The following is a 56,959-nucleotide window of genomic DNA, read 5'->3' on the forward strand; positions in this document are numbered from 1 at the left end:
GCCACCACTGGGCTGGAACCCCACAGCCACACCCGGCATCCCTGGGTCTCCCGATCCTACGAGTGACCGGAAACAACCCACCAACAACGTAAGGAACCCCAGCAGGTGCAGTAGCTGCGGAGCCGACGCAGCAAGGGGACAGGGCAGCCGGCCGAGGCACGGCGGGCCCTGCCCCCGCCCCGCGCGCGGGGAGTGGTCGACCCCTGCTGACATCTCCCAGGTGTGAACGGAGTATGACCCCGGGTACGCACGCCGCACCCGGGACAACCTGCCCGAGAAACGACAGCCGGGACCACTCGAGTGAGAGTGGTCCCAGCTGTCCCATCTCGAGGCGTTCTTCGGCTGCATGTACTTCGCGGCCATGCGGCCGGCCGAGGTGATCCACCTCCGTCTCGAGCAGTGCCACCTGCCCGAAACGGGCTGGGGCATGCTCAATCTGACGGGCGGCGTCGTCACCGCGGGCAAGGACTGGACGGACGACGGTGAGGTCTACGAAGTCCACTCGCTCAAGCGCCGAGCCGCGACGGCTACCCGACCTGTGCCCATTCCTCCGCAGTTCGTCCGCGTCCTACGGGTCCACGTGGAGCGATTCGGTGTCGCCCCGGACGGGCGGCTGTTCCAGAACCAGGCAGGCAACTACGTGGAGGCGGCGGCGTACGGGATCACCCGGTCGAGGGCGCGGGAGTATGTCCTGACCCGCACGGAACTCGCGGCCGGTCTGGCGAAGCGGCCCTACGACCTCCGGCATGCCGGGATCTCGTTCTGGCTCCATTCGGGTGTCGACCCTGCCGAGTGCGCTCGGCGGGCCGGTCACAGCATCCACGTCCTGTTCAAGTACTACGCCAAGTTCCTCGATGGCGTTCAGGAGCAGGCCAACCGCCTCATCGAACAGTCGATGGAGGAGTGGGGTCGCGTCAGCAATGGCGTGCCACCCACCCCGTGAGCTCGGTTTGGTCCGTGACTGGTCCGGAACAGCCGGTCTGGAGTGGGAGAGACGCGGGAGGAACTGGGAGGAACAGGAAAACCCGATGTCCGCCACGAGCGGGCCGAGCCAACGGCGCCTGACGGGCAAAAGCCCAGGTCAGGCGCCGTTTGTCGTGCCGCTAGAAGAAGCCGAGCTTCTTCGGCGAGTACGAGACGAGGAGATTCTTCGTCTGCTGGTAGTGGTCCAGCATCATCTTGTGGGTCTCGCGGCCGATCCCGGACTGCTTGTAGCCGCCGAACGCCGCATGCGCCGGATACGCGTGGTAGCAGTTCGTCCACACACGGCCCGCCTGGATGGCGCGGCCCGCGCGGTACGCCTGGTTGACGTCCCGGGTCCACACCCCGGCCCCCAGCCCGTACAGCGTGTCATTGGCCGTACGGATCGCGTCGTCGAAGTCCGTGAACGACGTCACCGCGACGACCGGGCCGAAGATCTCCTCCTGGAAGATCCGCATCCGGTTGTCGCCCTCGAAGACCGTCGGCTGGACGTAGTAGCCGCCGGCCAGCTCGCCGTCGTACTCGATCCGCTGACCGCCGGTCAGGATCTTCGCGCCCTCCTGCTGCCCGATGTCCAGGTACGAAAGGATCTTCTGCAGCTGGTCGTTGGACGCCTGCGCGCCGATCATCGTGTCCGTGTCCAGGGGGTGACCGGGCACGATCGCCTCGGTCCTGGCGATTCCGGCGTCCAGGAACTCGCTGTAGTGGCCGCGCTGGATCAGGGCCCGTGAGGGACAGGTGCACACCTCGCCCTGGTTGAGGGCGAACATCGTGAAGCCTTCGAGCGCCTTGTCGCGGAGCTGGTCGTCCGCGGCCCAGATGTCGTCGAAGAAGATGTTCGGCGACTTGCCGCCCAGTTCCAGCGTCACCGGCTTGATGTTCTCCGAGGCGTACTGCATGATCAGCCGCCCCGTCGTGGTCTCCCCGGTGAACGCGATCTTCGCGACGCGCGGGCTCGACGCGAGCGGCTTGCCCGCCTCCACACCGAAGCCGTTGACGATGTTCACGACGCCCGGCGGCAGCAGATCCGCGACCAGGCTCATCCAGACGTGCACCGAAGCCGGCGTCTGCTCGGCGGGCTTGAGGACGACCGCGTTGCCCGCCGCCAGCGCCGGTGCGAGCTTCCACACCGCCATCAGGATCGGGAAGTTCCACGGGATGATCTGCGCCACGACACCGAGCGGTTCGTGGAAGTGGTACGCGACGGTGTCGTCGTCGAGCTCGCTGAGCGAACCCTCCTGGGCGCGCAGCGCCCCCGCGAAGTAGCGGAAGTGGTCGATCGCGAGCGGGATGTCGGCGGCGAGCGTCTCGCGGACCGGCTTGCCGTTCTCCCAGCTCTCCGCGACCGCCAGTTCCTCCAGATGTGTCTCCATCCGGTCCGCGATCCTCAGCAGGATGTTCGCCCGTGCGTCCGGCGACGTACGCCCCCACGCGGGCGCCGCCGCGTGTGCCGCGTCCAGCGCCTTCTCCACGTCCTCGGCGGTGCCGCGGGCGATCTCGGTGAACGGCTTGCCGTTGACGGGGCTCGGGTTCTCGAAGTACTGCCCACGGGCCGGCGCGACGTACTCCCCGCCGATCCAGTGGTCGTAGCGGGACGCGTACGTGACGATGGCGCCGTCCGTGCCGGGCGCTGCGTAACGGGTCATCTCGGAGGCCTCCCGGGGTCGTCGCCGCCCGCCGTCGGACGGCGTTCGACGCCGAACCTAGGGAGCCGCACGTTGCAACCACGTTGCGGTGGGGCGGGCCGGTGTCCGCCCCGGTCCGGGGACACCGGCGCCGCCGGGCCAGGCCGGCCGGCTGGTCCCGGGCGGTCCTCGCCGCCCCTTGCGGCGATGTGTCGGGACCGGTGCGGCCCGGGGTGGCCGCTCCGGGACCGGCCCCACCGGCCGCCCCTACAAAGCCCCGAGCCCGCCCCGCGGTCCCGCCCCGTACTCGCGGTCCAGGTCCCGTACCCGCGCCCGCGCCGCCGCCCCCCGCCCCTTCGGCAGCACGGAGGCCAGCGCCGCCCACACCGGCAGGTCGTCCTCGCCCCACGGGCTGTACGCCCACTCCGACAGCAGCCCGGGGTCGGCCCGGGCGATCAGCGCGGCCCGCAGCTGGTCCTCCAGGCGGCGGCGCAGCCGTACGACACCCGGCGCGGGCGAACCCGGCAGCAGCGGGCCCCCGTACGCGCTGAGCGCCGCCGCGACCGCTCCCGAGCCGAGGCGGCGGGCCACCGTGTCGAAGTCCGCGTCGACCGGGGCCGCGAGCCGGTACGGCCGCGACAACAGCAGCTGCGGGCCCAGCAGGCCGCGCAGCCGGGACAGTTCGGCCCGCAGCGTGACCGGGGTGACCTGCTCGTCCTCGTACAGCTCCAGCAGCAGCTCGTCGCCGCCGATCCCCTCCGGGCGCCGGGCCAGCAGCACCAGGAGCTCGCTGTGCCGACGGCTCAGGCGCACCTTCCTGCCGTCCACGACCAGCAGCGCCTCACCCCGGCCCAGCGCCGTCAGCTGCAGACCGCCGCCCGTCGGAGGTGGCGCCAGCAGCGCCAGCTGCGATTCGGCAGCCCGCGCCACCGCCCCCACGAACGCCAGGCTGTGCGGATGGGCCAGCCCGTCCCCGCCGGTGATGTCCACCGCGCCCAGCAGCCGCCCGCTGCGCGGATCGTGGACGGGCGCGGCCGCGCAGGTCCACTCCTGCACCGGCCGCCGGAAGTGCTCGGCAGCGAACACCTGCACCGGACGGCCGACCGCGATCGCCGTCCCCGGCGCGTTCGTACCAGCCACCGACTCGGCCCAGCGGGCGCCTTCGACGAAGTTCATCCCCCCGGCCCGGCGCAGCGCCCGCGGATGCCCCTCCACCCACAGCAGCCGCCCGTGCGCGTCGCACACCGCGATGAGGTGTTCGCCGTCCACGGCGTAGCCACCCATGAGTTCCCGGATCACCGGCATCACCCGCGACAGCGGATGCTCCTCCCGGTACGCCCCGAGCTCCTCCTCGCAGAGCTCCACGCACGCCGCGCCGTCCGGGGCGACCCGCGCCTTCGCGCACCGCCGCCAGGAGTCGGCCACGACGGGCCGGACCGTCCCCCGCACCCGGCCCGCCGTCGCGAACTCCTCGTACGCCCCGCGCAGCACCGCGCCGCGCTCCACCGGATCGCTCCCGGCCTCCAGCGCCACCCACGCGTCCGTCAACTCGGCCTCCCGTTGCTGACTGCGTCCGGCGCCCATCGTCGTGCCGCCCGGCATCCCCCACAAGGGTCACGGACCGGCCACGGTGCGTCACATGCCGGCCGTCGCACAGGAGAAGGGGTCGTCCAGCACCGCACGCACCACCGAATGCGCCGCACCCAGCAGCGGCCCCTGTGAACCCAGCCGCGACACGGTCAGCGCCGGGCGCGCCGGATCGGCCGTACGGCGTGTCAACTCCCGTTCCAGGCTGGGCAGCAGCCAGGGCGAGAGCCTGGACAGCGCGCCGCCGAGCACCACCGTGTGCGGGTCGAGGAGGTTCACCGCACCGGCGAGCGCGATCCCGAGCGCGGCGCCCGCCCCGCGCAGCGCCCGGCGCACCTCACGGTCCCCGGCGGCGGCCCGTTCGGCCAGCAGCTCGATGGGCCGGTCCGTCGTGGCGAGCCCCGCCGCGCGCAGCACCGCCTCCTCGCCCGCGTACTGCTCCAGACATCCCCGCCCGCCGCACGGGCACCGGGGGCCTTCGGGCCGCACCGGGACGTGACCCAGCTCGCCCGCGTACCCGTGCGTGCCCCGCAACAGCCTGCCGTCCACGACCACGGCCGCGCCGATGCCTATCTCGGCCGAGACATGGATGAAGTCGCGCGGTGCCGGATCGCCGCCGATCCACAGCTCGGCCAGCGCACCCAGGTTGGCCTCGTTGTCGACGGTCAGCCGCGGCCCGTACGGCAGGAAGGCGCCCAGATCGACGTCCCACCAGTCCAGGTTGGGCGCCCGGACGACGGTGTGGGTGTCACGGGCCACGAGACCGGGTACGGCCACCGCGACTCCCGCCGGGCGCAGTCCCTCGCCGCGTACGGCGTCGGCGACCTGGCGTACGAGCGCGGCCAGTTCCTCGAGGACCGGCTCGGGAGGCCGGCCCCGGTTGTCGGCGACCGACGTCGCCCGCGCCCGTACCTTCCCGCGCAGATCCACCGCGGCGACCGCGAGATGGTCGACGCCCACCTCGGCGCCGATACCGACCGGGCCGCGGTCGCTGAGGGTCAGCGCGCTTCCGGGACGGCCGACGGCGCCGGACTGTTCGCGGCCCAGCTCCACCAGCAGTCCGCCCCGGGCGAGTTCGTCCACGAGCGAGGAGATCGCCGCCCTGGTCAGGCCGATCCGGCCGGCGACGGCCGCGCGGGAGAGCGGACCCTCGGCGGCGACGGCGTGCAGGACGAGGGAGAGATTGCGGCGGCGGATGCCCTGCTGGGTGTGGGGGAGTCCGGTGAAGCGCGCGGTCATGGGCGCTGCTCCTGCCCCTGCGTCGTCGGTAGGTCTCGCTGCCTCAGCAGTACGTCGCCATCGGCGAGGACGGCGCCGATACGGTCCAGCGCGGCCCCGTCCACCGGGATCGGATCGTACGCCGGGCCGTCGGCCGTGCCCCAGCGCCGGGCGACTTCGGCCGGATCCTCGCCGGTGAGCACCCCGGCGGCCTGCGCGGCCGCACCGAGCGCGACGAGCTCGCGGGCGGCCGGCACCTGGACCGCCCGGCCGGAGAGCCTGCGGACGGTCTCGCGCCACGCGGCGCCGCGCGCGCCGCCGCCGATGAGCAGCAGGGGAGCGTCCCGGCCGGTGCGGTCGCCCCCGGGCGGCACCGTTGGCGGCACGGCCGGCAGAACCGGTGGCAGCACCTTGCCGAGCGCCGAGAGCAGCGCGTACACGGCGCCGTCGTACGCCGCCTGCAGCAGCCGTCCGGGAGTCGAGTCGTGCCGCAGTCCGTACAACAGGCCCGAGGCGTACGGCAGATGCGGCGTGCGCTCACCGTCCAGGAACGGCAGCAGCACCTCCCGGCCACCCGGCTCGACCGCCTCCCGGTCGAGCCCGAGCAGGGCGGCGACCCGGTCGACGGCCTGCGTGCAGTTCAGGGTGCAGGCGAGCGGCAGCCATGCGCCGCGCGCATCGGCGAAACCGGACACGATGCCGGTGGGGTCGGCCGACGGATGCGGCGACGTCGTGTACACCGTGCCCGAGGTCCCGAGGCTCAGCACCGGCTGACCGGCGGTGAGCCCCAGCCCGAGCGCCGCGGCCGCGTTGTCCCCGGTCCCCGGGGCCACCAGCGCGCCCGAAGGCAGCGGGAGACCGGGCAGGTCACGGACCGTACCGGCCGCCTCGAAGGGGTCGACGACCTCGGGCAGCAGCGCGGGGGAGAGGCCGGCGAGCGCGAGGATCTCCACGTCGTACGCGCCGGTCGCGGGCGTCCACCAGCCCGTGCCCGACACATCGCCGCGGTCCGTGACGGCGCGGCCGGTGAGCCGCTCGGTCAGGAAGTCGTGGGGGAGTCGCACCGCGCGGGCGGCCGCGGCCGCCTCCGGTTCGTGCTCGCGCAGCCACGCCCACTTGGTGACGGTGAACGCGGGGCCGGGGAGGCTTCCGGTGCGCTCGGCCCACACCTTCGGCCCGCCGAGGCGTTCGATCAGCCGCTCGCCCTGGGGCGCCGACCGTACGTCGTTCCACAGCATCGCCGCACGCACCGGGCGGCCCCGCGCGTCCAGCGCGACCAGTCCGTGCTGCTGGCCCGCGACGGCGATCGCGGCGGCGCGGCGGGCCGACGTGCCGCACTGGCCGAGGGCGTCCACCAGCGCCCGCCACCACTCCTCCGGGTCGCTCTCCCGGGCACCGTCCTCGCCCGTGACGGTGTGCGGGGCCCGGCCGTTCGCCACGACCTCGCCCGTGGTGACATCGACGACCAGCACCTTCGTCGACTGCGTGGAACTGTCCACGCCGACGACGAGCGGGCCTTCGGGTGCAGCAGTCACCGGCATTCTCCGTTCCCGTGCCTTCGCGAGGACTTCCGTGCCTTCCCCCCTCGGACTCCCATGCCTTCCCGCAGACGTCCCCGGATACTAATTTGTTAACGCCGATGACGAAATGGCCGAGGCGAAGGCGGACACGGGCGAAGGCGGACACGTTCATGAGCTACCGGCCCACCCCCGACGACAGGTTCAGCTTCGGTCTGTGGACCGTGGGCTGGCAGGGCAGGGACCCGTTCGGAGAGGCGACCAGGCCCGCGCTGGACCCGGTCGAGTCCGTGCGGAGACTGGCCGGCCTCGGTGCGTACGGCGTGACGTTCCACGACGACGACCTGATCCCCTTCGGCGCGAGCGAGGCGGAACGAGAGGCGCGCGTGAAGCGCTTCCGGCAGGCGCTGGACGAGACCGGGCTGGTCGTGCCCATGGCCACGACCAACCTCTTCACCCACCCCGTCTTCAAGGACGGCGCCTTCACCGCGAACGACCGCGACGTGCGGCGGTACGCGCTCCGCAAGACGGTGCGCAACATCGACCTGGCCGCGGAGCTCGGCGCCCGGGTGTACGTGGCCTGGGGAGGGCGGGAGGGCGCGGAATCGGGCGCGGCGAAGGACATCCGCAGCGCGCTGGACCGTATGAAGGAAGCCTTCGATCTGCTGGGGGAGTACGTCGTGGCGCAGGGCCACGACCTGTGCTTCGCGATCGAGCCCAAGCCGAACGAGCCGCGCGGCGACATCCTGCTGCCGACCGTCGGGCACGCCCTCGCCTTCATCGAACGGCTGGAGCGGCCCGAGCTGTACGGCGTCAACCCCGAGGTCGGCCACGAGCAGATGGCCGGGCTGAACTTCCCGCACTCCATCGCCCAGGCGCTGTGGGCGGGCAAGCTCTTCCACATCGACCTCAACGGGCAGAACGGCATCAAGTACGACCAGGACCTGCGCTTCGGCGCGGGCGATCTGCGCGCCGCGTTCTGGCTCGTCGACCTGCTGGAGACCGCGGGCTACGAAGGCCCGCGGCACTTCGACTTCAAGCCGCCGAGGACGGAGGACTTCGACGGCGTGTGGGCGTCGGCGGCGGGCTGCATGCGCAACTACCTGATCCTCAAGGAGCGGGCGGCGGCCTTCAGAGCGGACCCGGCGGTGGCGGAGGCCCTCCGGGACTCCCGCCTCGACCAACTCGCCCGCCCCACGGCCGAGGACGGCCTGTCCGCCCTCCTCGCCGACCGCGCCGCGTACGAGGACTTCGACGTGGACGCCGCCGCGCGGCGCGGCATGGCCTTCGAACGGCTCGACCAACTGGCGATGGACCACTTGCTGTCGGCGCGGTAGCCCTCAGGGCGGGGGCCTGGCCTACCCCCGCCCTGTGGAGGTGTGACCGCTACGACTCCGCCGACAGGCCCGCCGGTGCCGGTGCCGGTGCCGGTGCCGTTGCCGTTGCTTGTGCTTGTGCCGGATCCGCGGCGCCCGAACCCGCAAGCAGGCCCGCCAGTGCCGATGCCGGATCCGCCGCCCCCGACCCCGCCGGTACCCATCGGCCGCGCTCCTTCAGGTACGGCCACCACCGGCCGTCCCGCCCCACCCGCAGCTGCGCGTCCGCGCCCACGACCGTCCACCGCGCCACACCGTTCGCCCGCAGCCGTGGCCGTTCGCCCTCGTCCCAGTCCTCGGCCAGCTGCGCCCGGGCCCGGGCGAGAACGTCGTCGTCCGGCGTCACGTCGTCGTCCTCCAGGACCGCGAGCGCCGCCGCCCCGCCGTACTGCCACGCCCGCATCGCGAGGTCCATGTCCGCGCGCCCCCGCCCGGAACCGGCCGCGAGTCGCGCCACGACGGACGTGACGGACGAGGAGGCGGTGGTCGACGTGGTGGTCGTGGCTGTTGCCGCAGGGGACACCGCCGAGGCCAGCCGTACCGCGTCCTGTCGTACAGCCAGGTCCTGTTCGACGGGCTGCCGCTCATGCCCGGCGGCCAGCGCCTCCGCCAGCATCCGTCGCGCCCGCCGGGCCGCGTCCGCCGCGAGGAGTTCCAGCGCGTCGGTGTCGACGCCCGGAGCCGGTTCGCTCCCGGTGTCCAGCGACGGCGGAACCCGCGGCTCCGCCGGCAGCGGCGGCGCCTGCGGAAGCGGAGGAAGGATGTCCGCCGCGGCGAACGCCTCGTCCGCGCGTACCCCCTCCAGCGCCCGCGGAGCCCGCGCCGCGCTCCTCTCCTGCAGTTCGTCGAGCAGCTCCCGCTCCCCGCGCCCCCGCATGAGCAGCAGCACGAACGGGTCCTGGTCCAGCAGCCGCGCCACCTGGTAACAGAGCGCTGCCGTATGCGGGCACAGGTCCCAGGCCTCGCAGGTGCACTCGGGATCCAGGTCCCCGATGCCCGGCAGCAGTTCGACCCCGGCGTCCGCCGCGTCCTCCACCAGGTGCGGCGGCATCTCCCGGTCCAGCAGCGCCGCGATGTGCCCCGCCCGGTCGACCGCCATGTCCAGGAACCGGTCCCACTCCTCCGCGGTCAGCTCCTGCAGCAGCACATCGCCGCGGTACGCCGTACCGTCCCGGTCGTGTACGACCGCGGTGATACGCCCCGGCCGTACCGAAACCGCCCCGACCGCGCCCTCCCACGCGTGCTTACGGCCCTTCTTCAGCTGTTGGGAATCCAGCGCCGTGTCCTCCAGCGCCTTCAGCCATGCCCGCCCCCACCAGGTCTGCGCGAACCCGCGGCCCCGGGTGGGCGGCAGTGCGGCGAACGTCCGCTCGTCCTCGTACGCACCGTTCTGGCCGTACGCGCCGTTCTCGCCGTGTTCGTCGTGCCCGTCCGGACCCGTCATCGTGCGCCCCCTCGCAGTTCCACCAGCTCCGCCAGTTCGGCGTCGCCCAGTTCGGTCAGTGCGGCCTCGCCCGCTTCGCCCAGCACCGCGTCCGCCAGCTCGCGCTTGCGCGCCAGCATGCCGGCGATACGGTCCTCGATCGTGCCCTCCGCGATCAGCCGGTGGACCTGGACGGGCTGGGTCTGGCCGATCCGGTACGCCCGGTCGGTGGCCTGGGCCTCGACGGCGGGGTTCCACCAGCGGTCGTAGTGCACGACGTGCCCCGCCCTGGTCAGATTCAGCCCGGTGCCCGCCGCCTTCAACGACAGCAGGAACACCGGAACCTCACCGTCCTGGAAGCGCCCGACCATCGCCTCCCGCTCGGCGACAGGCGTGCCGCCGTGCAGGAACTGCGTGCGCACCCCACGCGCCGCCAGATGCCGCTCCAGCAGCCGTGCCATCTGCACGTACTGCGTGAAGACGAGGACGCTCGCGTCCTCCGCGAGGATCGTGTCGAGGAGCTCGTCCAGCAGCTCCAGCTTCCCCGAACGGTCCGCGATCCGTGGCTGCTCCTCCTTCAGGTACTGCGCCGGGTGGTTGCAGATCTGCTTCAGCGCGGTCAGCAGCTTCACGACCAGGCCGCGCCGCTCCATCCCGTCGGCCTCGGAGATCGCCGCGAGCGTCTCGCGTACGACCGCCTCGTACAGCCCCGCCTGTTCCACGGTGAGGGAGACCGCACGGTCGGTCTCGGTCTTCGGCGGCAGTTCGGGCGCGATGCCCGGGTCCGACTTGCGGCGGCGCAGCAGGAACGGCCGTACGAGCGCGGCCAGTCGCGCGGCCGCCGCCGGATCGCCGCCCTCCACCGCCTGCGCATAGCGCGTGCGGAACGTACCGAGCCGGCCGAGCAGCCCCGGTGTCGTCCAGTCCAGGACCGCCCACAGCTCGGACAGGTTGTTCTCGACCGGCGTGCCGGTGAGGGCGACCCGCGCCTTCGCGCCGATCGTGCGCAGCTGCTTCGCGGTCGCCGAGTACGGGTTCTTCACGTGCTGCGCCTCGTCGGCGACGACCATGCCCCAGCCCGCCGTTGCCAGGGTGGCGGCATCGAGGCGCATGGTGCCGTACGTGGTCAGCACGAACTCGCCGTCCGCCAGCGACTCCAGGCTGCGGTTCGCTCCGTGGAAGCGGCGTACCGGCGTGCCCGGCGCGAACTTCTCGATCTCGCGCTGCCAGTTGCCCATCAGGGAGGTCGGGCAGACGACGAGGGTGGGGCCCGCGGCCGACTCGTCGGTCTGACGGTGCAGATGCAGGGCGATGAGGGTGATCGTCTTGCCGAGGCCCATGTCGTCGGCGAGACAGCCGCCGAGACCGAGCGAGGTCATCCGGTGCAGCCAGTTCAGTCCGCGCAGCTGGTAGTCGCGCAGCGTCGCGGCGAGCGTGGCGGGCTGCGCGGTCTCCTGACGGCCGCCCTCCGGGTCGGCGAGCCGTTCGCGCAGCTGCTCCAGCCACCCCGACGCCCGGATCTCGACGCGGCGCCCGTCGATCTCGGTGGATCCGCTCAGTACCGCGCCGAGCGCGTCGATGGGAGCGAGCTCGCCGTCCTTGCTCTCTCGGGCGCGGCGGACCTCCTCGGGGTCGATGAGCACCCACTGGTCGCGCAGCCGCACCACGGGCCGGCTGGCCTCGGCGAGCCGGTCGAGTTCGGCACGGGTGAGCGGGTGGTCGCCCAGCGCGAACGACCAGTTGAAGGAGAGCAGGGCGTCCGCCGACAGGAAGGAGGGCAGGCCGCCGCCTGAGCCGGCCTCCGGTGTCGTCGTCCTGGATGCGCCGTCAGCGTCGCTGTGGGTGCCGTGGGTGCCGTGGGTGCCGTGGGTGCCGTGGGTACCGTCCGCGTCTTTGGCGTCTTTGGCGTCTTTGACGTCGGCAGTGGCGCCGGGCGGGCCGACCACGGCGCTGGCCGTGAGCGTTCGGGCCAGCTCCTTGGGCCAGTGGACCTGGACCCCGGTCGCCGCGAGTGCCCGCCCCGCCGCGCCCGCCAGCTCGATGACCTCGTCGTCGCCGAGGTCGATCGCGTCCGGTACGGCCGCGGACAGCAGCGGGGTCAGAGGCGCCCAGGCGCGTGCGGCACGGCGCAGGGCCAGCAGCGCGTCCATCCGGGCGCGCGGCCCGAAGGCGGTGTCCTGCGCCCCCGCCCACACATCCGCCGCGTCGGCCACGAGCGCAGGATCGCTGACGCTGTGCATCTGCGGCACGGCGCGGAACCCGGACACCTCGGTGCAGTCGTCGCCCGCTCCCACCATTTCGACGCGCAACGACAGCCGTACGCCCGCGTCATGACCTGCTGCCACGTCCTGTGCCCAGGCGCGCGCCTGGGGCAGTTGCCGGGGTTCGTCGGCCGTGAACGCGGCATGTCCGGCGGCGAGCGCGGCGGCCGGCGTGCGGGGCAGTACGTCCGCGACCGCGTCCAGGAATGCCCGGAGCAGCCGCTCTGGTTCGGGCAGCATCAGGGGCTGTGCGGCGGCGTCGAGCGGGACGGCGTGCGCGGTCGGCGGCATCGAGGCCGCGAGCGTACGGACCCGGTCCATGTCCTCCGCGCTCAGTGGCCCGACGCGCCAGGCGTCGTGATCGGACGCGGTGAGGCCGGGCAGCAGCAGCCCGCGCGAGACGAGCTGGAGTGCCAGTACGGCGGCGGTGCCCCAGAACGCCGCGGCGGGGGAGGCGTCGGGGGTCACGCGCGCCCGGGTGAGGACCGTCAGTGCCTCGCGCAGGGGCAGCAGGCGGGCCCGTACGCCGGAGGCACCGACACCGTCGGGGTCCAGGGCGGCCACCGCCAGGTCCGCGACCATGTCGCCGGGGCCGGCGGGCGGCTCGCCGCCGTCGGCGTGCCAGAACGCGATGCGGCCCGCTCGGGGCGGATCAGCGGGCAGGAAGACCACGGAGCAGTGGGTGAGTTGCAGAGCGATGATGTATTCCTCAAATTTGACTACTGCTGACGGAATCGCCGAGGGTACCTCACGCGGCACCCGTCATGGGGGCGTTGTCCAGGTGATCTGCATCACGGACTGGGGTGTCCCAGGCGGGGTGCTGTGTGGGGTTGCCGTGGGGCGGGTGTGTGGGCGGCTGCCGTGGGCGGGCGTGTGGGCTGCCGTGGGGGTGTCGCCAGCACCACCCTGGCCTATGGGTAACCCCCCGGTCCATTCCGGGGGGTGGCGTCATGGTGCCGAGGGGGCACTGATCCGTACGTTTCTTGAGGTCAGAGCATTTTCAGGAGTCGAGCGCGCCGGCCGGCGCGACGGCCGAGAGACCGGAGTACCTCATGGCCCAGGCCACCGCCATCGCCACCGCGCTCGTCGCCGAGCCCGCCCCGCCACCGGGCGCGAGCTCCGGCCGGTCCGGCGGCAGCGACTTCGCGCCTCTCCTGCGGTCCGCCAAGGAGCGGGGTCTCCTCGAACGGCGCTTCGGCTGGTACGCACGCGTCATCACTCTCAACCTGCTCGGGCTGGTGGCCGTGCTCACCGGCCTCGTGCTCAGCGGTCCGTCCTGGTGGGCGGTCCTGTTCGCCGTGCCGCTCGCGCTGCTGTCCGCACGCACCGCCTTCATCGCCCACGACGCGGGGCACGCGCAGATCACCTCGGACCGGCGCGTCAGCCGGGTGCTCCAGCTCTTCCACGCCAACCTGCTGCTCGGCATGAGCCAGGACTGGTGGAACGACAAGCACAACCGTCACCACGCCAATCCCAACCACGTGGACAAGGACCCCGATGTCGCCCCGGACGTCCTGGTCTTCAGCAAGGAGCACGCCGAGGGCCGCACCGGTCTGCGCAGCTGGCTCACCCGTCACCAGGCCTGGCTGTTCTTCCCGTTGACGACACTCGAAGGCATAGCGCTCAAGGTGTACGGCTTCCAGCACGTCTTCCCGCGATCGGGCTCGGGGGCGAGGGCGCGAGCTGGGTCGGGGCCGCGATCGGGCTCGGGCTCGGCCTTGGGCCCGGCCTCGGCCTCAGGGTCGGGGGAGCGTCGGCGAGCCGAGGGACGCGCGGTCGAGGGCGGGCTGCTCATCGCCCACGTCCTCGGTTACGTGACCCTGCTGCTGACCCTCCTCACGCCGCTCCAGGCCCTCGCCTTCGCCCTGCTCCACCAGATGCTGCTGGGTCTCCACCTCGGGATGGCCTTCGCGCCGAACCACAAGGGCATGGAGATGCCCGACCCGAACGGCGGCGAGCGCTGGGGCCATCTCCAGCGACAGGTCCTGACCTCCCGCAATATCCGTGGCGGACCGCTCACGGACTGGTTCCTCGGCGGCCTCAACTACCAGATAGAGCACCATCTCTTCCCCAGCATGCCCCGCCCTCATCTGCGGCTCGTCCAGCCGCTCGTCCGCGCCCACTGCCGGAGGCTCGGCATGCCGTACACGGAGACCGGGCTGATCGAGTCGTATCGGCAGGCCCTCGGCCATATGCACGAGGTCGGCGAGGCCCTGAGGGCGGACACTGAGGGCAAGCGGCGCGACCGGCGCCCGGAGGAAACCGCGGTGTAAGGGAACCGGCGACTGCGCGGGCACGTTCTCTCAGCAGGAAGTGGCGGCCACCGGCCGCGAAGGAGGCCTGGAAATGTCGACAGGTGCGAAGATCGCCATCGGGGGAGTGGCCGTGGGCCTCATCCTGTGGCCACTGATCGGATTCTGGTTGTCGCTGCTGGTGATCGTCGGAGTGCCCGCCGTGGCCTACTTCGCGCTCGACCCGTCACAGCGCCGTCGGCTCCGCCGGATCAACCGCAAGCAGATCGGCCGCTGACGGGTTAGGGGAGTCCACCCGTCCGGGTCGTCCGGCGGACCGTCGAAGGGACGGCGCCGCCGGGCGTTCCCCACCCACCGCGCGGGGGCGCGCCTCAGGACGGGTGGACGGCCATGGACTCCAGCGCCGCCAGCAGGCCGGGCAGCTCGGGCCCGCGCCCCACCGGAAGCACCTCCCCGGGCTCCTCGTCCATCAGGACGAACGCGATGTCGTCGGTCCTGGCCACCAAGGACCAGCCCGGCCCGTCCGCCCGCAGCATCCGGGCCCCGTCCGGGGCGAAACCGGACCGGACCCGGCCGATCGGCGGCGCGTCGTCCACGTAGCCGCGGGCCTCCTTGAGCACCCGCCGCACCCCCTCGTGCGGCTCGGCCCGCTCTTCCTCAGGGGCGTCGGGCTGGACGAAGGTCACACTGTCCGCGACCTGCTGGCGCCAGGTCGCCCACTGCAACGCGACCGCGTCGGCACCCAGCCGACGCTGTGCAGGGCCCCAAGCATCCGTGTCGGGCGGGGTGAGCGGAGCACCGCCACCGTCCTCCTCGTCCGGGTCATGCGGTGCCGGCAGCCCCGGGGCCGAGGTCGCGACGGCGAGCGGCCAGCCGGGCAGCGCGGTGACGACCGACCGGTCGCTGGGGGACAGGTCGTACTCCATCCCGCAGTCCCACGAAGCGATCGCTACAGCCACCAGCGACACGTCGTCGACCACGACCGTCCACCGGGCGCCCTTGCCGTCCTGGCCGAGCACGAGCCCGTACCCCTGCGTGTACGCCTCGAGTCCCAGCGACGCGCACGCCGCCGGGAAATCGTCGCCGAGCACGCTCGGGAACTGCGCGGGCGTCAGCAGGACGGCGGTCAGCACATACAGCGCGTCGTCGTCACCGACGGCGTCGTCCGTCCCAGCCACTGCACCCTCCTGATGCGATCTGATGCGATCGTGCGTCGGCGCACCTTAACCAGTCGGTAACCCACACGTCGAGGGCCTCGCGGCAGGAAACCGGTATGGACTGTTCCGCAATCGGCGCGCACCGGCTGCCCGGCCCGTGCCACCCGCCCGGCCCGTCCGTCCCGGTCCCGTGCTCAGCCGGCGCTCTCGGTCGACGCCGTCAGTCAACGTCGTCGGCCGACGTCCTCAGGTGGCGTCGGCCGACGCCCTCAGGCGGCCTCCTCGGCGGCGGGCAGGCCGAGCAGGCTGCGCGCGACGGATCGCGGGGACTCGTTCCGCTCGCGCGCGAGGGCGATGACCGCCCGGCACGCCAGCTCGCTGACCCCGAACGAGAGCGCTTCGGGGGACACCCAGCCCGACGCCTCGTCGATCCGCTGCTGGTCGTCCTCGGCACACGCCGACACATACTCCGCCGCGGCATCGAACAGGTTGTGCTGCCGCGGCCTGCCGGTCCCGCGCGGTGTCGAGCTCCGGTCGCCGTCGCGGCCGGACGCGAGGAGTCTGCGGACTGCGGCTGTCGCTTTGTCGAACACACTGGCCCCCTTCCCCTGCACGGTCACCCGTCCGGCGTATGCCGCCGGTTGAGCCAGTCTTCCCGCAACCCGGTCCGTAGCCACGCGGTCGGAGCGTCCGGTGCTCTCGCGGTGTCCGCTTCGCCCTCTTCATTCACTTCGTGTCCCAAATAATCTTCCTACGTGCGGGGAGCCGCCGAGGCAGCGGCCGTACGACGTCACCTGCCGCGCACGGCCAGGGCCAGGAAGCGGGTGTCCTCGTCGGTGTACGAGACCAGTTCCCAGCCCGACTCGGCCAGCAGCGGCCGGAGATTGGGCTCGGCGCGCAGATCGTCCTGGGCGATCTGCCGGCCGTGGCGGGCGGCCAGCGCGGCCCGCCCGATCGGATGGAAGAGCGCCAGCTGTCCACCCGGTCGCACCACACGTGCCAATTCGCGCAGGTTCTCGGCGGGCTGCGGCAGGTGCGCGATGAGACCGGCCGCGAACACCGCGTCCAGCGCCCCGGACCGCATCGGCAGCCGTGCCACATCGGCGAGCAGCAGCGTGCCCGCGCGGTCCCGCCCCGCGCGGGCCGCCGCATCCAGCATCTCCTGCGTCAGATCGGCCCCGAAGACCGTGCCCGCGGGCCCCACGGCTTCCCGTAGCGCGGGCAGCGCGCGACCGGTGCCGCAGCCCGCGTCCAGCACGGTGTCACCGGGGCGCAGCGCCAGCGTGGCGACGCCCGCGGCGTAGGCCGGACCGTCGTCGGGGAACCGTGCGTCCCAGTCCGCCGCCCGTGCGCCGAAGAACTCTTGTACGTGCGTGTGGTCGTTGTTCATGCACACATGATCCCGCAGGCTTCACCCGGCAGCCGGTCCATCAGGCAGACGTGCGGCGCACATGTTCGAGCTCGGCGCGATCGTTCAGAAACATCTCTCTGTCATATTCCATCAGCTTTCGAACTGCGCCCTCAGCGCGCGCCCCCCACGGGACTAGCGTCCCTGAGCCATGGGACACCTGGACCACGCAGCCTTCGGCTGGCTGACCCCCGTGCTGTCGTACGCGATGGCCTGCATCGGCGCGGCCCTCGGCCTGCGCTGTACCGTACGCGCGCTCGAAGCGACCGGCCGCTCGCGCCGCAACTGGCTGATCACGGCCGCGTCCGCGATCGGCACCGGCATCTGGACCATGCACTTCGTCGCCATGCTCGGCTTCGCCGTCACCGGCACCGACATCCGCTACGACGTGCCGATGACCATCCTCAGCCTGCTCGTCGCGATGCTCGTCGTCGGCGGCGGGGTCTTCGCCGTCGGCTACGGCCGTGACCGCGCCCGAGCCCTGCTGCTGGGCGGACTCACGACGGGACTCGGTGTCGCCAGCATGCACTACCTCGGCATGACCGCTCTGAGGCTGCACGGCACGGTGCACTACGACCCGCTGCTCGTCGCGCTCTCCGTCGCCATCGCCGTCGTCGCCGCGACCGCGGCCCTCTGGGCGGCGCTCAACATCAAGTCACCGGTGGCGGTCGCCGTCGCCTCCCTCGTCATGGGCGCGGCGGTCAGCAGCATGCACTACACCGGCATGCTCGCGGTCAGCGTGCGTGTCGCCCCCTCCGGCGGGGGGCTTCCCGGGGCCACGGCGATGCAGTTCATCTTCCCCCTCGCCGTCGGCCTCGGGTCGTATCTCTTCCTCACCTCGGCCTTCGTCGCCCTCTCCCCGACGGCCGGTGAACGCGCCGCGTACGCATCGGCGGAACGGACCGCCGGACCCGAACCAGCCGGCCTGCCCCACTGATCCGTCCCCGCCGCACTCCCAGCGCCCGTACCCGGAACGAGGAGGACATGCGCATACCCCGCAGCACGCCCGGCGACGCAGAAACGTCCCGCCCCCACACGCCGCCGCACGCCCCCGGCGCGGCCGGCGCGTACGCAGGGCCGGCGGGGCCCGGGACCCGCGGCCGCCGCGCCCACGCCGGACCGCCCGCGGACGAGCACCCCGAGCCGACGACGGACAGCACGCGCCCGGCGCGCTCCGAGGGCCCCCGCCGCCGGCTTCGGCTGCGCCCCGGCACCGTACGCGCCAAGATCGTCTCGCTGTTGATGGTGCCCGTCGTCTCCCTCCTCGCGCTCTGGGGCTTCGCCACCGTCACCACCGCACAGGACGTCGCCCGCCTCAGCCGGCTCCAGAACGTCGAGGAACGCGTACGCGAACCCGTCGCCGCCACCGTCACCGCCCTGCAGGCCGAACGCCGCGCCGCGCTCCGCCGTATCGCCGCTCCCGACGAAGCCCCGGCCACCGAACTCCAGCAGCAGTCCACCCGCACCGACGCCGCCCTGGCGAAACTCTCCCTCGACGACGCGCACACCGTCGCCGACGCCGGCGACTTCCCCCCGGCCGTCTCCGGCCGCCTCCGCCAACTCGTCACGGGAGCCGGTGCGCTGCCCGCCCTGCGCACCGCCGTCCTCGACGGCAAGGCCGACTGGGACCGTACGTACGAGCAGTACACCGCCGTCATCACCACGGCCTTCGGCGTCACCGGCGCACTCACCGGCATCCAGGACACCGCGCCGGGGTCCGACGCCCGAGTCCTCCTCGAATTCGGCCGGGCCGCCGAGATGCTCGCCCGTGAAGACGCCCTCCTCTCCTCCGCGCAGAGTGCCGGGACCTTCAGCCAGCAGCGGCTGCGGCTGTTCACCGGGGCCGCCCTGACCCGCCGCGCCCTCACCGAATCCGCGGTCGCCGACCTCCGCGCCGCCGACCGTGCCGCCTGGCGCGAACTCGCCGGACAGGGTGCCTACAAGGCACTGCAGTCTGCCGAGGACAGGACGCTCGCCGCCCCGGCGGGCCGCCGAGCGGCCATGTCAGTACCGTCCGCCACCTGGGACACGGCCCACGGCACCGTGCGCGCCGCGATGCACGACCTCGAAACCGGCGCCCGGCAGGCCGCCGCCGATCGCGCCGACCCTTTCGGCCACGGACTGCTCACCGGCGCGGGCGCCGCTGTTCTCCTCGGCCTCGCCGCCGTCGTCGCCTCCCTCGTCATCTCCGTACGCATCGGACGTGCCCTCGTCGTCGAACTCGTCAGCCTCCGCAACACCGCCCTGGAGCTGGCCCGCCACAAACTCCCCCATGCCATGAGCAGGCTGCGCTCCGGGGAGGAACTCGACGTTCACGCCGAAGCCCCGCCGGGACCACCCGTGCGGGACGAGATCGGACAGGTGGGCGAAGCGCTGTCCACCGTCCACCGTGCCGCCCTCAGTGCCGCGGTCGAACGCGCGGAACTCAGCCGTGGCATCTCCGGCGTCTTCGTCAACCTCGCCCGCCGCAGCCAGGTCCTCGTACACCGCCAGCTCAACCTGCTCGACAGCATGGAACGTCGCGTAGACGACCCGAACGAACTCGGCGACCTGTTCCGGCTCGACCATCTGACCACCCGCATGCGCCGCCACGCGGAAAGCCTGATCATCCTCTCCGGGGCCGCCCCCGGGCGTGCCTGGCGCATGCCCGTGCCGCTCACCAACGTCGTACGCGCCGCCGTGTCCGAGATCGAGGACTACGCCCGTGTCGAGGTACGGCAACTGCCCGAGAGCGCCGTCGTCGGCGCCGCCGTCGCCGACCTCACCCACCTCCTCGCCGAACTCGTGGAGAACGCCGCCCAGTTCTCCCCGCCCCACACCAAGGTCCGGGTCAGCGGCGAACCCGTCGGCAACGGCTACGCCCTGGAGATCGAGGACCGCGGGCTCGGCATGGGCACGGAGGCACTGGCCGAGGCCAACCGCCGCATCGAACAGTCCGAGGCCCTCGACCTCTTCGACAGCGACCGGCTCGGACTCTTCGTGGTGAGCCGGCTCTCCGCCCGGCACGACATCAAGGTCCGGCTGCGCACCTCCCCGTACGGGGGAACGACCGCGGTCGTCCTCATCCCGACGCCGCTGCTGCAGAGCGCGCTCCCGCCCGCGACGGGCCGGCCCGCACAGGACAAGCCGACGTCGTCAAGCTCTCCCGGAATCCGCGAAGGCGGCGCCGCGCGCCCCGCACTCCGGCCCCGGCCCGAGCCCGCCGCCGCGCCACCGCCACCTCCGTCACCACCTGCGGGCGTCACCGCTCTGAGGCCGCGCGGCCGCACTCATCCCGACCCGGCGCAGGAGGAGCCGGACGAGCAGGCCGGACTCCCGCGGCGCGTCAGGCAGGCCAGCCTCGTCCCCCAACTGCGCGAGGCCCCGCAGCCCGAACCGCCCCACTCGTACGCCCCCACCGAGGACGACCTGCCGGAGCGCACCCCGGAGCAGGCCCGGGACCGTATGACCGCCTACCGCGCCGGCTGGACCCGCGGCAGCGCCGACGCCGGTACCCACGGCGTTCACGGCATCCATGCCATCCGTGACATTCACGGCACCACCCACAGCAGCCCCCACCGCACCGAAGGAGACGACGCGTGATCAACGACGAGAGGATCGCCCCGCACCGCTCCGGGGACCTCGACTGGCTGCTCGACGACCTCGTGGTGCGCGTGGGCGAGGTGCGGCACGCCGTCGTCCTGTCCAACGACGGCCTCGCCGTCGGCGCCTCGGGCGGACTGACCCGCGAGGACGCCGAACATCTTGCCGCCGTCGCCTCCGGATTCCACAGCCTCGCCAAGGGCGCCGGACGCCACTTCCAGGCCGGCGGCGTCCGTCAGACGATGGTCGAGATGGACGACGGGTTCCTCTTCGTCGCCGCCGCGGGCGACGGCTCCTGCCTCGCGGTCCTCAGCTCCGCGAGGGCCGATATCGGCCTGATCGCGTACGAGATGGCCCGCCTCGTCAAACGTGTCGGCGAGCACCTGCGCACCCCGCCGCGCATGGCCGCGACCCCGCCCGCCGCAGGCTGACCCGGAGGGAGGCTCCACCGTCATGAACACTGTCGGCGACGGCGGCCCGGAACCCCGGGCCGGCCACTGGTACGACGCCGAGGCGGGACCCCTCGTCCGCCCGTACGCGATGACGGGTGGCCGCACCAAACCGGGCCCCAGCAACGTCCGCTTCGACCTCATCGCGCTCGTCGCCGTCGACACCGACGCCGTGGGCCGCGCCGAGGACTCCCTCCTCGGCCCCGAGCACCGCGCCCTGCTCGCGCTCTGCCGCGCCGAGACCCAGTCCGTCGCCGAACTCGCCGCCGACGCGGACCTGCCGGTCGGGGTCGTACGCGTCCTCCTCGGCGACCTCCTCGAAGCCGGCTACGTCACGGTCAGCAGGCCCGTGCCGGCCGCTCAACTGCCCGACGCGAAGATCCTCCGGGAGGTGATCGAAGGCCTGCGCGCCCTCTGACCCGCTGGACACCCCCCCCGGAGGAGCACACTGGTGGGGCACGCACCCGTCCCGGACACCGACGCCGAGGAGCACCGTGCCTGTCCCGATCATCATCGACTGCGACCCGGGGCACGACGACGCCGTCGCCATCCTGCTCGCCGCCGGGGATCCCGCGATCGACCTGCTCGCGATCACGACGGTCGCCGGAAACCAGGTCCTTGAGAAGACCACCCTGAACGCCCGCCGGATCTGCACCGTCGCGGGAATCACCGATGTGCCCATCGCGGCCGGCTGCGCGCGGCCGCTCGTCCAGCCGCTGATCGTGGCCGACGACGTCCACGGCGCATCGGGCATGGATGGCCCGCGCTTCGGCGAACCGACCGTCGAGATCGTCCCCGAACACGCCGTCGACCTCATGCACCGGCTCCTGACCGGGCATCCGGAGCCCGTCACTCTCGTCCCGACCGCACCGCTGACCAACATCGCCCTGCTGCTGACCCGCCACCCGGACGTGGCCGAGCACATCCGCGAGATCGTGCTCATGGGCGGCTCCACGGAGCGCGGGAACAGAACCCCCGCCGCCGAGTTCAACATCTACGCCGACCCCGAAGCCGCCGACATCGTCTTCCGCAGCGGCCTGCCGCTCACCATGTGCGGACTCAACGTCACCCACCAGGCACTCGCCACACCCGATGTCCTGGCCCGTCTCGACGGCCTCGACACCGAACTCGGCCGAATCTGCGCCGAGCTCATGACCTTCTTCGCCTCCACGTACCGGCGGCTGTGGGGTTTCGAGGCCCCTCCGCTGCACGACCCCGTCGCCGTCGCCCGCGTCATCGACCCGGAGATCGTCCACTGCGCCGACGCGAGCGTCGCGGTCGAACTGCACGGCACGCACACGCGCGGAGCGACCGTCGTCGACCTGCACCAGTACCTTGACCGGCCCGTGAACGCGCGGGTCGCCGTGGCCCTGGACCGCAAGAAGTTCTGGGACCGGGTGATCGGCGCCGTGGACACGCTCGGGCGGAGTCGGGGCTGAATCCGGTTGCCCCAAGAGAATTGCGCATTCATTCGAACAGCTTGTGCGTCCGGAACAGTCACAACGCATAAAAACCGGTCTCGATGCCCGGCGTGGGGCCCTGCTTGCCATACTGCTCAAGCCACACAGAACAGTTGTACTGACCTGCGGCGCACATTCATGAGAGAAGTGATCGATGGCACCCGAGTTCTCTGGCGGCGCCGGCGGAGAAACCGCCGCTCTCGCGCTGAAAATACTGGTCGCCGGCGGCTTCGGAGTCGGTAAGACGACCCTGGTCGGTGCGGTCAGCGAAATCCGCCCGCTGCGCACCGAGGAACAGCTCAGCGAGGCCGGGCGGACGGTCGACGACACCGGGGGAGTGGACCGGAAGACCACGACCACCGTCGCCATGGACTTCGGTCGCATCACCATCCGTTCCGGACTGTCCCTCTATCTTTTCGGCACTCCCGGCCAGGACCGGTTCTGGTTCCTGTGGGACGAACTCTCCCAGGGCGCACTCGGAGCCGTCGTCCTCGCGGACACGAGGCGCCTCGAGGACAGCTTTCCCGCCGTCGACTACTTCGAGCACCGAGGCATCCCCTTCGCCGTCGCCGTCAACTGCTTCCCCGGCGCGCGTACCTACGGTGCGCACGACGTCTCCCGCGCGCTCGACCTCGACCGCGGCACGCCTGTCGTGCTGTGCGACGCACGCGACCGCGACTCGGGGAAGGAAGTGCTGATCCGGCTCGTCGAGTATGCCGGGCGCATACACACCGCCCGTCTGCTCAACTCGGTCGGTTAGCCGCGCCGGTCCGGCCGGTCGGCCCCCTGTTCCATATGCCGCGGAAAGACGCCTTGCCCGGACGGGGACAGTGAGGAAGGCTTACGCGCAGCACGGACAAACGGGGAACGCATGACTGAACGGGGAGGACCGAGAATGGCGCTGGACAAAGGACTCGACTGGCTCCTGGACGACCTGACCAAGCGGGTGGAGTACATACAGCACGCACTTGTGCTCTCCAACGACGGCCTGGTCACCGGAGCCAGCACGGGGCTGGCGCGGGAGGACGCGGAACATCTCGCAGCCGTCTCCTCCGGTCTGCACAGTCTCGCCAGGGGCTCGGGCCGGCACTTCAGGGCGGGCAAGGCCCGCCAGACGATGGTCGAATTCGACGACGCGATGCTCTTCGTCACCGCCGCGGGCGAGGGCAGCTGCCTCTGCGTCCTGAGTGCCGCGGAAGCCGATGTCGGTCAGGTGGCCTACGAGATGACGCTGCTCGTGAACCGGGTGGGCGAGCATCTCGCGGTCGCCGCGCGGCAGCCGGGCCGCATGGCTCCGAGCGACTTCTGACCTGTGTCGGCGTGCCGGGCCTGAGTTATCCACAGGCCCGGCGTCGCGTCATCCCGCCGGGCTACTCTCTCGTCACTGAGAGTGTTCATCAGGCACGGGGGAGATCGAGAGATGACCGACACCAACACCGCCATCAGCACCAACACCGCCAGTAACACCAATGCCACCGATGGCACCAACGGCGCCGACATCAACACCGGTGGCGCATCCGGCGAGGCGCAGCCCCGCACGGTGGCCTTCGGACGGGCCGCGCCGGCGCTGGAGCTGAAGCGAGGCGAGTTCGACCTCGCCGTGCACCTCGGATACATCCGCACGACACGGGGCAACGGCACCGCCGCATCCCGGGTGCCCCAGGACGAGATCGACCGGCTGCGCTGCGCGGACGGATTCCCGCACGCGCTGCGCGAGCGCGTCCGGACCGTCGGTACCGCCGAAGCGGCCCAGCTCATCTCCACCAGTCCCGCCCGCTTCACGCGGCTGGCCCGCACGGGCCACGCCACGCCCATCAGGTTCTATCTGAACCGATACCGCGCGGTGGTCTGGCTCTATCTGGCCACGGAACTCGTGGACTTCGCCGCGGCCAACCCGGATCTGCTGGACGGGAAGCTGCCGGCTCCGCTGCGCGCCAGGCTCGACGCCGGTGAGGACTGGCGCGCGCGGAACTGGCGCGGGCGGCGACTCGGACTCCTCCTGCGCCAGGCCGACGGCCCCTGGGCCCGCACGGCGGCGATGGCGTCCCTCCTGGACCCGGTTCACCTGGCGGAGGTGGTGGACGATCCCTACGAGCGGGCGTATCTGGAGCGGCTGCGTCCCGAACCGCCCTACGGACGCACGCAGTCGTCGGCGGTCCGTGAGGCGGCGGACCGGCTGCTTCTGGCGGACGACCCGGACGAGATCCGCTGGCACCGGATCAGCCTCGCGCTCTCCCTGGAGGAGGCCCGCGCCCAGGGATCGGCCCCTCGCCCGGGCGGGGAGCAGCGGACGAGACTGCCGCTTCCCGGCCCTCCGGGCGACGGCCCATCCGGTGGTCCGGGCGCATTGCCGGGACTCGCCCTTCCCGCACCGGGCGGAGCCGCCCGGCACCGGGCGCCGGCCCGGCGGCTGGCCGAGGGGCTGCTCGCACGGCTGCGCCTGCGCCCGGTGTCGTCGACCGCCCCCGCCGGCTGACATGCCGTCACTGCTGAGCGGAGGCCGTCCCCCGTGGCAGCACGGTGCCCAGCACCCCGGGCAGCGGGTACCAGTCGGCGGAGACCACGCTGGCATGCCGCCCCGCGAGTAGTCCCACGCGATCGCGGGCCTGCGCCTCGGTGGGGTTCGTGCCGTCGATGGCCGGCGCCACGTTGTGGGCGTCGGTCATGACGACGAGATAGTGGTTCCGGTCGTACCAGCCCGTGTCGATCGAGCCGCCCGCGTAGGCGGCGGCATCGCCGTCGAAGAGAACGAACCAGGGACGGAGGGTCGCGTCGGAGTACCGGCTGCGTGGATCGCCGCTCTGGGCTCCGTGCACCGCGGGGAAAGCGGCGGCCTCCCGCAGCCGGCCCGCCGCGGCGAGGTCGCGCAGGTGCGTCGCGTACTCACGGTCGGTCCACAGCGAGTCGGCGGGGTTGCTCTCCTCGACCGTGCCCGGAATGAGTTCCACGACGAACTTCCCGGCCATGGCGGAGCGGGCGGGCCACCCCTGGGCGCGCACGGCGGAGTCGAGATCGGGCCGGCCGTCCGCCAGGTCGGCCGGGCGGTACAGGGCGTTTCCGAGCCGGGCCGTCAGCAGAGCGTCGAGGGCGGCGGGGCCGCGGCCGCCCCGGCCCTGGAATCCGTCCTTCAGCTCGATCTTGAGCACGACGGGCCGGTGTCCGGGGTTGGCGTCGTGCCAGGCGCGGATGTCGGCGAGACAGCCGCCGAGATCCTGGTTGCGGGCCTTGGAGCGCAGCTCGGCCGCGTTCGCCGCGTTCACGCAGTTGTTGTCGTTGCCTATCGGATTGTTGTGGGAGACCCGCCAGGATCTGCCGAACACATTGGTCCACACGTCCAGTTCCAGCATTCCCGCGCCCGAGTCGAGAGCGTCCGCGAAGTACGGGTACTTCGCCTTCTCGTACGCGTTGTGGACGCCGACCCAGGTGGTGGACGAATAGGCCGGCCCGGCGGCAGCGCCGGCGGGTTCGGCCGCGGGCGCCTCCACGGGTGCGAGTGCGATACCCAGCATTGCGGCTGCCAGGGCGGGCACGGCCGTGCGCGAGAGCTTCCCCATGGTCCCCTGCCTGCTGTCGGGAGTGGCTCAAATTACCGGCAGGTTAGGGGAGTTGAATGAATGACGGGAGAGGTTCAGGCGTCGTGAAGGAATTCCTCGATGATCCCGGGTGCCGCCGTGGCGGCGAACGAGGCAGCGGTCTCTTCCGCAAGATCCGGGATGCGGTAGCCGTGCTCACCCGCCGCGACCGCCGCCGTGACGGTCACCAGACCGGCCCGGCGGGCGAACGGGGAGGACGTGAACGTCCAGGCGGCGATCGCGTCCCGCTCCAGGGCGAGGGTGTCCCTGCTGAACGTGCCGGAGCGGACCAGCAGATGGCGTCCGCTCAGCGCATGCCCGAGAGCTCCGTACGCGTCGCGGGCCAGCAACCCCACCACGGGCACGGCGACCAGGGCGAACACCCACGCGCTGTGCAGCAGCACAGGCGTGAGCAGCGCGCCGAGAATGCCCAGGGCGGCCGTGACCGGCAGGACGAACAGCAGCAGCCCGCGCATGGTCCGGCGGCGCAGGGCCACCCGGGGGTGCGGCGTGAAGTCGGCCCCTTCGAAAGGCGGTCGCGGCAACTGGAGGGCGCCCGCGGCGACCCGCACCGCTCGGGCGCGGGGGGCGGGCGGCAGCAGGGCACCGCGCCGCTGGGTCTCCTCGACGTCGCCGAGCCCGCCTGCGACGGCGTGCACGGTCGCACCACCGGCGGCCCGCAGCAGGAGCGGCTCCCGGAGTACCACGCCGCGCAGCCGGGCGCGTTCGATGGTGACCGCCCGGGTGGTGAGCAGTCCGCGTCGTACGGCAAGGGTGCGGTCGTCGATCCACTCGGCGCGCAGATTCCACCAGTTCTCGGTGTAGAGCACGAGTGCGCCGAGCGAACCGACGGCGACGACGGCCAGCGTCGCGGCCGGGACCGTCAGCCAGAGCATGCTGTTGCCGAACTCGGTGAACGCCCGCTGGACGAAGCCCACCCGCCACGGTTCGATTCCGATGCCGTCCAGCACGCGGTACACCGTGCCCGCCGCGACCCCCACGCCGCCGATGACCCAGAAGGTCAGCGGGGCATATCGCAGCCAGCGCCAGTCGATGCGCGCCAGGACCGGATCGCCGGCGAGCGAGTGGCGGTCGGCCTTCGCGACGAGCGCGGAGCGCAGCCGCTGCCCTTCGCTCCGGGACACGGCGTTGAGGGCGATCTCGCCCTGCCCGCCGCCCGAGGCGCTGGTGCCCGCACGGACGACGGTGAGGCCGAGGAGCCGGTGCGCCGGCGTGGCGGTCAGATCGACGCTGCGGATGCGCTCCAGCGGCACGGTCCGCAGCCGCTGGTGGAACACGCCGCTGCGCAGCACGAGCGAGTCGTCGGTGAGCCGGTAGCGGGTGCGGCTCCACCGGGCGGCACCGAAGGCGGCGACGACGATGAACGCCGCGGTGATCGCCCCCAGTGTGATCCAGGCGCCCTGACCCATCCGCCCGCCGGTGGCGAGCGCGGTGAGCGCGGCCGAGCCGAGTGGCGCCGCAAGCCAGCCGCACTGCACGAGCAGTGTGCGAGCGTCGGGACGCCTCCAGTGCGCGGACCGGGCCGCCGGGGAGGCGGCGGGGAGTACGGCGGTCATACGGCCTCCCCCCGGACCGCCTGCGCGGCCTCACTGATACGGCGGGACAGCTCCTCCGCGTCGGCGTCCGACAGGCCGGAGATCAGGATGTCCCCCGCCGTGGACGCGGTGGTGACGGTGAGTGTCGCGAGCCCGTACCGCCGCTGGACCGGACCGCGCACGGTGTCGACGGTCTGCACCCGGGACAGCGGTGCGATACGCCGCTTCTGCCACAGCCAGCCGCCGGCCGCGTAGACGGAGTACGTGCCCAGCTCCCAGCCGTGCACGGCACAGCGGCGGCGAGGCATGACGCTCACGTACAGCAGCGCGGGCACGACGAGCGTCACCAGCAGAAGCGGGCCGAGCCACGGCAGCGCCCCGGCGAAGAACAGCGCGGACAGGATCGCCAGCGTGGCTGCGACCAGCAGCATCGGCCCGCTGACGGAGAGCAGCGCCTGCACGGTCCACCAGCGCCGGGCGAGCGGATCCACCCCGAAGCGGGGTGGCCGCAGGAGTGGAGGAGTTCGCGTGGACATGAGGGATCCCCGTTTTCAAGTCAACTGTATTGGATGGCGATACGTTACAACGGTACAAGTGACTTGTAAAAGAGAGTGAGGCTGCCGTGCCCAAGAAGGTGGATCATGAAGAGAGACGCCGGGAGATCTCCCAGGCGCTCTGGCGCATCGCGAGCACACGGGGGCTCGACGGGGTCAGCCTGCGTGATGTCGCCGCGGAGGCGGGCGTTTCCCTCGGCAGGCTGCAGTACTACTTCCGGAGCAGGGACGAGATGCTCGTCTTCGCTCTCCGGCAGATCAACCAGCTCGCCGACCAGCGCATCCGCGAGCGGATCGAGAAGGCGGCGGCCGAGCTGACCGAACAGCCCCCGCCCCGATTCGTGCTGCGTGAATGCCTCGCCGGGATGCTGCCGCTGGACGAGCACAGCCGCATCGGCCAGCTCGTCGCCGCAGCCTACTTCGCCCGGGCCGTGCACGACGAGCGGCTGCGCGGCGAGGCCCGGGAGGGCATCCCGAAACTCCGCGACTTCTTCGCCGGACTGCTGCGCCAGGCCGCCGAACGCGGCGAGCTTCCGACGGGCCGGGACTTCGACGAGGAGGCGATGATTCTCATCAGCCTGGTCGACGGGCTCACGGCGTACACCCTGCTGCACGTGCACACCCCTGAAGAGGCCCTCCGGCTGCTCGACCGCCACCTCGACCGGCTGTTCGAGCCCGGCGCCGCCAGGCAGACGGGACTTTGAAGACACGACCGAGGGGAGTCCTGCGCGTCTCGCGAACCCCTGCCCGTCCCGAGCCCCGGGGCGTGCGCGCCGCGCCGCCGCCGGGCACGATGGCGGCATGCTGCTGGCCCGCCTCGCGGACGTGTCACGGCAGGTTGCCGCCGATCCGTCCCGCACACGAAAGATCGAGGCTCTGGCCTCGCTGTTCGCCGACGCCCGCCCCGAGGAAGCCGCCCTCGTCATCTCGTATCTCGCCGGACGGCTCCCACAGGGCCGATTGGGCGTGGGGTGGAGCGTTCTGAAGGACCGCGTCCGCCCTGCCGACCGGCCCACACTGACCGTCGCGGAAACCGACACGGCACTGACCGGACTCGCTCAGGTGGCCGGAGCCGGGGCGCTGGCAGAACGCAAGCGCCGTGTTCATGACCTGATGGCCGCAGCGACCGGGACCGAACAGGAATTCCTGTTCCGGCTGCTGACGGGGGAGGTGCGTCAGGGAGCCCTGGACGCCATCGCCCTGGAGGCCGTCGCCGCGGCGGCGGGCGCCGCCCCCGCGGACGTTCGGCGCGCGGTCATGCTCGACGGCTCCCTGCCGCGGGTGGCCGGGGCGCTGCTCGCCGAGGGCCCCGCGGTGCTGGGCGCGTTCCGTTTGCGCGTGGGCCGCCCGGTGCAGCCGATGCTCGCTCACACGGCGGCGTCGGTGGCCGACGCGATCCAGGCGCTGGGAGCCTGCTGTGTCGAGGAGAAGCTCGACGGCATCCGCATCCAGGTCCACCGTGGCGGCGAGGAGGTCCGCATTCACACGCGTTCCCTCGATGACATCACCGCCCGGCTGCCCGATGTCGTCGCGTCCGTACGGGAACTGGCGGGAGACCGGTTCATCCTGGACGGTGAGGTGATCGCCCTCGATCCGTCCGGCAGGCCGCTGCCCTTCCAGGACATCGCCTCGCGCGTGGGCTCGCGGACGGATGTCGCCGCGGCGACGGCCGCGCTGCCCCTGTCGCCGGTCTTCTTCGACATCCTCGCCGTGGACGGCACCGACCTGCTCGACCTGCCGGGGCGGGAGCGGTACGTGTCCCTGGCCCGCCTGGTTCCCGGACCCATGCGGGTGCGCCGCGTCGTGGTCGAGGACCCCGACTCCGTTCCGCAGCGGAGCGCGGCCGAGGACTTCCTCGCCGCCACCCTCGACCGGGGCCACGAAGGCGTCATGGTCAAAGCCCTCGACGCGCCCTACGTCGCGGGCCGGCGCGGGCGCTCCTGGCTCAAGGTGAAACCCGTACACACCCTCGACCTCGCCGTCCTGGCCGCCGAGTGGGGCCATGGCCGGCGGACCGGGCTGCTCTCCAACCTCCACCTGGGCGCCCGCGCGGCCGACGGCACCTTCGTCATGCTCGGCAAGACCTTCAAGGGCCTCACCGACGCGATGCTGCGTTGGCAGACCGACCGTCTGCGGGAACTGGCGGTGGCCGACGACGGGTTCGTGGTGCGCGTACGCCCTGAACTCGTCGTGGAGATCGCCTACGACGGGCTGCAGCGGTCCTCGCGCTATCCGGCGGGTGTGGCCCTGCGCTTCGCCCGCGTCGTACGCCACCGCCCTGACAAGCCCGCCGCCGAAGCGGACACCATCGAACGGGTCCTGGGCGAGCATCCCTAGGGGGCTTGGGGGAGGGTGCCCCGGCCGGTCGGGGGAGGCCGGCCGGGGCGGCTGTGGGGGCGTGGCCGACGGTCTCGTCCGCGCCACGTCTATGTGAACGATAAACCATATTCGGCGCATCGCTCCCCCCGACCCCTCCCTCGCGCTTCCGCACGCCCCCTGGAGGTCGACCCGGAGGGTCGCGAGCATTCCGAATGACGGAATATAGTTTCCAAAAACATGAGTGTTAAGGGTTTGGGGGGAGCTGCTGTGGGTATACGAAGCGCGCTTTCGCGCCGGGCTGTGGCGGAACTGATCGGAACGGCCGCCCTGGTGCTGGTGATCGTCGGCTCGGGGATCCAGGCGGCCGCGATCAGCCCGGACTCCGGAGTCCGGCTGCTGGGCAATTCACTGGCGTCGGCCATCGGGCTCGGCCTGCTGATCGCGCTGCTCGCGCCGGTCTCCGGCGCCCATCTCAACCCGGTGATCACCCTCTCCGCCTGGTGGTCGCACCGCCGCGGCGGTACCGGGCTCACCGGCCGGGAAGTGGGCCTCTACCTTTCGGCGCAACTCTCCGGCGCGGTCGCCGGAGCGCTGCTCGCCGAGGGCATGTTCGGCCGCGCTCTGGGGACCTGGTCCACCCAGATCCGTTCGGCCGGTCATCTCCTCATCGGTGAGGCGGTGGCGACCGCCGGCCTGGTGCTGCTGGTCCATGGGCTGGAGCGGATCGGCCGTGCCCGCCTGATGCCGGTGGCGGTGGCCGCGTACATCGCCGCGGCGATCTGGTTCACGTCCTCGGGCTCGTTCGCGAACCCGGCGGCGACGGTCGGCCGGGCGTTCTCGGACTCCTTCACGGGCATCGCTCCCGCTTCGCTGCCGGGCTTCATCGCGGCTCAGCTCGTGGGCGGGCTCGTGGGGGCGATGCTGGCGGCGGTGCTGTACGGACGCCCCGCCACCGCCACCGCCGCCGCTACCGCCACCAGCACCGTCACCGCTGCTGCCGCTACCGCAACCGGCACCGCACGCGCGTCGCGCTGAGCGCGCAGCCGCGCCGTGCGCGACGCAGTGGACGCGAGTGCCTGCGTCGGCGAAGGTCAGAAGTCCGCCTGCACTGTCTCGTCGAGGCGGGCGACGGACTCCTGGGCGTACAACTTCTCGTACTTCGTGCGGATCCGCTCGATGCTCCGGTCCTTGGCACCGCTCTCGGCGGCCGGATAGAGCAGGATCAGCTCGAACGACCGCTCCCGCTCGATGGTCCCGGTGGCGTCGCGCCACTGTCCCTGGCCGTCCTGGACGGTGAGTCCGTCCGGGAAGGCGGGGGTCACATGCCGGTCGATGAAGGCGCTGAACTGGCGGTCGGTCACGGTCGGCCCGCCGTCGGGCCGTTCGGTTCCGAAGAAGAGCCGCGTCTGCACGTACTCCTGGCCCCGTGCCGCCACCACGGCCCGGTCCTCGTCCAGCGCGGCGTAGGCGGCCGGCGCCCCGACAGCGAGTGAGGCGACGGCGGCCGCCGCGACGGCGACGCGGGTCCGTGAGAATGAGATCGGCACGGCGGGCTCCTTCTGACGAGGTGACAGTCCTGTCGGCACCGTCCCAGACCGCACCCCGCCGGGTGTGCAAATGGCGTCATTACGCCACGAGTCCGCCCGAATCGCGTCACCGGCCCGCCGAGGGTGCCGGTGTCGGGACACGCCGACGGCGGCGCCACGACGGTCGGCTTCCTACCGAGGACGGGATGCCTGCTGATGGCCTGCCGTCAGTGGGCGCTGGCACAGTAGGCGGCGTGTTCGAGAAGGAGTTGAAGATGAAGGGCGAGATCCATGGGTGACTACTTCGAGCGGATCGTCGACGTCGAAGTGACTGCCGAAGAGGCCGGGCCGCTCGCGGAGCGCATGGTCGAGTGGATGGTTTCGGAGGGCCTGCTCACCCGCGAGATGTCCGGCGACGGGATGTACAGCAGGAAAGTGGAGGAGGGCTATGTCCCCGGCCCCAACTGGCAGCGGACCGCGCATGACTGGGGCTCGGACTGGATCCCGGGCCCGGTGGCCGTCATCGTCGGGCGGGAGTCCCACATAGGGGGCCAGGGCGAGATCGAGCCGGAGTCCGCCACCTGCCCGCGCTGCGAAACGAAGACGGTGATCATCGATTACCCGGAGGAGTTCGAGGCCGACGACGAGGTCTGGCAGCCGTTCCAGGGCGGCATCGACGCATGGAAGGAGGCGGGCGAGGGGAGCGCGGCCTGCTCCACCTGCGGCGAGGCGGTTCCGGTCACCGAGTGGCAATGGTCGTCCGGCTTCGACCTCGGAGCGCTGGCCTTCGAGTTCTGGGGGTGGCCGCCGCTCGATGTCGATTTCCTCGCCGAGTTCGGCAGGCAGCTGGGGCACCGTACCGAGGAGCAGTCGGGCAAGTTCTGAACCGGATGGCCGGGGGGTTCAGGGGGCGGGAGTCATGCCGCGCCGGGGCATGATCAGTAGGCAGAGTTCACGTTGTCGATCGACCCGTAGCGCTTGGCCGCGTAATTGCATGCCGCCGCGATATTTGCAATTGGGTCATATATGTCCCATGAAGTGCCATCAACGTGGTATGTCCGAAATGTGGGGTCAATGACCTGCATGAGGCCCTTGGAGGGAATGCCCTTCTTTGCGTTTGAATCCCAGAGGTTTATCGCGAACGGGTCGCCACTCGACTCGCGCATGAGATTCCGGCGGATTCCTTCGTGGCTGCCGGGAATTCCCTTGGCCTTCATCACCAGCAGGGCGTGCTTGATCCAACCGTCAACCCGCTGTGTGCTTGCGGGAGTTGCGGACGCAGGAGTGGGGAGAACCGCAGCGCTCGCTCCGGTCAGAACCGCGGCCGAGGCGACACCGCCGACGAGGTATTTGGAGATCTTGGACGTTACTCGTCCCGAGAGGTGAGAAAGACGCACGGCGCTGCCCTTTCAAGTGAATCTGCGGTGGGGATTCAGTGTGAGGCGGTAAATCGGGGAATAGGGGATTTCCGCCGGGCCTAAGCATCCGAGGGGACGGGTGTCGGCGGCAAGTCTCAATTCTGTGATTGCCACCACAAGCGGTTTGAAATGGGAGGAATTACATGACTGTGATTCCAGCGGTCGAAGCGGACATCGGTGATCGTCACGCCCGGATCGGCCCGCGTCGCCGTCGCCGTCGGGCTGTGACTGCCCGGCCTCGTTTCGCGTGCCTGGCCGCATCGGCATGTGCATGCCGTGAGGCTGTCTTCTCGCGACTGTTCACCGGCCCGTCCGGACATTGATTCCGGTTCGAGTGACGGAACTTTCGGTTTGTCAGGAGCCGTGCCACAGTGCCGAGATGCGCAGGATCCCGCTGCTCCGTCCTGCCCGCTGTTTGCCGTGACGGTGAACGAGGCAAAAACAACCGGCATTCACCGCGGCCGAGGCCTTCGGCAACCCTGTCGGAAACGTGCTGGGTGGTTTCCTCGGCGCAATGCTCTACGACTGCGTGGCGGCGGCATGGCCGGCCACCCCTGAGCCCGACCGGTTCCACTTCGCCCCTGGGGTGCGGCGTCAGGTGGTCAGGGGCCGGTCCGTCGGTGTGATCGTGGCCGGGAGCACGGTGGAGCCGGTCAGGTAGCGGTCAGTGGCCGCCGCCGCGGCACGTCCCTCCGCGATGGCCCACACCACCAGGGACTGGCCGCGCCCCGCGTCGCCCGCGATGAACACCCCGTCCGCCCCGTTGCGGCGGTCTGTGCGCTCGGCCTGCTGCTCCGTACGGTCCGATCGCACCGGTCCCGGAGCTCCCGCCGAGTGCGCCGAGCCCGCTGATCTCGCCGCGAAGTTCGCGTCTCGCGCGAAGTTGCCCCGCTCGTCCAGGACGAGCCCCAGCTGCTCCATCAGGCCCGTACCCCGCTCGGGACCGGAGAACCCGAGGGCGATCAGCACCAGCTCCGCCGGGATCACCTGCTCGGTGTCCGGCAGGGGCATCCTGGCCGTGGGCTCCACCTCGGTCAGACGCAGCGCGCGTACGCGGCCCGCCCGGTCCCCGTCGAAGCGGAGCGTTGCCGACGAGAACATCCTCGGATCCGTGCCCTCCCGCCCGCGCGCCTCCTCATGGGCGTGTGAGATCCGGTAGACCTTCGGGTACGTGGGCCAGGGCTGGCTGTCCGGCCGTGCGCCGCCGGGCTCCGGGTTGATGTCCAGCTGCACCACACGCACCGCGCCCTGGCGCAGGACGGTCCCCAGACAGTCCGAGCCGGTGTCCCCGCCACCCACGATCACCACGTGCTTTCCCTCGGCGGTGACGGGGGACGCGTCGAAATCGCCTTCCCTGACCCGGTTGGCCAGGGTCAGGTAGTCCATGGCCTGGTGGATGCCGTCCAGCTCGCGGCCCGGGACGGGCAGCTCCCGCCGCGCCGTGGCTCCGACGGCGACGACCAGCGCGTCGTAACGCATCCTCAGTTCGGCGGCGTCGAGTTCGCCGCCGACGTCCACATCCGTGCGGAACTTGGTGCCCTCCGCCATCATCTGCTCGATGCGGCGGTCCAAGTGCCGCTTCTCCATCTTGAACTCGGGAATGCCGTAGCGCAGCAGGCCCCCGATGCGGTCGGCGCGCTCGTAGACGGCAACGGTGTGACCGATACGCGTGAGCTGTTGGGCGGCCGCCAGTCCCGCCGGTCCGGAACCGATGACGGCGACGGTCTTCCCACTCAGCCGCTGGGGCGGCTGCGGTGGCGCGTATCCGCGCTCCCAGATCTGGTCGGCGATGGCCTGCTCGACGTTCTTGATCGTCACCGGATCGGCGTTGATGGACAGCACGCAGGCGTCCTCGCACGGCGCCGGGCACAGCCGCCCGGTGAACTCGGGGAAGTTGTTGGTCGCCTGCAGCCGCTCGGCGGCGGCCCTCCAGTCGCCGTGTGTCGCGTACGCGTTCCACTCCGGGATGAGGTTCCCCAGCGGGCAGCCGCTGTGGCAGAAGGGGATGCCGCAGTCCATGCAGCGCCCCGCCTGCTCGGAGACGAGCGGAAGCAGCGCCTGCCCCGCGTACACCTCGTTCCAGTCACCCAGTCGCTCCTCGACGGGGCGCGCCGGAACCGGCCGGCGGGGGGTCTTGAGGAAGCCATGGGGGTCGGTCATGTGCCGTCTCCGTCGCTCACACACGGTGCATTACGGCGTTCTGACCAGCGTACGCCCGGTTTGTGGCACTTTCATATAGAGACGGGAGCGTGCCCGGGAGCGAATGCGGTTGACGCCCCGCCGGGCGCGCGGGTTTCCTGTGGCGGTGACTGATCTTCGTATCGAACAGCCGGAAAGCGATGCCGCGCTCAAGGACTGGCAGCACGTCCACAACGTGATCATCCCCACCGCCACCCTGTCTCTCAACGAGGTGCGTGAGCGAGCCCAGCGCTATCACTTGGAGGTCGCGTACCTCGGTGACGTTCTCGTGGGCTGTACGACGGTCCGTCCGCCCACGAGCGACACCTCCACGGCCACGGTGATCGCCCGGGTGCTCTCCTCCCACCGAGGGCAGGGGATCGGAGGAGAGCTCTACGGGCGCGGGATCGACCACGCGCGAACGCTGGGCGCGACGACGATCGAAACGATCGTCCTGGCTTCCAACGTGGACGGACTGCGCTTCGCGCACAAGCACGGGTTCGTCGAGTTCGAGCGGTACCTGCTGCCGGGGGACAGCGTTCCCTGGATCACCTTGCGACTGGCCTGACCGGACCCTCTGAGAGGGATTCGTGCCGGCCGGAGGCAGCGGTTCAGAGATTCGCGACGACTTCCAGGGTGACCTTGAGGCGGCGCCCCGTCATGCCCTTGGTCTTGGTGACGCCGAAGGCGTACCTGTCGATCGTGGCGGTTCCGCGCGCCGTGAGCCGCTTCTCGTCGTGGGCGACGGCACCGAGCGTGACGGCCACCGGCTGAGTCACCCCGCACGCGGTCAGCTCCCCGTACAAGGTGGCATGTGCGTCGCCGGATCGTTCCAGGCGTCGGCTCCGGAAGGCCATCTCGGGATGGCGGGCCACGTCCAGGTAGTCGGCGGACTTGACGTGGTCGTCACGCTTCTTGATGCCGGAATCGAAGCTGGCCGCGTCGATGGAGACGTCCACCGACGACTCTTCCGCGACCTCGGCGACAGTGATCCGGCCCTGCTCGATCGTGACGGTGCCGTGGACCGGCAGGAGCCCGAAGACGGTGCGCATGGAGAAGCTGACCGTCGATGCCGTCGGGTCGATCTCGTACGTACCTGCTGCCGGTAAGGACTCGTTCCCCGGTATCGCCATGAGCGCGTAGCCTCCCTGTGCTGAAGATCCATCGAGATCGATCAGCCTCTCGCATCTTCCCCAGGGACACCACCCCCTCTCACCGGCCGGCGGACGGACGGGCTCCGGACTCCCGGAGAAGGGCGTGGCCTGCGATGCGTGCGTAACAGGGGGCAAACGGAGCCTTCTGGTCCAGCGCTCTCCGGGTTCTCTCCGCGCGCTCCCCGATATTCCAGGGAGAGGGAGAGAAGAGGACACCTGGTCAGGGTTGGCGAGAACTGTCCACCGCTGACCGAGTCTGGAGACCATCCATGTCCCGTGTATCGACCGGCCCCAGCAACAAGCCGACCGCCGCGCACGCCCTGCTGACGCGACTGCGCGACCATGGCGTGGAAAAGGTGTTCGGGGTAGTCGGCCGCGAGGCCGCGTCGATCCTCTTCGACGAGGTCGAGGGGGTCGACTTCGTCCTCACCCGGCACGAATTCACCGCCGGTGTCGCCGCCGACGTACTCGCGCGCATCACCGGCCGCCCCCAGGCGTGCTGGGCCACCCTGGGCCCCGGCATGACCAACCTCTCCACCGGCATCGCCACCTCCATCCTGGACCGTTCCCCGGTCATCGCGATGGCGGCCCAGTCGGAGTCCCACGACATCTTCCCCAACGACACCCACCAGTGCCTGGACTCCGTCTCGATCATCGCGCCGATGGCGAAGTACGCGGTGGAACTGCAGCGCCCGCAGGAGGTCACCGACCTCGTCGACTCCGCCGTGACCGCGGCCATGACCGAGCCCGTCGGCCCCTCGTTCATCTCCCTCCCGGTCGACCTGCTCGGCTCCTCCGAGGGCATCGACCTCTCCGTGGAGCAGCCGCCGGCGAACACCCCGGCCAAGCCCATCGGCGCCGTCGCGGACGGCTGGCAGAAGGCCGCCGACGAGGCAGTCGAGCTCCTGAAGGGCGCGAAGCACCCGGTGCTGGTCGTCGGAGCCGCCGCGATCCGCTCCGGCGCGGTCCCCGCCATCCGCGCCCTCGCCGAGCGGCTCAACATCCCGGTCATCACCACGTACATCGCCAAGGGCGTCCTGCCGCACGGACACGAGCTCAACTACGGCGCCGTCACCGGCTACATGGACGGCATCCTCGACTTCCCGGCCCTGAACACGCTGTTCGCGCCCGTCGACCTCATCCTCACCGTCGGCTACGACTACGCCGAGGACCTGCGGCCCTCCATGTGGCAGAAGGGCGCCGAGAAGAAGACCGTCCGCGTCTCGCCCACGGCGAACCCGATCCCGCGCGTCTACCGGCCGACCGTCGACGTCGTCACCGACGTCCTTGCGTTCGTCGAGCACCTCGACACGGCGACCGCCTCGCTCAAGGCCAAGGAGCGGCACGACATCGAGCCGCTGCGCGCCCGCGTCGCGGAGTTCCTCGCGGACCCGACGGTCCACGAGGACGGCATGCGGGTCCACCAGGTCATGGACTCGATGAACACGGTCATGGAGGAGGTCGCCGAGGCCGGCGAGGGCACGATCGTCTCCGACATCGGCTTCTTCCGGCACTACGGTGTCCTGTTCGCCCGCGCCGACCAGCCGTTCGGCTTCCTCACCTCGGCCGGCTGCTCCAGCTTCGGCTACGGCATCCCCGCCGCCATCGGCGCCCAGATGGCACGCCCGGACCAGCCCACCTTCCTCATCGCCGGCGACGGCGGCTTCCACTCCAACAGCGCGGACCTGGAGACCATCGCCCGCCTCAACCTGCCGATCGTGACGGTGGTCGTGAACAACGACACCAACGGTCTGATCGAGCTCTACCAGAACCTCGGCCACCACCGCAGCCACGACCCGGCGGTGAAGTTCACCGGCGTCGACTTCGTCGCCCTCGCCGAGGCCAACGGCGTGGAGGCGACCAAGGCGACCGACCGCCAGGAGCTCCTGGCCGCGCTGCGCAAGGGCGCCGAGCTGGGCCGTCCCTTCCTGATCGAGGTCCCCATCAGCTACGACTTCCAGCCGGGCGGGTTCGGAGCGCTGAGCATCTGATCATGGCCTCCCAGGACCTTCCTGCGGCCTTCGGTTTCCTCGCCTCCGCTCGTCCGAGCGGGGGCGGGATCCCCCAAGCCGCGTTCGCAACCCGGGGCACCCACACCGGCGTCGGCCTGGGTCTGCGCTCGCAGACCCTCAACGCGACCCTGGTGCACGCCCCCGGGACCCCACCCGACTCGGCCCAGGCCCGCGACGCGGACACCGCCGTGCTGATCGCCGGTGAGATCTACAACCGTGACGACCTGTACTCCGTACTGGGCCCGAAGACCGAGCAGGCCGGCGACGCACAGCTGCTCCTGGACCTGCTGCACTGCTACGGCCTCCACGCCTTCCGCCTCGTCAACGGCCGGTTCGCGGCCGTCGTCAGCACCGGCCGACAGGTCCTGCTGGCCACGGACCACGCCGGATCGGTCCCGCTGTACGTATGCGCCGGCCCCGGCGAGGTCACGGCGTCGACCGAGGCGAAGACCCTCACGGGGCACGGCGGTCCCCGGGGCTTCCCCTTCGCGGACGCCCGCCGCGTCCGCGGCCTGCCGGGCGTCTACCAGGTGCCGGCGGGCGCGGTGATGGAGATCGACCTCGACACCGGTACGGCCGGGACCCATCGCACCTGGACCCCGCCCCTGGCACGCCGGATCATGGACGAGAACGAAGCCGTGGACGCCGTGCGGGCCGCCCTCGACCGGGCCGTGGGCGCGCGCATCACCCCGGGCAGCACACCTCTGGTGGTGCTCTCCGGCGGCATCGACTCCTCAGGGGTCGCCGCGCTCGCGCACCGCTCGGCGGGAACCATCGACTCACTCTCGATGGGCACGGACGTGTCCGACGAGTTCGTCCAGGCCCGCGCGGTCGCCGGCCATCTCGGCTCGCGGCACCGGGAGATCACCGTCCCCACCGCCGACCTGCTGCGGCAACTCCCTTACGCGGTATGGGCCTCGGAGTCCGAGGACCCGCAGATCATCGAGTACCTGCTGCCGCTCGTCGCCCTCTACCGCGCGCTCGACGGCCCGGCGCGCCGGGTCCTGACCGGGTACGGCGCCGACATCCCGCTCGCGGGCATGCACCGCGAGGACCGGCTGCCGAACCTGGACACGGCCGTGGCGTACGACATGGCGACGTACGACGGTCTCAACGAGATGTCGCCCGTGCTGTCCGCCGTGAGCGGCCACTGGTCCACCCATCCCTACTGGGACCGCGACGTGCTCGACCTGCTCGTCTCGCTGGAGGCGGGCCTCAAGCGCCGCTACGGACGGGACAAGTGGGTCCTGCGCGCCGCGATGGCCGGGCTGCTGCCCGACGAGACCGTCAGACGGCCCAAGCTCGGCGTCCACGAAGGGTCGGGCACCACCTCCTCCTTCTCGCTGCTGCTCCTGGAGCAGGGGGTCGCGGAGCAGGCCGTCGACGCGGCCAAACGGCAGGTCGTGCGGGAGCTGTTCGACCGCACCGTGGTGGCCGGCGAGGATCCCGGCGAGGTGAGCACCGCCGACGTGGTGCGGTCCGTGGCCGACCGGCTGGAACGGGGTGCGGCATGAGACCGTACGCCCGCCCGGCCGCCCCGAGCCCGTACGCCCGCCCGGTGGCCCTCAGCCCGTACGCCTGCCCCGTGCCCCTGGCCGCTGTCGAGACCCCGGAGGGGAACTGAGACCGTGGAACGCATCGACTCTCATGTCTCACCCCGCTACGCCCAGATCCCCACGTTCATGCGCCTGCCGCTCGACCGGGATCCACGGGGGTACGACGTCGTCGTCATCGGCGCCCCCTACGACGGCGGCACGAGCTACCGGCCCGGAGCCCGGTTCGGTCCGCGCGCCATCCGCAGCGAGTCCGGTCTCATCCACGGAGTCGGCATCGACCGGGGCCCCGGCACCTTCGACCTCATCAACTGCGTCGACGGCGGCGACATCGATCTGACACCGTTCGACATGAACATCGCGATCGAGACGGCGCAGCTGCATCTGGCGCACCTGCTGAAGGGCAACGCCGCCTTCATGATGCTCGGCGGCGACCACTCGCTGACCGTGGCCGCGCTGCGCGCCGTGGCCGAGCAGCACGGCCCCGTCGCCGTGGTCCACCTGGACGCCCACTCGGACACCAATCCGGCCTTCTACGGCGGCCAGTACCACCACGGCACCCCCTTCCGGCACGGCATCGACGAGAAGCTCATCGACCCGGCCGCGATGGTGCAGATCGGCATCCGCGGCCACAACCCGAAGCCGGACTCGCTCGACTACGCCCGCGGGCACGGCGTCCGCGTCGTCACCGCGGACGAGTTCGGCGAACTGGGGGTCGCCGGCACCGCCGACCTCATCCGGGAACGGGTCGGCCGCCGGCCCGTCTACGTGTCGGTCGACATCGACGTCGTCGACCCCGCGTTCGCCCCCGGGACGGGCACCCCCGCACCGGGCGGGCTCAGTTCGCGTGAAGTCCTCGGACTGCTGCGCTGCGTCGGTGACATCAAGCCGGTCGGCTTCGACGTGATGGAGGTCTCGCCCCTCTACGACCACGCCGGGATCACGTCCGTCCTGGCGACCGAGATCGGTGCGGAGCTGCTGTACCAGTACGCCCGCGCTCATCGCTTACAGACGTAAAGGAGACATCGCACCCATGGCTTCTCCGATCATCGACTGCACCCCGCACCAGGATCAGCTGCGCGGCCTCGTGGCCGAACTCCCCGACGTGCCACGCGCGGACCTGCACGGCTTCCTGGACAAGGCGAAGGAACTGTCCGCGAAGCTGCCGGCGGAACTGGCCTCGGCACTGGACACGTTCAACGCGGAGGGCAACACCGACGGCTACCTGCTCCTTCGCGGGCTACCGCTGGAGTCGGACGACGAGCTGCCCACCACGCCCACGGCCACCCCGGCACCGCTGGACCGCCGGCTGCTGGCCATGGAGGCGATGCTCGCCATGACCGGCCGCAGGCTCGGACTCCACACCGGGTACGCGGAGCTGCGCTCCGGCACCGTCTACCACGACGTGTATCCGTCGCCGGGGGCCCACTACCTCTCGTCCGAGACCTCCGAGACGCTGCTGGAGTTCCACACCGAGATGGCGTACCACGTCCTCCAGCCGAACTACGTCATGCTCGCCTGCTCCCGCGCCGACCACGAGCACCGGGCCGAGACACTCGTCGGCTCGGTGCGCAAGGCGCTCACGCTCCTCGACGACGAGACGAAGAGCAGACTCTTCGACCGCAAGGTGCCCTGCTGCGTCGACGTGGCCTTCCGCGGCGGCGTCGACGACCCGGGCGCCATCGCCAACGTGAAGCCGCTGTACGGGAACGAGAACGACCCGTACCTCGGCTACGACCGCGAGCTCCTCGCACCCGTGGAGCCCGCGGACAAGGAGGCCGTCGCCGCCCTGTCCAAGGCCCTGGACGATGTGACGGAGGCCGTGAAGCTCACCCCCGGCGATGTGCTGATCATCGACAACTTCCGCACCACGCACGCCCGTACGCCGTTCAGCCCGCGCTGGGACGGCAAGGACCGCTGGCTGCACCGGGTGTACATACGCACCGACCGGAACGGCCAGTTGTCGGGTGGCGAGCGGGCGGGAGACGTGATCACGTTCACGCCGCGCCCGTAGGCGTACGGTACGGCCGGGGGTGGGATCACCCCCGGCTATACCGTCCGGCCGTCGGCTATGCGCGCCCCGCCCGATTCCCCCTCGACCCCTCCCGCCACCCACAAGATGGGTGGGGAGAGCATCCGCGAGGAGGGCTGCAGGGACATGGAGAGCACTCGGTCGACGAGTACGGGAACCGGCTTCGATGCGGGGTCGCGGGGGGTGGTCGAGCCGACCACCGCCCTGGGCGGCACCCTTCGGCTCGTTCGTACGGACGACTTCGACTCGCTGGACCCCGGGAACACGTACTACGCCTACACATGGAACTTCCTGCGGCTCATCGGGCGCACCCTCGTCACCTTCGACACCGCGCCGGGCAAGGCGGGACAGCGGCTGGTGCCCGACCTGGCGGAGTCGCTGGGCGAGTCGTCCGACGGCGGGCGGACCTGGACGTACCGGCTGCGCCCCGGGCTCCGGTACGAGGACGGCAGCCCGGTCACGGCCGGGGACATCAAGTACGCCATCGCCAGGAGCAATTACGGCACCGACGTCCTGGGCGCGGGACCCACCTACTTCCGGCACCTGCTGGGCACCGACTACGGCGGCCCGTGGCGGGAACCCGGCACCGAAGGGCCCCTCACGCTGGAGACCCCTGACGAGCGCACCCTCGTCTTCCGGCTCGAGGAGCCGTTCGCCGGGTTCGATCTGCTGGCGACCATGCCCAGCACGACGCCGGTGCCGCGCCGTCTCGACACCGGCGCGGACTACCGGCTGCGGCCGGTCGCGACCGGGCCGTACCGGATCGTCTCGTACACCCGGGGTGAACTGGCCGTGCTGGAACGCAATCCGCACTGGGACCCGGCGACGGACCCGGTGCGCAGGCAGCGCGCCGAGCGCATCGAGGTGCACCTCGGCAAGGACCCGCACGAGGTCGACCGCATGCTGCTGGCCGGAGAGGCGCACATCGACCTCGCCGGATTCGGTGTGCAGCCCTCGACTCAGGAGCGGATCCTGGCCGACCCCTCGCTGCGGGCCAACGCCGACAACCCGCTGACCGGGTTCACCTGGATCTACTGCCTGTCGAGCAGGATCGCCCCGTTCGACAACATCCACTGCCGGCGCGCCGTCCAGTTCGCCACGGACAAGGCCGCCATGCAGGCGGCGTACGGCGGTTCGGTCGGCGGGGACATCGCCACCACCATCCTGCCCCCGACCATCGACGGCTACGAGGCCTTCGACCGCTACCCGGTCGGCGACGAGGGGACCGGGGACCTGGAAGCGGCCCGTGCCGAGCTCGCCGCCGCCGGGATGCCGGACGGCTTCCGTACGAAGATCGCCGCCCGCAAGGACCGGCTCAAGGAGTACCGGGCCGCCGAGGCGCTGGCCGCGGGCCTCGCCCGGGTCGGGATCGAGGCCGAGGTCCTGGACTTCCCGTCGGGCGACTACTTCGACATCTACGGCGGATGCCCGGCGTATCTGCGCGAGCACGGCATCGGGATCATCATGTTCGGCTGGGGCGCCGACTTCCCGGACGGATACGGGTTCCTCCAGCAGATCGTCGACGGGCGGGCGATCAAGGAGCGCGGCAACCAGAACATGGGCGAACTCGACGATCCGGAGATCAACGAGCTGCTCGACCGCGGCGCCACGTCCGGCGACCCGGCCGAGCGCGCGGAGATCTGGCACCGGATCGACCGGCTGACCATGGAACAAGCCGTGATCGTGCCGTACCTGTACCCGCGCTCGCTGCTCTACCGGCACCCCGACGCCCGGAACATCTACGTCACCGGCTCGTTCGGCATGTACGACTACGTGGCGCTCGGCGCGAGCTGAGCCGCCCGGTGCGCCCCGTCCTGCCGGTACGCCCCGTCCCGCCGGGGCGACGCCGGCAGGGCGATGCCGCGGCAGGCCACCGCCACATCATGGAACTCGGCCTCGAACCGGGCGAGTTGGTGCAGGAACCGCCGGGTGGGACTGGTCAGGTCCGTACCGCGGGCGCTGCGCAGCAACAGCCGGGCCCCGAGGCCGAGTTCCAGCCGGTGGATGCGGCGGGTCAGCGCGGACTGGCTGATGGAGAGCACGGTGGCCGCCCGGTTGATGCTGCCGTGCTTCGCCACCGCCCGCAGGACGTCCAGGTCCTCGATGTCGAACTTCTTGGGCGCGGCGGCCGGGACGGCCGCGAGGGTCACCGTGCTCGCGGTGCTCGTGGCGGCCGGGGCGGTCCCGGCCGGCACCGGCCGCGCGTCCGGTGCGCCCGCGTCCCGCACGGAGCGTACGGCGTGGGCCGTCCCGCCGGACTGTTCCCGGTACCAGCGCGCCCACCAGGATTCGCGCAGGAGCCCCTGGTGGTGCTCGGCGAAGCGCTTCAGATAGCGGTCGGCGAGCAGCGCGGCGAGCCGCTCGGCCAGCGCGCGCGGTACGACCGTGGGGTCGACGAGCAGGAACGTGGACCGGCGCGGGCGCTCCACGACGGACCGGTGGACCACGGAAGGCGCGAGCACGGCCGGATGCGTGGGGGAGCCGAGCCCGATGGCGTCGCCGCGACGCAGCATCCCCCGGGCGACCGAGGCGTCGGTGACCTCCAGCGCGGCGGGGGCGGGCAGACCGGCCGCCTGGAAGACGCGGGCGACCAGGACCTCCGAGTCGGGGCCGACCTCGGACACCCAGTTCTCGCCGCGCAGATCGGCGAGCGCGACCACGTCCCGGTCCGCCAGACGGTGGTCGACCGGCAACGTGACCCACAGCGGATCGTCGAGCACGCCGTACGTGCGGACGGTCCGCTCGAGCGCGCCTCGCGGGGCGTCGGCGCTCCAGGTGTGTGCCGCGTCGACGTGATAGCCGGCCAGACGGCGCATGACCTGCTGAGGGGTGTCGTTGTGGACCGACAGCAGGATGTCCAGCGTGGCCGCGGCCTCCTCGACCACGTCCTCGAGGAGCGGTTCGGCGGAGGCGATGGTCAGCAATCCGGGCGCGTCGACGGCCTCGGAGCCGCGCCCGAAGATGTTCGTCTGGACGGCGAGGTCGACCTGGCGGAAGAACCGGCGTCCGGCGACGAGCATCCGCGAGCCCGCCGCGGTGAGCCGCGCGGTGTGACGGCTGCGCAGGGTCAGGGGGAGGCCGACGGTCCTGTCCAGCCTGTCGAGCTGGCGCTCGACGGCGCCGTGCCGCGATCCGGTGCGCCGGGCCACTTCCGTGAGATCCCCGCACTGCCCGACCGCGTCCAGCAACGAGAGATCAGGACGGGTGAAAGGAAAAGGTATTTCTGACCCAGAAGACAATGTCGGTTTCCCTTTTGGTCAAGGACTGTGCCGCTTGATTGTCCGCAATGGCTCAATGAATTCGCTGCGGCGATCTTAGGCAGGTCCTCTCTTCGGGCTCTCCTCGCGCAGGGGAACGAGAGCGTCCGAAGACCGTCCGGACAGCCGGGTGCGCCGCTCCCGAGGGGAACGGCGCACCGGGTTCCTGGAGGTCAGACGGGTTCCTGGAGGTCAGGCGGGGTGGTGAGGTATCAGGCGAGGCGGTGAGGTGCCGGGCGGGGTGGTGAGGGTCAGGCCTGGTCGGTCGGGCGGATGAAGATCTCGTTGACCGTCATGTGGGGAGGCGCCGTCACGGCGTAGCGCACCGCTTCGGCGATGTCGCCGGCCTGCAACTGCCGGATCTTGCTGACCCGTTCCTCGATGGCGGCCTTCGACGGGGCGTGGGTGATGTGCTCGCGCAGTTCGGTGGCGACCGTACCCGGCTCGATGACCACCACCCGCACACCGCGTTCCGTGACCTCCTGGCGCAGCGCCTCGCTGAAGCCGTTCACGGCGAACTTGCTGGCGTTGTAGCCGGCGGCGCCGCGGCCCGCCACCCGCGCGGCGATCGAGGAGATCTGCACGACCGCGCCCTGGCTCTTCAACAGGTGCGGCAGCGCCGCGTGGGTCATGTACATCAGGCCCAGGACATTGGTGTTGATCATCCGGGTCCAGTCCGTGGTGTCGGCACCCTCGACGGGACCCAGCAGCATCAGCCCGGCATTGTTCACCAGGACGTCCAGCCGCCCCAGGGCCGCGACGGTCGAGCGCACGGCGGCATGGACCGCCTGCTCGTCGGTGACATCGAGTTCAAGGACGTGGACGGTGGTCCCGGAGGCTTCCAGTTCCTCCCTGAGGGCGTGCAGCCGGTCGACCCGGCGGGCCGCGACGGCCACGGCGGCACCCTCGGCGGCCAGCACCCGTGCCGTGGCCTCGCCGATACCCGAGCTCGCACCCGTGACGAGCGCGACTTTCCCCTGCAGTGCTGAAGTCATCATTCTCCCGGTGGGCGAAGGACGGGGCGCGTGAATGTCCTGGAAATGGCGTGCGTCGCCGCCCGGAAAAGCAGGGTCGGCGCGGTGGATGCCGCGACGCTATCAGGTGCGCCATTGCCGGTGAATGCCTGTCGGCGCCTCAGGTTATGACTGTCTCGGGCCGGTTATGCACGCCCGGCCGCAGGCGAGGACTCGTCCGCGCGGGCACGGCAGATTGGGACGGCGACAGCACGTCGGCAGTGCCCCTGTGCAGCGATAGGCGGTGGATGATGCAGAACGACGCAGCGCTCCGGGACGAGAAGGCGGCGCCACCGTCGTATCCGATGCCACGCGTCTCTCCCGTGGACCCGCCCCCGCAGCTCGCGACGCTGCGGGCCGGACGGTCCGCGAGCCGGGTGACGCTGTGGGACGGCAGCGAGGTGTGGCTGGTGACCTCGCACGCCGGCGTCCGGGCCGTGCTGGGCGACCGCCGGTTCACCGCGGTCACGAGCGCCCCCGGCTTTCCGATGCTCACCCGCACCTCGCAACTGGTCCGCGCGCAGCCCCACACGGCCTCGTTCATCCGCATGGACGATCCGGACCACTCCCGGCTGCGGTCGATGCTCACCCGCGACTTCCTGTCACGCAAGGCGGAGGAAATGCGCCCCGTGCTCCGGCAGTTGCTGGACGAGATGCTGGCCGCTCTGGTGGCCGGTGAACGGCCCGTCGATCTCGTCGCCGGTCTGACCACACCCGTTCCTTCACGCGTCATCACCCTGCTGTTCGGGGTGTCCGAGGACCGCCGGGACTTCATCGAGTCCCGCAGCGCGATCCTCATCGACCGCGGCTACACACCCGACCAAGTGGCCGCCGCACGCGACGAGTTGGACGGCTTCCTGCGCGAACTCGTCGAGTCACGGGTCGCGGACCCCGGCACCGATCTCGTGAGCCGCCTGGTGATCGACGAAGTACGGCCCGGCCGGCTGAGCGTCGAGGAACTGGTCCCGATGTGCCGACTGCTGCTGGTGGCCGGACACGGCACGACCACGAGCCAGGCCAGCCTCAGCCTGCTCAGCCTGGCCACCGATCCCGGCCTGGCCGACGCCCTGACCAAGGACGAGAGCCTGCTGCCCGCGGCGGTCGAGGAGCTCCTGCGCTTCCACTCCATCGTGCAGAACGGCCTGGCCCGCGCCGCCACCCAGGACGTACAGCTCGGCGACGTACTGATCAGGGCCGGTGAGGGCGTTGTCCTGTCGCTCTCGGCGGGCAACCGCGACGAGCAGGTCTTCCCGTCCCCCGACACCCTCGACCCGCACCGCGACGCCCGCCGCCATCTGGCCTTCGGCCACGGCATCCACCAGTGCCTGGGGCAGTGGCTCGCCAAGGTCGAGATCGAGGAGATGCTGGCCGCCGTGCTGCGCTGGATGCCCGGTGTCCGCCTGGCCGTACCGTTCGAGGAACTCGACTTCCGCCACGAGGTGTCCAGTTACGGGCTCGGCGGCCTCCCGGTCACCTGGTGACCCGGTGCCGTGGTGAGTGACATGAGCGAGGCGAGCGGCGAGAGCCGCCTGACGATCACGGTCGACAAGGACGCGTGCTGCGCCATGGGCCGGTGTGCCGCGACCGAACCGGAACTCTTCGACCAGGACCCCGACACCGGCACCGTGGTCCTGCTCGACCCCACCCCCGCACCCGCCCTGCACGCCTCGGCCCGGCTCTGCGCCGAGCTGTGCCCGTGCGGGGCCATCACGGTCGCCCCGGCGCCGCCGACAAGGAGCGATGATGATCGAAGTCCCTGATTCCGCCCGGACCGCGCGGACCGCCGCCGAGGCGGACCTCGCCGCCGACGACTCCGCGCTGGGTGCCGCGTCCCGCTGGGCGACAGGACTCCTGACGGCGGCCGACGTCGCTTCGGACGAGTCCATGGCCGGGCGCCTCGTCCCCGCCTTCCTCGGCAAGCACCCCAGGGGATTCTCGGCGACGCTGGAGGAGTGGCGCACGAAGGGCCCCTTCACGGTCGAGGCCTACCGTCCGGTCGCCCACAAGAGCTGGGTGGACCTCGCCGGGCCGACCGGTGAGCGCTACACCCTCGCGGTGACCATCGACTCCACCGGCCTCGTCCGGGTCGTCCACCTCCAGCCCGAGATCGTGATCCCCGAAGTACGCAGCTGGGCCGAGCTGGAGGACAGGCTGCGGATACCGGGGGTGGACTACTCGGTGCTCGCCGCCCGCCTGGAGCCGGGACGGACCGTCATCCTGCACGAGACGGCAGCCGACCGGCCGATGCCCACCGGATCGTCGTACAAGCTCTATGTGATGCGGGCCCTCGTCCACGCCATCGAGAGCGGTGAGCTGAGCTGGGACGACGAGGTGACCGTACGGCCCGAACTGCGCAGCCTGCCCACCGGCGACATGCAGGAACTGCCCGACGGCACCCGCGTGACGGTGCGCGAGACGGCCTACAAGATGATCGCGATGAGCGACAACACGGCCGCCGACCTGATCGCGGACCGGCTGGGCCGGGAGGCCGTTGAGCGGGCCGTGGCGGTCTCCGGACACCACGACCCCTCGCTGCTGCGGCCGTTCCTGACCAGCCGTGAGGTCTTCGAGCTCGGCTGGGGGCCGGCCGAGCTGCGCAAGGCGTGGACCGAACGGGACGAGGCGGGCCGCCGCGAACTGCTGCGGCAGATCGCACGACCGCTGACGGTGGACATCTCCGACCTGGGCGAGACGGTGCACCACCTGGGCCTCGACTGGCACATGAGCGCCTACGACGTACTGGAGGTGCTGCGGGCACTCGCCGAGGACAGCGCACGGGACGCCTCCGGCATCGTCGAGGGCATCCTGGCGGCGTATCCCGGCGTCCCCATCGACCACGAGCGGTGGCCCCGGGCCCTGTTCAAGGGCGGATCGTGCCCCGGCGTCATGATGTTCTGCTGGCTGCTGGAGGACCGGGCCGGCGTACCGCACGTCCTGGTGCTGCAACAGGCCGCCGCCGAACAGAAGCTGATCGGCGACGGACAGCTGCTGCGCGGCTTCGGCGCGCGGGTCATCGAATCGGACCTTCTGGACGGCCCGGAGGCCCGGCGGGCCGAAACGGACCCGGAACCCGCACCGTGAGCACCCGGGACCGGCTCCTGGCCGTCCTGGTCGCCGTGGTGTGGGGGCTGAACTTCCTCGCCGTCCGCGTCGGGCTCGACCACTTCCCGCCGTTCTTCCTCTCCGCGCTGCGCTTCCTCGTCCTGGCCGTGCCCGTGGTCCTCTTCGTGCCGCGCCCGCAGGTGCCGGTGCGCTGGCTGCTCGGGTACGGCATGGGCTTCGGAGCGGTCCAGTTCGGTCTGCTGTTCCTCGCGATCGACACCGGGATGCCCTCGGGACAGGCCTCGGTGGTCGTCCAGGCGTCGGCGCCGTTCACCGTACTGCTCGGCGCGCTGCTGCTGAGGGAGAAGATCTCGCGGCGGCAGCTGGGCGGGATCGCCGTGGCCGTGCTCGGCATGACCGCGATCGCCGTGGACCGGGCCCGCACCGCCGCGCTGCTTCCGCTGCTGCTGACCCTGCTGGCGGCGCTCGGCTGGGCCCTGGGCAACCTCGCCAGCCGGAAGGCCCGGCCCGACCATCCGCTGCGCTTCGCGCTGTGGATGGCGGTGGTCCCGCCGGTGCCGCTGCTGGCGCTGTCGGCCGTCATGGAGGGCCCCGCGACGGGATGGCGCGCGCTGGCGGGGTCGTTCGACGCCGAGGGCTGGCCCGGCCTGGTGGCCCTCGTGTACATCGCGCTGGCGGGGTCCGTGGTGGGCTCGGGGATCTGGACCGCGCTGCTGAAACGGTACGAGGCGGGAACCGTGGCCCCGTTCTCCATGCTGGTGCCGGTCGTCGGCGTCGCGGCGGCCTGGGTGGCTCTGGGGGAGGAACTCACCGTGTGGTCGCTGACGGGCGGTGCGGCGGTGATCCTCGGGGTGCTGGCCGGGACCGGGTGGACTCCACGGCTGTCCGCCCTGCCCTTCCCACCCTTCAAGGGCGCCGGCCGACGGCCGGCAGGTCACGCCGATTCGGTGCGTGACCTGCCGAATCCGAGGCCGGAGGCGGGAGCGGAGCCGCGGCGCGGGCCGGATCAGTCGGCAGAGCCCACGACACCGGTCCAGGACACCCAGCGCTCGTAGGGCACGTACCCCATCGACGCGTTGACGGCGATCATCGCGTCGTTGTCCTCGGCGTTGGCCGTCTCGATCAGCCGCACGGCGGGCTCGTGGCGCAGCACGTACTCCAGATTGGCCAGTTTGAGGAGCATCCCCAGCCGGTGGCCGCGGTGCGCCCGGTGCACCACGGTCATGCCCTGCAGCGCGAACTCGGGGTTGCCGGTGGTCTTCGAGACGCTGGTGTAGCCGGCCAGCGCGCCGCTCGCGTCGTGGACGACACCGGTGTGGTACGCCCGCCGGCCCCGCCCGACGCGCATGGTCTCGAACTCCCGGGCGTAGCTGGTCCTGATCTGCTGCTGCTCGGTGTCGTCGGTGTCGTCGGTGTCGTCGGTGTCGCTGGTGTTGGCGGTGTCGCCGGAGTCCTCGGCGCCCGCGTCACTCGCGTCGCCGAGCGACTGTTCGAGGACCGACACCCGCACCGCGTACTCGTCGGGCGTGATGGTGCCCCATGTGACGAGGGAGTAGCCCGCCGGCACCTCGGGGACCCCGTCGGCCAGCGGATCGTGCCTGTCCAGGTCGAGCCACTGGTGCACGCCGTCCGGGACCGCCGAGCGGTGCGCGCCCATGGCCGCGGCGAAGGCCGCCGGTCCCGCGTCGCGCGCCGGACCGCCGGGGAGCGCCTCCACCACGGTCGCGGCGAGCGCGGACCGGCCGTGCCCCGCGGCCAGTTCGAGCGCCCGGCCGTACAGCGCGCGCCCGATGCCCCGGCGGCGCAGCTCCGGGTGGACCAGGAGCTGGTCCACCCGTGCCACCTCGGCGCCGTCCGGCAGCGCGAGCCGCAGTGCGCCCACGACCCGTCCGTCCTGGCGTACGACCCAGTCCTCCAGCTTGGTGGCGGGCGGCGGGAAGCGTAGTGAGCCGGTCATGTCGGCGGGGCAGGGAGGCGCGGCCCCGGGGACGTCACCGGCCGAATCGGCCAGCAGCCGCAGCCACTGGCCGACCGTGTCCTCGTCGTCCGCGGCCAGCGGGCCGAAGCGCAGGTCGTGCGTGCTGTTGTTCACGGGGTCATCTCCCGGTCGGTGCGGTCGGTGCGGTCGGTGCGGTCGGGGGCGGTCATGGCCGGTCGGGGGCGACGCCCATCGCCTGGACGTCGTAGAGGCCGAAGGCCGGGTGGACGTAGACGTTGGTGACCCAGGGGTTGCGGAAGTGCAGGGTCTTGTCGTGGACCAGCGGAAGGATCACGGCGTGTTCCATCACCAGGCGTTCGACGGCCTGCCACTGACGGGCCCGTTCGGCGGGGTCGGCGGTGTGCAGGGTCCGGTCGATGAGCTCGTTGATCCGCGGGTCGTCGAGCTCCGGGATGTTCCAGTTGCCGCCGTTGCGTTTGATCTGGCGGCCGTCCACCAGGGGCGCCAGGAAACCGTACTCCGTGGGGAAGTCGGCGCCCCAGTCGGTCACGATGAGGCCGAGCGAGTGCTTGCGGATCGTCTCCGGATGGCCGGCTCCCAGACTGAAGTAGCTGGCCACGTCGAGCTCTTTCACGGTCAGCCGGATGCCGACCCTGGCCACCGACTCGGCGACCGCGTCGGCGACCAGCCGGAACTTGCCGCGCTGGGTGCCGATCACCGCCTCGAATCCGTCCGGCAGCCCCGCCGCGGCGAGTTCGGCCCGCGCCGCCTCGAGATCGCCCCGCAGGTCCGGACCCGTCGGGTACCGGTCCAGGTCCTGGTGGGCCGGCAGCCGTGGCGGGAACAGCGCCGTGGTGAGGTCGCCGCCGGTGACCGGACCGCCCCGCGCCTGCTGGAGGAGGATCTTGTCCGCGGCGTAGTGCACCGCCCGGCGGGCGTGCACGTTGTCGAACGGCGGGATGTGCGGCTGCAGGGCGACGAAGTGCAGGAAGCTCGTACGGGGGTTGTCCGTACGGGACCGCAGGACGCCCTCCGCCGTGACGCGGTCCTGCGCCGCGTGCTGGAGCCCCCGTCCCTCCAGGTTGATGTCGAACTCCCCGGCGATCAGACGCTCGTCGAGCTCGTCGACGTCCACACCGATGGTCAGCTCCACCCGGTCGGGCAGGGCGGGCCGGACCGGGTCCGTCGCGCGGTCCCAGTACGGATTGCGCTCCAGGTGCAGGAACTTGCCCGGCCGGTGGACGGCCACGCGGTACGGACCGCTGGAGCGCGGGTCGCTCCCGTAGTCGGCCCCCGTGTCTGAGCGCCGCGGTACCGGAGCCGCGCACGGCTGTGCCATCAGATGGTCGAAGTCGGAGAACGGCCGGCGCAGCCGGAAGACGATCGTGCGGTCGTCGGGAGTCCGCACCGATTCGAGCGGGTCGGAGGTCCGGTACGGCCCCGGGTACGGCCGCGCGGGATCGTCCAGGAGCGGCACGAGGTAGGTCGGCCCGCCGGGCAGCACGTCCTGCGCGAACACCCGCTGCACGGCGTGACGTACGTCGTCCGAGGTGATCGGCGTGCCGTCGTCGTAGCGCAGGTTCCCGCGCAGCCGGTACGTCCAGGTGCGGCCGCCGTCGCTCACCTGCCCCGGGCCCTCGGCCAGGTCCGGGACGGGGACGAGCCCGGCGGGGCCCGGGTCCGTGGGGTAGGCCATGAGGGTGCGGTTGAGCATCCTCTGCAGCAGCCAGACCCACACGTAGTAGGTGCGTGCCGGGTCGAGGGAGTCCACGTCGGCCGAGGACACGAGGCGCAGCGTTCCGCCGCGTGCCCGGGACGCGTTGACCACCGATCCGACGGCGGCGTCCCAGCCGCTGCCCGCATCGGTGCCGCTACCGGCGCCCGTACCCGTATCGGCCCCCGTAGCAGGGGGCGCCGTGGTGCGTCGCTTCGCTCCGTTGCTCATCGCGTGGTCGTCTCCCGGTCGGTGCCCGCGCGGGGCAGGCGCAGCAGGAACGAGTGCTCCTCGCTCGCCAGACAGCCGCGGGCGAGCTTCGCCTCGACGCTGCCGATCCCGGCGTGCAGGACGGACACGCCCTCGCGCGCGGCGGCTTCGAGGACGCGGTAGTACAGGACGTCGTAATAGAGCGGCAGCTTGCCCTGGGCGGCGTAGTCGAATCCGGCACGGTGGCCGAACCACTCCTCCTTGCCGCGGGCCCGCGAGCGCAGCACCATGCCGAAGCCGATGATGCTGCCGTCCTTGCGCGCCACCGAGACCATGGCGTCATCGCCCATGACCTCGGCGATCCAGCTCAGCAGCCCGGCCGAGTGCTCCGGGCTGGCCGGATTGCCGTACTTGCGCAGCAGGTTGCAGTCGAGTTCGCCGAGGCGCGGGGCCAGCGCCTTGGTCAGGGGTTCGAGATGGACCTCGACCCCGGCCTCGGCCAGGGCCCGGCGCTCCAGGCGCACCCTGCGGCGCCGGTGCTTGCTCATCTCGGCGAGGAACTGCTCCCAGCCGCCCGGGGGAATGGGCAGCCAGGCGTAGTGCGCCGAGAGATGTGAGCGGTAGCCACGGCCGCGCAGCAGCGCGACGAGGTCCGTGTCGCGCACATCGACGTGGGGGAAGCACACGGACGCCGCCCCGCGGTCCGCCGCGAGCTGCTCGGCCCGCTCCACCAGCGCTTCGACGTCCGACGGCAGCGCCTCGGGCCCGGCCAGGGTCCGGGTGCGGCCCAGGTGCCGGCCGCCGCACACCAGGGACGGCAGCAGGGACGCCGGATCGCCCTGTGCCACGTCGGTGAGGCGGTCCTCGGCCTCCGGTGTGCCCTCCTCCAGGGCCCGCGAGAGCATCGCGTCGGGCCGGGCGAGCAGCCACGGCACGGAGTCGTCGGCCCACGCGGTCACGAGGGCCGCGACGGGCCGCTCCTCCCGGTGGCGGACGAGGAAGTCCATCGTGGTGCCGGAGTTGCGTTCCTGTACGGCCAGCCAGCGGGACGTCTGGAAGAAGTCCTCCGGGCCGAGCAGGTCGTCCCAGCCCGCGCCCGGCAGCGCGGCGGCATCGGCGACCTGTCGCACATCGCCCTGGCCGCGCAGGTGCGAACCGGCGCCGGGCTGCGCGCCGAGCGCGCCGGAGCGGCTCATCGCGCCTCCGCCCCGGCCTCTTCCTCTTCCTCTTCGACGACGAAGTCGAGGTACCCGGCGGCCTTGTCGGCGAGGGCCTGTGCCTCCAGGCGGTCGGGGCCGTTGCAGTAGGTGAATCCGACGCAGGAGGAGTTGTCCATGCGCTGCAGCAGGGCGTCGCCCGTCTCCACGTGGAGCAGCACCTGGACGCCCGGCACCGCGGCGGCGGCCTCCACGCCGTCGACGCGCTTGAGGATGCCGCGCCGCTGGGGGTAGATCATGCGTACGGCGGCTCCGCCGGAGTGCGTCACGGGCTCGATCGGCGGGACCTCGCCGATCGTGAGCAGCCAGGCGTCCAGGATGGGGCTGCGCCCGGTGACATCCGTGACCAGCATGGTCATGCAGCTCGACGGGGTACGCGGGTTGGCCTCGATGACGCGCCAGCCGGACTCGGTGCGCCGGACCTCCGTGTGACACGGTCCGTGGTCGTAGCCGATCGCCTTCAGCGTGCCGCGGACCACGGAGTAGAGCTGGTCGCGCTCGTCGTCGGTCAGTGGAACGGGGAAGGTGTGGCCGCACTCGATGTAGGCCGGGTCACCGAAGAGGTCCTTCGAGGTGACGCCGAAGACGTGTGTGTACCCGTCCACCGTCATCGTCTCGACACTGACTTCGACGCCTTCGACGTACGTCTCCAGGAGCACGTCCCCGGAGCGCGGCTGGCCGCGCAGGCTGTGCCGTATCCCCGACAGCTCCCCCCACGCCTCGACGAGCTGGTCCATGTCGTCGACGCGGCGGACCCCGTAGCTGATCGCCTCGGCGGGCGGTTTGGCGATCATCGGGAAGCCCAGCCGCCGCGCCGCCTCCTCCAGCTGTTCCCTGCCGCTGACCAGCATGTGGGGGATGTTGAACGGTACGTCGCCGAGCGCGACGCGCAGCCGGTCCTTGACGTTGGCGGTCTCCACGGCCGCGGGATCGGGACCGGGCAGACCGAGGCGGCGGGCCGCCTGCGCGGCGAGCACCGTGTGGTAGTCGGAGAACGACGTGAGACCGTCCACGAGGGGAGCGCCGTCGTCACCGGTCACCACGGACAGCACCGCTTCGAGGTCGGTGGTGTCGACGTCGATCACACGGTCGACGGCCGCGGCGAGCGGGTGGGAGTCCCAGTCGTGGCCGTGGGTGTACCACGACCGGTCACCGGTGAGCAGCCACACCTCGAGACCGTGCTCGCGGGCCTGGTGCAGGCCCAGGACGAACGGGTGGTTCTGCATGTGCTCGACGATCGCGATGCGCCGGCCGGCGAACTTCGCATAGTCGGCCAGGGGTGTTGTCATGGGAACCGCCTCCATGGTCCGCCGCCGATCACGTCGGGGGCGTTGCAGTCGACTGGCGTTGAAGACCAGTTGAACGCGTCGGTCACGGCGGGGCCATGAATCAGTTGGTCACGTGCATAGGCGGTCGGCGAGGCGCATAGGAACGGCCGTCGGTGCCACCGGCCACGGCCGTGGCGCGAACTGATCGAACGCCGCGAGCGGGCTGTTGTACTGCGTCCATGGCAGATCAGAAGCAGTGCACGGTGGTCCGCACCGGGCAGTACGAGGGAATCCAGGGCGGCGTGTTCGGCGCGGGCATCAGCGCCCAGTCGGCCGGGTCCGAGCGGCTGTGCCTCCACCGGCTGGTGATGCCCGCCGGCACCCGGGGCCGCCCGCACCTGCACGAGGGCCACGAGTCGGCCATCTTCATCCAGTCCGGCCAGGTCGAGGTGTGGCACGGGGAGGGCCTGGCCGAGCATGTGGTCCTGCGGGCGGGCGACTACATCCACATTCCCGCCGACACCCCGCACATGCCGGTGAACACCGGCACCGAGGACATGGAGTGCCTGGTCGCCAGGACGGACCCCGACGAACAGGAGGGCGTACGGCTGCTGGACCTGCCGGCCTGGCTGGAGTCCCGGGTCGGTCCCCTGCCCGTCGGAGCCGGCTGAACCGGCCGCGCGGGGAGGGACGGGAAGGAGCCGCTCCGGCGTCGTCGGCGTTGTCAGTGGAGGATGGCAGGATCGACACATGAACGATCACGTGGAGGTCCTGCTGGACCCCGACAACAGCTGGATCGAGCGGGTCCGGGACCGGCTGACGGGACTCTCCCCCGAGCTGGAGGAACTGGTCCTGCACCTCGCGACCACCGCGGAGTTCTGGAACTACCGGTACCAGGTCGACACCACGTGGAAGCGCCGGACCAAGGCCCTCTTGAAGACCGACGGTGCGGGAGAGCTGGTCCGCGACGCGATCCGGGCGCTGTCCGAGGGCGGTTCGCTGCACGGCATGACCGACGCTGAGCACGTCATCCGGGAGCTCGGGATGGTCAAGCCGCCGTCCCCCGCCCGCGCGTTGGCGATCGGTTTCACGCTCGCTGCCGGCTGGC

Annotated in this window: 50 protein-coding genes (1 of these 50 cut by a window edge); 28 read left to right on the forward strand and 22 right to left on the reverse strand. The window is 71.6% G+C overall.

What is annotated here, in order from left to right; translation table 11 throughout:
* Window positions 1–346 precede the first annotated feature (346 nt).
* Window positions 347–943, forward strand: a complete 597-nt coding sequence (locus ABT342_RS18245) for a site-specific integrase (protein ID WP_351574287.1) — start codon at window positions 347–349, stop codon at window positions 941–943.
* A gap of 160 nt (window positions 944–1,103) precedes the next feature.
* Here ABT342_RS18245 and exaC read toward each other — a convergent pair whose 3' ends face one another.
* From exaC to xylB, 4 genes are all read right to left on the reverse strand, one after another.
* Window positions 1,104–2,627, reverse strand: coding sequence for an acetaldehyde dehydrogenase ExaC (gene exaC / locus ABT342_RS18250; protein ID WP_351574290.1), 1,524 nt, complete (start codon window positions 2,625–2,627; stop codon window positions 1,104–1,106).
* 246 nt (window positions 2,628–2,873) lie between these two features.
* On the reverse strand, window positions 2,874–4,154 hold the full coding sequence (locus ABT342_RS18255; protein WP_351574607.1) for a GAF domain-containing protein: 1,281 nt from the start codon (window positions 4,152–4,154) through the stop codon (window positions 2,874–2,876).
* Window positions 4,155–4,241: 87 nt separating this feature from the next.
* On the reverse strand, window positions 4,242–5,432 hold the full coding sequence (locus tag ABT342_RS18260) for an ROK family protein (RefSeq protein WP_351574293.1): 1,191 nt from the start codon (window positions 5,430–5,432) through the stop codon (window positions 4,242–4,244).
* Window positions 5,429–6,952 carry a xylulokinase gene (gene xylB, locus ABT342_RS18265; RefSeq protein WP_351574296.1) on the reverse strand — a complete coding sequence of 508 codons (1,524 nt, stop codon included), beginning with the start codon at window positions 6,950–6,952 and terminating at the stop codon, window positions 5,429–5,431. The genes ABT342_RS18260 and xylB overlap by 4 nt, the downstream gene beginning before the upstream one ends.
* 149 nt (window positions 6,953–7,101) lie before the next feature.
* On the opposite strand from xylB, the gene xylA reads away from it, so the two are divergent.
* On the forward strand, window positions 7,102–8,265 hold the full coding sequence (xylA, locus tag ABT342_RS18270; protein ID WP_351574299.1) for a xylose isomerase: 1,164 nt from the start codon (window positions 7,102–7,104) through the stop codon (window positions 8,263–8,265).
* Between the two features lie 49 nt (window positions 8,266–8,314).
* Here the strand turns inward: xylA and ABT342_RS18275 are convergent, their stop codons facing one another.
* Window positions 8,315–9,748: an SWIM zinc finger family protein gene (locus ABT342_RS18275; RefSeq protein ID WP_351574302.1), complete on the reverse strand. Its 1,434-nt coding sequence runs from the start codon at window positions 9,746–9,748 to the stop codon at window positions 8,315–8,317.
* The gene (locus ABT342_RS18280) at window positions 9,745–12,690 is read right to left on the reverse strand and encodes an SCO1167/SCO6262 family helicase (RefSeq protein ID WP_351574610.1); all 2,946 of its coding nucleotides are present in this window, start codon (window positions 12,688–12,690) and stop codon (window positions 9,745–9,747) included. The genes ABT342_RS18275 and ABT342_RS18280 overlap by 4 nt, the downstream gene beginning before the upstream one ends.
* 350 nt (window positions 12,691–13,040) lie before the next feature.
* Between ABT342_RS18280 and ABT342_RS18285 the strand changes: the two genes are divergently transcribed.
* Both ABT342_RS18285 and ABT342_RS18290 read left to right on the forward strand, forming a co-directional pair.
* Window positions 13,041–14,261, forward strand: coding sequence for an acyl-CoA desaturase (locus tag ABT342_RS18285; protein WP_351574304.1), 1,221 nt, complete (start codon window positions 13,041–13,043; stop codon window positions 14,259–14,261).
* A 73-nt stretch (window positions 14,262–14,334) separates the two neighbouring features.
* On the forward strand, window positions 14,335–14,517 hold the full coding sequence (locus tag ABT342_RS18290) for a tail-anchor membrane protein (protein WP_351574307.1): 183 nt from the start codon (window positions 14,335–14,337) through the stop codon (window positions 14,515–14,517).
* 94 nt (window positions 14,518–14,611) lie between these two features.
* Here the strand turns inward: ABT342_RS18290 and ABT342_RS18295 are convergent, their stop codons facing one another.
* From ABT342_RS18295 to ABT342_RS18305, 3 genes are all read right to left on the reverse strand, one after another.
* A complete protein-coding gene (locus ABT342_RS18295) occupies window positions 14,612–15,418 on the reverse strand; it encodes a hypothetical protein (RefSeq protein WP_351574310.1) in 807 nt (268 codons plus the stop codon).
* 248 nt (window positions 15,419–15,666) lie between these two features.
* Window positions 15,667–15,990 carry a hypothetical protein gene (locus tag ABT342_RS18300; RefSeq protein WP_351574313.1) on the reverse strand — a complete coding sequence of 108 codons (324 nt, stop codon included), beginning with the start codon at window positions 15,988–15,990 and terminating at the stop codon, window positions 15,667–15,669.
* A 197-nt stretch (window positions 15,991–16,187) separates the two neighbouring features.
* Window positions 16,188–16,787 (reverse strand): class I SAM-dependent methyltransferase, encoded by a 600-nt coding sequence (locus ABT342_RS18305; RefSeq protein ID WP_351574316.1) that lies wholly within the window; start codon window positions 16,785–16,787, stop codon window positions 16,188–16,190.
* Window positions 16,788–16,956: 169 nt separating this feature from the next.
* Between ABT342_RS18305 and ABT342_RS18310 the strand changes: the two genes are divergently transcribed.
* The 8 genes from ABT342_RS18310 (at window position 16,957) to ABT342_RS18345 (ending at window position 24,772) form a co-directional block, all read left to right on the forward strand.
* On the forward strand, window positions 16,957–17,742 hold the full coding sequence (locus ABT342_RS18310) for an MHYT domain-containing protein (protein WP_351574319.1): 786 nt from the start codon (window positions 16,957–16,959) through the stop codon (window positions 17,740–17,742).
* A 47-nt stretch (window positions 17,743–17,789) separates the two neighbouring features.
* The gene (locus ABT342_RS18315; RefSeq protein WP_351574322.1) at window positions 17,790–20,387 is read left to right on the forward strand and encodes a sensor histidine kinase; all 2,598 of its coding nucleotides are present in this window, start codon (window positions 17,790–17,792) and stop codon (window positions 20,385–20,387) included.
* A complete protein-coding gene (locus tag ABT342_RS18320) occupies window positions 20,384–20,818 on the forward strand; it encodes a roadblock/LC7 domain-containing protein (RefSeq protein WP_351574325.1) in 435 nt (144 codons plus the stop codon). Before ABT342_RS18315 ends, ABT342_RS18320 begins: the two co-directional genes overlap by 4 nt.
* Before the next feature lie 22 nt (window positions 20,819–20,840).
* On the forward strand, window positions 20,841–21,254 hold the full coding sequence (locus tag ABT342_RS18325; RefSeq protein WP_351574328.1) for a DUF742 domain-containing protein: 414 nt from the start codon (window positions 20,841–20,843) through the stop codon (window positions 21,252–21,254).
* A gap of 76 nt (window positions 21,255–21,330) precedes the next feature.
* Window positions 21,331–22,275, forward strand: coding sequence for a nucleoside hydrolase (locus ABT342_RS18330; protein WP_351574331.1), 945 nt, complete (start codon window positions 21,331–21,333; stop codon window positions 22,273–22,275).
* 175 nt (window positions 22,276–22,450) lie between these two features.
* A complete protein-coding gene (locus ABT342_RS18335; RefSeq protein ID WP_351574334.1) occupies window positions 22,451–23,056 on the forward strand; it encodes a GTP-binding protein in 606 nt (201 codons plus the stop codon).
* 135 nt (window positions 23,057–23,191) lie between these two features.
* Window positions 23,192–23,605 carry a roadblock/LC7 domain-containing protein gene (locus tag ABT342_RS18340; protein WP_351574337.1) on the forward strand — a complete coding sequence of 138 codons (414 nt, stop codon included), beginning with the start codon at window positions 23,192–23,194 and terminating at the stop codon, window positions 23,603–23,605.
* A gap of 111 nt (window positions 23,606–23,716) precedes the next feature.
* Entirely contained in the window at window positions 23,717–24,772 is a 1,056-nt protein-coding gene (locus tag ABT342_RS18345) for a DUF6397 family protein (protein WP_351574340.1), read from the forward strand.
* A gap of 7 nt (window positions 24,773–24,779) precedes the next feature.
* Here the strand turns inward: ABT342_RS18345 and ABT342_RS18350 are convergent, their stop codons facing one another.
* From ABT342_RS18350 to ABT342_RS18360, 3 genes are all read right to left on the reverse strand, one after another.
* Window positions 24,780–25,850, reverse strand: coding sequence for a phosphatidylinositol-specific phospholipase C domain-containing protein (locus ABT342_RS18350; protein WP_351574343.1), 1,071 nt, complete (start codon window positions 25,848–25,850; stop codon window positions 24,780–24,782).
* 74 nt (window positions 25,851–25,924) lie between these two features.
* Window positions 25,925–27,445: a PH domain-containing protein gene (locus ABT342_RS18355; protein WP_351574346.1), complete on the reverse strand. Its 1,521-nt coding sequence runs from the start codon at window positions 27,443–27,445 to the stop codon at window positions 25,925–25,927.
* Window positions 27,442–27,960, reverse strand: a complete 519-nt coding sequence (locus ABT342_RS18360) for a PH domain-containing protein (protein WP_351574349.1) — start codon at window positions 27,958–27,960, stop codon at window positions 27,442–27,444. Before ABT342_RS18360 ends, ABT342_RS18355 begins: the two co-directional genes overlap by 4 nt.
* An 86-nt stretch (window positions 27,961–28,046) precedes the next feature.
* On the opposite strand from ABT342_RS18360, the gene ABT342_RS18365 reads away from it, so the two are divergent.
* The 3 genes from ABT342_RS18365 to ABT342_RS18375 all read left to right on the forward strand — a co-directional run bounded on the left by ABT342_RS18365 (window position 28,047) and on the right by ABT342_RS18375 (window position 31,332).
* Window positions 28,047–28,682: a TetR/AcrR family transcriptional regulator gene (locus tag ABT342_RS18365; RefSeq protein WP_351574352.1), complete on the forward strand. Its 636-nt coding sequence runs from the start codon at window positions 28,047–28,049 to the stop codon at window positions 28,680–28,682.
* 97 nt (window positions 28,683–28,779) lie between these two features.
* The gene (locus tag ABT342_RS18370; protein WP_351574355.1) at window positions 28,780–30,315 is read left to right on the forward strand and encodes an ATP-dependent DNA ligase; all 1,536 of its coding nucleotides are present in this window, start codon (window positions 28,780–28,782) and stop codon (window positions 30,313–30,315) included.
* Window positions 30,316–30,534: 219 nt separating this feature from the next.
* Window positions 30,535–31,332 carry an aquaporin gene (locus ABT342_RS18375; RefSeq protein ID WP_351574358.1) on the forward strand — a complete coding sequence of 266 codons (798 nt, stop codon included), beginning with the start codon at window positions 30,535–30,537 and terminating at the stop codon, window positions 31,330–31,332.
* Between the two features lie 56 nt (window positions 31,333–31,388).
* Here ABT342_RS18375 and ABT342_RS18380 read toward each other — a convergent pair whose 3' ends face one another.
* Complete coding sequence (locus tag ABT342_RS18380) at window positions 31,389–31,844, reverse strand: DUF3574 domain-containing protein (RefSeq protein WP_351574361.1); 456 nt, start codon at window positions 31,842–31,844, stop codon at window positions 31,389–31,391.
* Window positions 31,845–32,114: 270 nt separating this feature from the next.
* Between ABT342_RS18380 and ABT342_RS18385 the strand changes: the two genes are divergently transcribed.
* Window positions 32,115–32,708 (forward strand): hypothetical protein, encoded by a 594-nt coding sequence (locus ABT342_RS18385; protein ID WP_351574364.1) that lies wholly within the window; start codon window positions 32,115–32,117, stop codon window positions 32,706–32,708.
* A 53-nt stretch (window positions 32,709–32,761) separates the two neighbouring features.
* On the opposite strand, the gene ABT342_RS18390 is transcribed toward ABT342_RS18385, so the two are convergent.
* A complete protein-coding gene (locus tag ABT342_RS18390) occupies window positions 32,762–33,220 on the reverse strand; it encodes a transglycosylase SLT domain-containing protein (RefSeq protein ID WP_351574367.1) in 459 nt (152 codons plus the stop codon).
* 615 nt (window positions 33,221–33,835) lie between these two features.
* Window positions 33,836–35,401 (reverse strand): glutamate synthase subunit beta, encoded by a 1,566-nt coding sequence (locus tag ABT342_RS18395; RefSeq protein WP_351574370.1) that lies wholly within the window; start codon window positions 35,399–35,401, stop codon window positions 33,836–33,838.
* Between the two features lie 145 nt (window positions 35,402–35,546).
* On the opposite strand from ABT342_RS18395, the gene ABT342_RS18400 reads away from it, so the two are divergent.
* Entirely contained in the window at window positions 35,547–35,987 is a 441-nt protein-coding gene (locus tag ABT342_RS18400; protein ID WP_351574371.1) for a GNAT family N-acetyltransferase, read from the forward strand.
* 43 nt (window positions 35,988–36,030) lie between these two features.
* On the opposite strand, the gene ABT342_RS18405 is transcribed toward ABT342_RS18400, so the two are convergent.
* Window positions 36,031–36,552: a YceI family protein gene (locus ABT342_RS18405; RefSeq protein ID WP_351574374.1), complete on the reverse strand. Its 522-nt coding sequence runs from the start codon at window positions 36,550–36,552 to the stop codon at window positions 36,031–36,033.
* Window positions 36,553–36,842: 290 nt separating this feature from the next.
* On the opposite strand from ABT342_RS18405, the gene ABT342_RS18410 reads away from it, so the two are divergent.
* The 5 genes from ABT342_RS18410 to ABT342_RS18430 all read left to right on the forward strand — a co-directional run bounded on the left by ABT342_RS18410 (window position 36,843) and on the right by ABT342_RS18430 (window position 43,964).
* A complete protein-coding gene (locus ABT342_RS18410) occupies window positions 36,843–38,564 on the forward strand; it encodes a thiamine pyrophosphate-binding protein (RefSeq protein WP_351574377.1) in 1,722 nt (573 codons plus the stop codon).
* A gap of 2 nt (window positions 38,565–38,566) precedes the next feature.
* The gene (locus ABT342_RS18415; protein ID WP_351574380.1) at window positions 38,567–40,099 is read left to right on the forward strand and encodes an asparagine synthase-related protein; all 1,533 of its coding nucleotides are present in this window, start codon (window positions 38,567–38,569) and stop codon (window positions 40,097–40,099) included.
* A 114-nt stretch (window positions 40,100–40,213) separates the two neighbouring features.
* On the forward strand, window positions 40,214–41,155 hold the full coding sequence (gene speB / locus ABT342_RS18420) for an agmatinase (RefSeq protein ID WP_351574381.1): 942 nt from the start codon (window positions 40,214–40,216) through the stop codon (window positions 41,153–41,155).
* A gap of 16 nt (window positions 41,156–41,171) precedes the next feature.
* Window positions 41,172–42,152, forward strand: coding sequence for a clavaminate synthase Cs1 (cs1, locus tag ABT342_RS18425; protein WP_351574383.1), 981 nt, complete (start codon window positions 41,172–41,174; stop codon window positions 42,150–42,152).
* Between the two features lie 144 nt (window positions 42,153–42,296).
* Window positions 42,297–43,964: an ABC transporter substrate-binding protein gene (locus tag ABT342_RS18430; RefSeq protein ID WP_351574385.1), complete on the forward strand. Its 1,668-nt coding sequence runs from the start codon at window positions 42,297–42,299 to the stop codon at window positions 43,962–43,964.
* On the opposite strand, the gene ABT342_RS18435 is transcribed toward ABT342_RS18430, so the two are convergent.
* The gene (locus ABT342_RS18435) at window positions 43,940–45,319 is read right to left on the reverse strand and encodes a LysR family transcriptional regulator (RefSeq protein WP_502965568.1); all 1,380 of its coding nucleotides are present in this window, start codon (window positions 45,317–45,319) and stop codon (window positions 43,940–43,942) included. The genes ABT342_RS18430 and ABT342_RS18435 overlap by 25 nt on opposite strands.
* Before the next feature lie 359 nt (window positions 45,320–45,678).
* The gene (locus tag ABT342_RS18440; RefSeq protein WP_351574389.1) at window positions 45,679–46,422 is read right to left on the reverse strand and encodes an SDR family NAD(P)-dependent oxidoreductase; all 744 of its coding nucleotides are present in this window, start codon (window positions 46,420–46,422) and stop codon (window positions 45,679–45,681) included.
* Between the two features lie 269 nt (window positions 46,423–46,691).
* Here ABT342_RS18440 and ABT342_RS18445 point away from each other — a divergent pair, with 269 nt between their 5' ends.
* Genes ABT342_RS18445 through ABT342_RS18460 form a run of 4 tightly spaced genes read left to right on the forward strand, consistent with a single transcriptional unit; the run spans window position 46,692 to window position 50,558 of the window.
* A complete protein-coding gene (locus ABT342_RS18445) occupies window positions 46,692–47,921 on the forward strand; it encodes a cytochrome P450 (RefSeq protein ID WP_351574392.1) in 1,230 nt (409 codons plus the stop codon).
* 21 nt (window positions 47,922–47,942) lie between these two features.
* On the forward strand, window positions 47,943–48,200 hold the full coding sequence (locus tag ABT342_RS18450; RefSeq protein WP_351574394.1) for a ferredoxin: 258 nt from the start codon (window positions 47,943–47,945) through the stop codon (window positions 48,198–48,200).
* The gene (locus tag ABT342_RS18455) at window positions 48,181–49,521 is read left to right on the forward strand and encodes a serine hydrolase (RefSeq protein WP_351574396.1); all 1,341 of its coding nucleotides are present in this window, start codon (window positions 48,181–48,183) and stop codon (window positions 49,519–49,521) included. The genes ABT342_RS18450 and ABT342_RS18455 overlap by 20 nt, the downstream gene beginning before the upstream one ends.
* A complete protein-coding gene (locus ABT342_RS18460; RefSeq protein ID WP_351574399.1) occupies window positions 49,518–50,558 on the forward strand; it encodes an EamA family transporter in 1,041 nt (346 codons plus the stop codon). The genes ABT342_RS18455 and ABT342_RS18460 overlap by 4 nt, the downstream gene beginning before the upstream one ends.
* Here the strand turns inward: ABT342_RS18460 and ABT342_RS18465 are convergent.
* The 4 genes from ABT342_RS18465 to ABT342_RS18480 are packed head-to-tail and all read right to left on the reverse strand — an operon-like array spanning window position 50,510 to window position 55,872.
* Entirely contained in the window at window positions 50,510–51,595 is a 1,086-nt protein-coding gene (locus ABT342_RS18465) for a GNAT family N-acetyltransferase (protein WP_351574402.1), read from the reverse strand. The genes ABT342_RS18460 and ABT342_RS18465 overlap by 49 nt on opposite strands.
* A 52-nt stretch (window positions 51,596–51,647) precedes the next feature.
* Entirely contained in the window at window positions 51,648–53,387 is a 1,740-nt protein-coding gene (locus ABT342_RS18470) for an ABC transporter substrate-binding protein (RefSeq protein ID WP_351574405.1), read from the reverse strand.
* Window positions 53,384–54,562, reverse strand: coding sequence for a GNAT family N-acetyltransferase (locus tag ABT342_RS18475; protein ID WP_351574407.1), 1,179 nt, complete (start codon window positions 54,560–54,562; stop codon window positions 53,384–53,386). Before ABT342_RS18475 ends, ABT342_RS18470 begins: the two co-directional genes overlap by 4 nt.
* Window positions 54,559–55,872, reverse strand: coding sequence for an ATP-grasp domain-containing protein (locus tag ABT342_RS18480; protein WP_351574409.1), 1,314 nt, complete (start codon window positions 55,870–55,872; stop codon window positions 54,559–54,561). Before ABT342_RS18480 ends, ABT342_RS18475 begins: the two co-directional genes overlap by 4 nt.
* A gap of 218 nt (window positions 55,873–56,090) precedes the next feature.
* Between ABT342_RS18480 and ABT342_RS18485 the strand changes: the two genes are divergently transcribed.
* Window positions 56,091–56,522: a cupin domain-containing protein gene (locus ABT342_RS18485; RefSeq protein ID WP_351574411.1), complete on the forward strand. Its 432-nt coding sequence runs from the start codon at window positions 56,091–56,093 to the stop codon at window positions 56,520–56,522.
* Window positions 56,523–56,601: 79 nt separating this feature from the next.
* Window positions 56,602–56,959: the 5' end (the start) of a DUF4132 domain-containing protein gene (locus tag ABT342_RS18490; protein WP_351574414.1), read on the forward strand. The gene runs 770 nt beyond the window's last position; the window shows 358 of its 1,128 coding nt (coding positions 1–358); it begins with the start codon at window positions 56,602–56,604; the stop codon falls past the right edge of the window.

It is taken from the genome of Streptomyces sp. NPDC000410 (assembly GCF_040300305.1).
In the GTDB taxonomy this organism is placed as follows: Bacteria; Actinomycetota; Actinomycetes; order Streptomycetales; family Streptomycetaceae; genus Streptomyces.

Bases quoted from the DNA above. Each gene is read 5' to 3' on its own strand.
- ABT342_RS18245 (WP_351574287.1), top strand. From the start codon at position 347: ATGTACTTCGCGGCCATGCGGCCGGCCGAGGTGATCCACCTCCGTCTC.
- exaC (WP_351574290.1), bottom strand. From the start codon at position 2,627: ATGACCCGTTACGCAGCGCCCGGCACGGACGGCGCCATCGTCACGTAC.
- ABT342_RS18260 (WP_351574293.1), bottom strand. From the start codon at position 5,432: ATGACCGCGCGCTTCACCGGACTCCCCCACACCCAGCAGGGCATCCGC.
- xylB (WP_351574296.1), bottom strand. From the start codon at position 6,952: ATGCCGGTGACTGCTGCACCCGAAGGCCCGCTCGTCGTCGGCGTGGAC.
- xylA (WP_351574299.1), top strand. From the start codon at position 7,102: ATGAGCTACCGGCCCACCCCCGACGACAGGTTCAGCTTCGGTCTGTGG.
- ABT342_RS18275 (WP_351574302.1), bottom strand. From the start codon at position 9,748: ATGACGGGTCCGGACGGGCACGACGAACACGGCGAGAACGGCGCGTAC.
- ABT342_RS18285 (WP_351574304.1), top strand. From the start codon at position 13,041: ATGGCCCAGGCCACCGCCATCGCCACCGCGCTCGTCGCCGAGCCCGCC.
- ABT342_RS18290 (WP_351574307.1), top strand. From the start codon at position 14,335: ATGTCGACAGGTGCGAAGATCGCCATCGGGGGAGTGGCCGTGGGCCTC.
- ABT342_RS18305 (WP_351574316.1), bottom strand. From the start codon at position 16,787: ATGAACAACGACCACACGCACGTACAAGAGTTCTTCGGCGCACGGGCG.
- ABT342_RS18310 (WP_351574319.1), top strand. From the start codon at position 16,957: ATGGGACACCTGGACCACGCAGCCTTCGGCTGGCTGACCCCCGTGCTG.
- ABT342_RS18315 (WP_351574322.1), top strand. From the start codon at position 17,790: ATGCGCATACCCCGCAGCACGCCCGGCGACGCAGAAACGTCCCGCCCC.
- ABT342_RS18325 (WP_351574328.1), top strand. From the start codon at position 20,841: ATGAACACTGTCGGCGACGGCGGCCCGGAACCCCGGGCCGGCCACTGG.
- ABT342_RS18335 (WP_351574334.1), top strand. From the start codon at position 22,451: ATGGCACCCGAGTTCTCTGGCGGCGCCGGCGGAGAAACCGCCGCTCTC.
- ABT342_RS18340 (WP_351574337.1), top strand. From the start codon at position 23,192: ATGGCGCTGGACAAAGGACTCGACTGGCTCCTGGACGACCTGACCAAG.
- ABT342_RS18345 (WP_351574340.1), top strand. From the start codon at position 23,717: ATGACCGACACCAACACCGCCATCAGCACCAACACCGCCAGTAACACC.
- ABT342_RS18350 (WP_351574343.1), bottom strand. From the start codon at position 25,850: ATGGGGAAGCTCTCGCGCACGGCCGTGCCCGCCCTGGCAGCCGCAATG.
- ABT342_RS18355 (WP_351574346.1), bottom strand. From the start codon at position 27,445: ATGACCGCCGTACTCCCCGCCGCCTCCCCGGCGGCCCGGTCCGCGCAC.
- ABT342_RS18360 (WP_351574349.1), bottom strand. From the start codon at position 27,960: ATGTCCACGCGAACTCCTCCACTCCTGCGGCCACCCCGCTTCGGGGTG.
- ABT342_RS18370 (WP_351574355.1), top strand. From the start codon at position 28,780: ATGCTGCTGGCCCGCCTCGCGGACGTGTCACGGCAGGTTGCCGCCGAT.
- ABT342_RS18375 (WP_351574358.1), top strand. From the start codon at position 30,535: ATGAGTGTTAAGGGTTTGGGGGGAGCTGCTGTGGGTATACGAAGCGCG.
- ABT342_RS18385 (WP_351574364.1), top strand. From the start codon at position 32,115: ATGGGTGACTACTTCGAGCGGATCGTCGACGTCGAAGTGACTGCCGAA.
- ABT342_RS18395 (WP_351574370.1), bottom strand. From the start codon at position 35,401: ATGACCGACCCCCATGGCTTCCTCAAGACCCCCCGCCGGCCGGTTCCG.
- ABT342_RS18405 (WP_351574374.1), bottom strand. From the start codon at position 36,552: ATGGCGATACCGGGGAACGAGTCCTTACCGGCAGCAGGTACGTACGAG.
- ABT342_RS18410 (WP_351574377.1), top strand. From the start codon at position 36,843: ATGTCCCGTGTATCGACCGGCCCCAGCAACAAGCCGACCGCCGCGCAC.
- ABT342_RS18415 (WP_351574380.1), top strand. From the start codon at position 38,567: ATGGCCTCCCAGGACCTTCCTGCGGCCTTCGGTTTCCTCGCCTCCGCT.
- cs1 (WP_351574383.1), top strand. From the start codon at position 41,172: ATGGCTTCTCCGATCATCGACTGCACCCCGCACCAGGATCAGCTGCGC.
- ABT342_RS18430 (WP_351574385.1), top strand. From the start codon at position 42,297: ATGGAGAGCACTCGGTCGACGAGTACGGGAACCGGCTTCGATGCGGGG.
- ABT342_RS18440 (WP_351574389.1), bottom strand. From the start codon at position 46,422: ATGACTTCAGCACTGCAGGGGAAAGTCGCGCTCGTCACGGGTGCGAGC.
- ABT342_RS18445 (WP_351574392.1), top strand. From the start codon at position 46,692: ATGCAGAACGACGCAGCGCTCCGGGACGAGAAGGCGGCGCCACCGTCG.
- ABT342_RS18450 (WP_351574394.1), top strand. From the start codon at position 47,943: ATGAGCGAGGCGAGCGGCGAGAGCCGCCTGACGATCACGGTCGACAAG.
- ABT342_RS18455 (WP_351574396.1), top strand. From the start codon at position 48,181: ATGATGATCGAAGTCCCTGATTCCGCCCGGACCGCGCGGACCGCCGCC.
- ABT342_RS18470 (WP_351574405.1), bottom strand. From the start codon at position 53,387: ATGAGCAACGGAGCGAAGCGACGCACCACGGCGCCCCCTGCTACGGGG.
- ABT342_RS18475 (WP_351574407.1), bottom strand. From the start codon at position 54,562: ATGAGCCGCTCCGGCGCGCTCGGCGCGCAGCCCGGCGCCGGTTCGCAC.
- ABT342_RS18480 (WP_351574409.1), bottom strand. From the start codon at position 55,872: ATGACAACACCCCTGGCCGACTATGCGAAGTTCGCCGGCCGGCGCATC.
- ABT342_RS18485 (WP_351574411.1), top strand. From the start codon at position 56,091: ATGGCAGATCAGAAGCAGTGCACGGTGGTCCGCACCGGGCAGTACGAG.